This is a genomic window from Zestomonas carbonaria (assembly GCF_904061905.1).
GTDB classification, from domain to species: domain Bacteria; phylum Pseudomonadota; class Gammaproteobacteria; order Pseudomonadales; family Pseudomonadaceae; genus Aquipseudomonas; species Aquipseudomonas carbonaria.
The window spans coordinates 1-56,291 of sequence record NZ_CAJFCI010000057.1 but is presented as its reverse complement, the minus strand read 5'-3'; the positions used below and the strand labels follow the sequence as shown (position 1 = coordinate 56,291).

General features: G+C 65.9%; 48 protein-coding genes and 4 tRNA genes (1 of these 52 running past the window's edge). 33 read left to right on the top strand and 19 right to left on the bottom strand.

Annotated features, from left to right (window positions below):
- The 3 genes from PSEWESI4_RS14540 to PSEWESI4_RS14530 all read right to left on the bottom strand — a co-directional run.
- Positions 1-312, bottom strand: partial view of an REP-associated tyrosine transposase gene (locus PSEWESI4_RS14540; protein WP_187671924.1) — the 5' portion only. Its footprint begins 222 nt before the window's first position; 312 of the gene's 534 nt are visible here — the first part of the coding sequence; its start codon is at positions 310-312; its stop codon lies beyond the left edge, outside the window.
- A 245-nt stretch (positions 313-557) separates the two neighbouring features.
- Complete coding sequence (locus PSEWESI4_RS14535; RefSeq protein WP_187671923.1) at positions 558-1,805, bottom strand: ribonucleotide-diphosphate reductase subunit beta; 1,248 nt, start codon at positions 1,803-1,805, stop codon at positions 558-560.
- Between the two features lie 160 nt (positions 1,806-1,965).
- On the bottom strand, positions 1,966-4,842 hold the full coding sequence (locus tag PSEWESI4_RS14530; RefSeq protein WP_187671922.1) for a ribonucleoside-diphosphate reductase subunit alpha: 2,877 nt from the start codon (positions 4,840-4,842) through the stop codon (positions 1,966-1,968).
- Positions 4,843-5,519: 677 nt separating this feature from the next.
- On the opposite strand from PSEWESI4_RS14530, the gene PSEWESI4_RS14525 reads away from it, so the two are divergent.
- From PSEWESI4_RS14525 to argR, 7 genes are all read left to right on the top strand, one after another.
- The gene (locus PSEWESI4_RS14525) at positions 5,520-6,236 is read left to right on the top strand and encodes a winged helix-turn-helix domain-containing protein (RefSeq protein WP_187671921.1); all 717 of its coding nucleotides are present in this window, start codon (positions 5,520-5,522) and stop codon (positions 6,234-6,236) included.
- 79 nt (positions 6,237-6,315) lie between these two features.
- Positions 6,316-7,938 carry an ATP-binding protein gene (locus tag PSEWESI4_RS14520; protein WP_187671920.1) on the top strand — a complete coding sequence of 541 codons (1,623 nt, stop codon included), beginning with the start codon at positions 6,316-6,318 and terminating at the stop codon, positions 7,936-7,938.
- 431 nt (positions 7,939-8,369) lie between these two features.
- Positions 8,370-9,146 (top strand): ABC transporter substrate-binding protein, encoded by a 777-nt coding sequence (locus tag PSEWESI4_RS14515; RefSeq protein WP_187671919.1) that lies wholly within the window; start codon positions 8,370-8,372, stop codon positions 9,144-9,146.
- Between the two features lie 112 nt (positions 9,147-9,258).
- Positions 9,259-9,948, top strand: coding sequence for an ABC transporter permease (locus tag PSEWESI4_RS14510; RefSeq protein WP_187671918.1), 690 nt, complete (start codon positions 9,259-9,261; stop codon positions 9,946-9,948).
- 12 nt (positions 9,949-9,960) lie between these two features.
- A complete protein-coding gene (locus PSEWESI4_RS14505; RefSeq protein ID WP_187671917.1) occupies positions 9,961-10,659 on the top strand; it encodes an ABC transporter permease in 699 nt (232 codons plus the stop codon).
- 14 nt (positions 10,660-10,673) lie between these two features.
- A complete protein-coding gene (locus PSEWESI4_RS14500) occupies positions 10,674-11,438 on the top strand; it encodes an ABC transporter ATP-binding protein (RefSeq protein ID WP_187671916.1) in 765 nt (254 codons plus the stop codon).
- Between the two features lie 24 nt (positions 11,439-11,462).
- A complete protein-coding gene (argR, locus tag PSEWESI4_RS14495; protein WP_187671915.1) occupies positions 11,463-12,446 on the top strand; it encodes a transcriptional regulator ArgR in 984 nt (327 codons plus the stop codon).
- Between the two features lie 12 nt (positions 12,447-12,458).
- Here argR and PSEWESI4_RS14490 read toward each other — a convergent pair whose 3' ends face one another.
- Positions 12,459-13,355, bottom strand: a complete 897-nt coding sequence (locus PSEWESI4_RS14490) for a hypothetical protein (protein ID WP_187671914.1) — start codon at positions 13,353-13,355, stop codon at positions 12,459-12,461.
- Entirely contained in the window at positions 13,352-14,068 is a 717-nt protein-coding gene (locus PSEWESI4_RS14485; RefSeq protein WP_187671913.1) for a hypothetical protein, read from the bottom strand. Before PSEWESI4_RS14485 ends, PSEWESI4_RS14490 begins: the two co-directional genes overlap by 4 nt.
- Positions 14,069-14,433: 365 nt before the next feature.
- On the opposite strand from PSEWESI4_RS14485, the gene PSEWESI4_RS14480 reads away from it, so the two are divergent.
- The 13 genes from PSEWESI4_RS14480 (at position 14,434) to PSEWESI4_RS14420 (ending at position 27,317) form a co-directional block, all read left to right on the top strand.
- Complete coding sequence (locus tag PSEWESI4_RS14480; protein WP_187671912.1) at positions 14,434-15,654, top strand: aspartate aminotransferase family protein; 1,221 nt, start codon at positions 14,434-14,436, stop codon at positions 15,652-15,654.
- Positions 15,655-15,844: 190 nt separating this feature from the next.
- A complete protein-coding gene (aruF, locus tag PSEWESI4_RS14475; RefSeq protein WP_187671911.1) occupies positions 15,845-16,867 on the top strand; it encodes an arginine/ornithine succinyltransferase subunit alpha in 1,023 nt (340 codons plus the stop codon).
- Between the two features lie 96 nt (positions 16,868-16,963).
- Positions 16,964-17,989, top strand: coding sequence for an arginine N-succinyltransferase (gene astA, locus PSEWESI4_RS14470; RefSeq protein WP_187671910.1), 1,026 nt, complete (start codon positions 16,964-16,966; stop codon positions 17,987-17,989).
- Complete coding sequence (gene astD, locus PSEWESI4_RS14465; protein WP_187671909.1) at positions 17,986-19,449, top strand: succinylglutamate-semialdehyde dehydrogenase; 1,464 nt, start codon at positions 17,986-17,988, stop codon at positions 19,447-19,449. The genes astA and astD overlap by 4 nt, the downstream gene beginning before the upstream one ends.
- A complete protein-coding gene (gene astB / locus PSEWESI4_RS14460; protein ID WP_187671908.1) occupies positions 19,449-20,795 on the top strand; it encodes an N-succinylarginine dihydrolase in 1,347 nt (448 codons plus the stop codon). The genes astD and astB overlap by 1 nt, the downstream gene beginning before the upstream one ends.
- 13 nt (positions 20,796-20,808) lie before the next feature.
- Entirely contained in the window at positions 20,809-21,093 is a 285-nt protein-coding gene (locus PSEWESI4_RS14455) for a topoisomerase II (RefSeq protein WP_187671907.1), read from the top strand.
- Between the two features lie 119 nt (positions 21,094-21,212).
- The gene (astE, locus tag PSEWESI4_RS14450) at positions 21,213-22,223 is read left to right on the top strand and encodes a succinylglutamate desuccinylase (RefSeq protein WP_187671906.1); all 1,011 of its coding nucleotides are present in this window, start codon (positions 21,213-21,215) and stop codon (positions 22,221-22,223) included.
- Between the two features lie 268 nt (positions 22,224-22,491).
- Positions 22,492-25,116, top strand: a complete 2,625-nt coding sequence (alaS, locus tag PSEWESI4_RS14445; RefSeq protein WP_187671905.1) for an alanine--tRNA ligase — start codon at positions 22,492-22,494, stop codon at positions 25,114-25,116.
- A gap of 97 nt (positions 25,117-25,213) precedes the next feature.
- Positions 25,214-26,452 carry an aspartate kinase gene (locus tag PSEWESI4_RS14440; RefSeq protein WP_187671904.1) on the top strand — a complete coding sequence of 413 codons (1,239 nt, stop codon included), beginning with the start codon at positions 25,214-25,216 and terminating at the stop codon, positions 26,450-26,452.
- Positions 26,453-26,645: 193 nt separating this feature from the next.
- Positions 26,646-26,831: a carbon storage regulator CsrA gene (csrA, locus tag PSEWESI4_RS14435; protein ID WP_003085981.1), complete on the top strand. Its 186-nt coding sequence runs from the start codon at positions 26,646-26,648 to the stop codon at positions 26,829-26,831.
- 62 nt (positions 26,832-26,893) lie between these two features.
- Positions 26,894-26,984 (top strand) — tRNA-Ser (locus PSEWESI4_RS14430).
- 105 nt (positions 26,985-27,089) lie between these two features.
- Positions 27,090-27,166 (top strand) — tRNA-Arg (locus PSEWESI4_RS14425).
- 74 nt (positions 27,167-27,240) lie between these two features.
- Positions 27,241-27,317, top strand: a tRNA-Arg gene (locus tag PSEWESI4_RS14420).
- Positions 27,318-27,415: 98 nt separating this feature from the next.
- On the opposite strand, the gene PSEWESI4_RS14415 is transcribed toward PSEWESI4_RS14420, so the two are convergent.
- Positions 27,416-27,925: a DUF4124 domain-containing protein gene (locus PSEWESI4_RS14415; RefSeq protein WP_187671903.1), complete on the bottom strand. Its 510-nt coding sequence runs from the start codon at positions 27,923-27,925 to the stop codon at positions 27,416-27,418.
- Positions 27,926-28,240: 315 nt separating this feature from the next.
- On the opposite strand from PSEWESI4_RS14415, the gene mgtE reads away from it, so the two are divergent.
- On the top strand, positions 28,241-29,683 hold the full coding sequence (gene mgtE / locus PSEWESI4_RS14410) for a magnesium transporter (RefSeq protein ID WP_187671902.1): 1,443 nt from the start codon (positions 28,241-28,243) through the stop codon (positions 29,681-29,683).
- A gap of 54 nt (positions 29,684-29,737) precedes the next feature.
- Here the strand turns inward: mgtE and PSEWESI4_RS14405 are convergent, their stop codons facing one another.
- Entirely contained in the window at positions 29,738-30,064 is a 327-nt protein-coding gene (locus tag PSEWESI4_RS14405; RefSeq protein WP_187671901.1) for an Arc family DNA-binding protein, read from the bottom strand.
- A 268-nt stretch (positions 30,065-30,332) separates the two neighbouring features.
- Between PSEWESI4_RS14405 and phnN the strand changes: the two genes are divergently transcribed.
- Both phnN and PSEWESI4_RS14395 read left to right on the top strand, forming a co-directional pair.
- Entirely contained in the window at positions 30,333-30,872 is a 540-nt protein-coding gene (gene phnN, locus PSEWESI4_RS14400) for a phosphonate metabolism protein/1,5-bisphosphokinase (PRPP-forming) PhnN (protein ID WP_187671900.1), read from the top strand.
- 78 nt (positions 30,873-30,950) lie between these two features.
- Positions 30,951-31,027: transfer RNA gene (locus PSEWESI4_RS14395), tRNA-Arg, on the top strand.
- An 88-nt stretch (positions 31,028-31,115) separates the two neighbouring features.
- On the opposite strand, the gene PSEWESI4_RS14390 is transcribed toward PSEWESI4_RS14395, so the two are convergent.
- The 4 genes from PSEWESI4_RS14390 to pchA are packed head-to-tail and all read right to left on the bottom strand — an operon-like array spanning position 31,116 to position 35,260.
- A complete protein-coding gene (locus PSEWESI4_RS14390) occupies positions 31,116-32,684 on the bottom strand; it encodes an FAD-binding oxidoreductase (RefSeq protein ID WP_187671899.1) in 1,569 nt (522 codons plus the stop codon).
- Between the two features lie 13 nt (positions 32,685-32,697).
- Positions 32,698-33,390: a hypothetical protein gene (locus PSEWESI4_RS14385; protein WP_187671898.1), complete on the bottom strand. Its 693-nt coding sequence runs from the start codon at positions 33,388-33,390 to the stop codon at positions 32,698-32,700.
- Positions 33,391-33,400: 10 nt separating this feature from the next.
- Positions 33,401-33,742, bottom strand: a complete 342-nt coding sequence (locus PSEWESI4_RS14380; RefSeq protein WP_187671897.1) for a c-type cytochrome — start codon at positions 33,740-33,742, stop codon at positions 33,401-33,403.
- 42 nt (positions 33,743-33,784) lie between these two features.
- The gene (gene pchA, locus PSEWESI4_RS14375) at positions 33,785-35,260 is read right to left on the bottom strand and encodes a 4-hydroxybenzaldehyde dehydrogenase (protein WP_187671896.1); all 1,476 of its coding nucleotides are present in this window, start codon (positions 35,258-35,260) and stop codon (positions 33,785-33,787) included.
- Positions 35,261-35,765: 505 nt separating this feature from the next.
- Between pchA and PSEWESI4_RS14370 the strand changes: the two genes are divergently transcribed.
- Positions 35,766-37,622 carry a sigma-54-dependent Fis family transcriptional regulator gene (locus PSEWESI4_RS14370; RefSeq protein ID WP_187671895.1) on the top strand — a complete coding sequence of 619 codons (1,857 nt, stop codon included), beginning with the start codon at positions 35,766-35,768 and terminating at the stop codon, positions 37,620-37,622.
- Between the two features lie 103 nt (positions 37,623-37,725).
- Here PSEWESI4_RS14370 and PSEWESI4_RS14365 read toward each other — a convergent pair whose 3' ends face one another.
- Positions 37,726-38,655 carry a SphA family protein gene (locus tag PSEWESI4_RS14365; RefSeq protein WP_187671894.1) on the bottom strand — a complete coding sequence of 310 codons (930 nt, stop codon included), beginning with the start codon at positions 38,653-38,655 and terminating at the stop codon, positions 37,726-37,728.
- 180 nt (positions 38,656-38,835) lie between these two features.
- A complete protein-coding gene (locus PSEWESI4_RS14360; protein ID WP_187671893.1) occupies positions 38,836-39,717 on the bottom strand; it encodes a helix-turn-helix domain-containing protein in 882 nt (293 codons plus the stop codon).
- A gap of 199 nt (positions 39,718-39,916) precedes the next feature.
- Between PSEWESI4_RS14360 and pobA the strand changes: the two genes are divergently transcribed.
- From pobA to PSEWESI4_RS14345, 3 genes are all read left to right on the top strand, one after another.
- Entirely contained in the window at positions 39,917-41,104 is a 1,188-nt protein-coding gene (gene pobA, locus PSEWESI4_RS14355; RefSeq protein ID WP_187671892.1) for a 4-hydroxybenzoate 3-monooxygenase, read from the top strand.
- A 30-nt stretch (positions 41,105-41,134) separates the two neighbouring features.
- A complete protein-coding gene (gene tatA, locus PSEWESI4_RS14350) occupies positions 41,135-41,383 on the top strand; it encodes a twin-arginine translocase TatA/TatE family subunit (protein WP_187671891.1) in 249 nt (82 codons plus the stop codon).
- Positions 41,384-41,578: 195 nt separating this feature from the next.
- Positions 41,579-42,691, top strand: coding sequence for an AI-2E family transporter (locus PSEWESI4_RS14345; protein WP_187671890.1), 1,113 nt, complete (start codon positions 41,579-41,581; stop codon positions 42,689-42,691).
- A gap of 181 nt (positions 42,692-42,872) precedes the next feature.
- On the opposite strand, the gene PSEWESI4_RS14340 is transcribed toward PSEWESI4_RS14345, so the two are convergent.
- Positions 42,873-43,280, bottom strand: coding sequence for an OsmC family protein (locus PSEWESI4_RS14340; RefSeq protein WP_187671889.1), 408 nt, complete (start codon positions 43,278-43,280; stop codon positions 42,873-42,875).
- 266 nt (positions 43,281-43,546) lie between these two features.
- On the opposite strand from PSEWESI4_RS14340, the gene PSEWESI4_RS14335 reads away from it, so the two are divergent.
- Positions 43,547-45,712, top strand: coding sequence for a TonB-dependent siderophore receptor (locus PSEWESI4_RS14335; protein WP_187671888.1), 2,166 nt, complete (start codon positions 43,547-43,549; stop codon positions 45,710-45,712).
- Between the two features lie 2 nt (positions 45,713-45,714).
- Positions 45,715-46,833, top strand: a complete 1,119-nt coding sequence (locus PSEWESI4_RS14330; protein ID WP_210768856.1) for a PepSY-associated TM helix domain-containing protein — start codon at positions 45,715-45,717, stop codon at positions 46,831-46,833.
- Positions 46,834-46,963: 130 nt separating this feature from the next.
- Here the strand turns inward: PSEWESI4_RS14330 and PSEWESI4_RS14325 are convergent, their stop codons facing one another.
- On the bottom strand, positions 46,964-48,340 hold the full coding sequence (locus tag PSEWESI4_RS14325; RefSeq protein WP_187671887.1) for an L-serine ammonia-lyase: 1,377 nt from the start codon (positions 48,338-48,340) through the stop codon (positions 46,964-46,966).
- Between the two features lie 303 nt (positions 48,341-48,643).
- On the opposite strand from PSEWESI4_RS14325, the gene PSEWESI4_RS14320 reads away from it, so the two are divergent.
- Positions 48,644-49,987, top strand: a complete 1,344-nt coding sequence (locus PSEWESI4_RS14320) for a glutamine synthetase family protein (RefSeq protein WP_456243217.1) — start codon at positions 48,644-48,646, stop codon at positions 49,985-49,987.
- A 118-nt stretch (positions 49,988-50,105) separates the two neighbouring features.
- The gene (locus PSEWESI4_RS14315) at positions 50,106-51,398 is read left to right on the top strand and encodes an MFS transporter (protein ID WP_187671886.1); all 1,293 of its coding nucleotides are present in this window, start codon (positions 50,106-50,108) and stop codon (positions 51,396-51,398) included.
- Positions 51,399-51,401: 3 nt separating this feature from the next.
- Here PSEWESI4_RS14315 and PSEWESI4_RS14310 read toward each other — a convergent pair whose 3' ends face one another.
- From PSEWESI4_RS14310 to flgA, 4 genes are all read right to left on the bottom strand, one after another.
- A complete protein-coding gene (locus tag PSEWESI4_RS14310) occupies positions 51,402-52,178 on the bottom strand; it encodes a flagellar brake protein (RefSeq protein WP_235978945.1) in 777 nt (258 codons plus the stop codon).
- A 52-nt stretch (positions 52,179-52,230) separates the two neighbouring features.
- A complete protein-coding gene (locus tag PSEWESI4_RS14305) occupies positions 52,231-52,701 on the bottom strand; it encodes a flagella synthesis protein FlgN (RefSeq protein WP_187671885.1) in 471 nt (156 codons plus the stop codon).
- Positions 52,702-52,772: 71 nt separating this feature from the next.
- On the bottom strand, positions 52,773-53,111 hold the full coding sequence (gene flgM, locus PSEWESI4_RS14300) for a flagellar biosynthesis anti-sigma factor FlgM (RefSeq protein ID WP_187671884.1): 339 nt from the start codon (positions 53,109-53,111) through the stop codon (positions 52,773-52,775).
- Positions 53,112-53,296: 185 nt separating this feature from the next.
- Positions 53,297-54,058, bottom strand: a complete 762-nt coding sequence (gene flgA / locus PSEWESI4_RS14295) for a flagellar basal body P-ring formation chaperone FlgA (RefSeq protein WP_187671883.1) — start codon at positions 54,056-54,058, stop codon at positions 53,297-53,299.
- Between the two features lie 66 nt (positions 54,059-54,124).
- On the opposite strand from flgA, the gene PSEWESI4_RS14290 reads away from it, so the two are divergent.
- Positions 54,125-55,057, top strand: coding sequence for a chemotaxis protein CheV (locus PSEWESI4_RS14290; protein WP_187671882.1), 933 nt, complete (start codon positions 54,125-54,127; stop codon positions 55,055-55,057).
- A gap of 44 nt (positions 55,058-55,101) precedes the next feature.
- Complete coding sequence (gene cheR / locus PSEWESI4_RS14285; RefSeq protein ID WP_187671881.1) at positions 55,102-55,929, top strand: protein-glutamate O-methyltransferase CheR; 828 nt, start codon at positions 55,102-55,104, stop codon at positions 55,927-55,929.
- Positions 55,930-56,291: the final 362 nt, after the last annotated feature.

Here is a 56,291-nt window from a genome sequence, read left to right as displayed (position 1 = left end):
GCGCTCGCCGCGCTGGCGTTGCGGGGTGGTTCGCGCCTCCGTTACCGGCAGACGCTTGGCGAAACCGAATTTGATGACCTTCCAGCGCAGGGCGAAGTTGGAATCGCCTTCGGGGAGTGTCCACAAGCAGTGCATGTGTTCGGGCAGCACCACCCAGGCATCGATATGGAAGGAATGACGAGCTTTGGTGGCACGGACCGTGGCCCGGAGCAGGTCGATCTCCCGAACCAGCAGGTCGCTGGTTCGGTCATTCACGTTCACGGTAAAGAAGTAAGTCGCTCCCGGAATGCGGGCGCGGCGGTAGTTGGACATGGCGGCTCATCCTTGAGCGTTGTGTGATCGGACGGTTCGATGGTGGACAAGTAAAACGTTGTCCACCCTACGTCACGATACCCATGCGTAGGGTGGAAAACCGCGAAGCGTTTTCCACCGGGGATATCCAGGCTACTTCCTGGAAATAAAAAGCCCCGCACAAGGCGGGGCTTTTGTCTTTCTATCGCTACCCAACATCCTGTAAGGCATAGCGTTTCTTGATTTCCTAATGGTTCGACCCGGAATCAATCCCAGCTCAACGCCCCACCAGTCTGATACTCGATGACCCGAGTCTCGAAGAAGTTCTTCTCCTTCTTCAGGTCCATGATCTCGCTCATCCAGGGGAACGGGTTGGTGGTGCCCGGGTATTCCTCTTTCAGGCCGATCTGGGTCAGGCGGCGGTTGGCGATGAACTTGAGGTAGTCCTCCATCATCGCGGCGTTCATGCCCAGTACGCCGCGCGGCATGGTATCGCGGGCGTATTCGATTTCCAGTTGGGTGCCCTGGAGGATCATCTGGGTCGCTTCGTCCTTCATCTGGGCGTCCCACAGGTGCGGGTTCTCGATCTTGATCTGGTTGATCATGTCGATGCCGAAGTTCAGGTGCATGGACTCGTCGCGGAGGATGTACTGGAACTGCTCGGCGGTGCCGGTCATCTTGTTGCGGCGGCCCATGGAGAGGATCTGGGTGAAGCCGCAGTAGAAGAAGATGCCTTCGAGCACGCAGTAGTAGGCGATCAGGTTGCGCAGGAACTGGCGGTCGGTCTCCGGGGTGCCGGTCTTGAATTCCGGGTCGGAGATCGAACGGGTGTACTTGAGGCCCCAGGACGCCTTCTTAGCGACCGAGGGGATCTCGTGGTACATGTTGAAGATCTCGCCTTCGTCCATGCCCAGAGACTCGATGCAGTACTGGTAGGCGTGGGTGTGGATCGCCTCTTCGAAGGCCTGGCGCAGGATGTACTGGCGGCACTCGGGGTTGGTGATCAGGCGGTAGACGGCCAGCACCAGGTTGTTGGCGACCAGCGAGTCGGCGGTGGAGAAGAAGCCGAGGTTGCGCTTGACGATGCGGCGCTCGTCTTCGCTGAGGCCGTCCTTGCTCTTCCACAGGGCAATGTCGGCGTTCATGTTCACTTCCTGCGGCATCCAGTGGTTGGCGCAGCCGTCCAGGTATTTCTGCCAGGCCCAGTCGTACTTGAAGGGTACGAGCTGGTTGAGGTCGGCACGGGCGTTGATCATCTGCTTGTCGCCGACCTGCACGCGCGCGGAGGCGCCTTCGAGGTCGTCCAGGCCTTCCTGGATGTCGAGGTCGTCGAGCGCCTTCTTGGCGCGGGCAACGGCGTCGGAGTCATCGGCGGAGACCGCACGGGCGTCTTCCACGGAGCCGGCGACTTCTTCGTCGAGCTTGTCGATGGCGGCGTTCACCACCGGGGCGGCGGGTTTGGCGGAGGCGGCTTCGGCGCCGTCTTCCTTGTCGAATTCGTCCCAGCTCAGCATTGGGGGCTCCTTTCAGTCGCAGCTACAAGCCATAAGCTTGAAGCTGCAAGAGGTTTGGTGTTGCCGGCGAAGCCAGGGCGCACCTGGCTTCACCGTCGTCGAGCACGTTAAGGCAACTGCGGACCGCTTGCGGCCTGTCGCTTGCAGCTTGCCGCTGCTCTTATTGGCAGGCTTCGCAGTCCGGGTTGTCGATACTGCAAGCCTTCGGCACCGGGGCCGGGCCGGCCGGTTCGGCGGAGAAGCCTTCGTCGATCACCGAGGACACGGCGTTGAGCTTGCCGGTGTTGATGGTGGACTTCTCGGTGCTGGTGGCGGCCAGGGCACGGAGGTAGTAGGTGGTCTTCAGGCCACGGTACCAGGCCATGCGGTAGGTCACGTCCAGCTTCTTGCCGCTCGCGCCGGCGATGTACAGGTTCAGCGACTGCGCCTGGTCGATCCACTTCTGGCGGCGGCTGGCGGCGTCGACGATCCACTTGGTCTCCACTTCGAAGGCGGTGGCGTACAGGTCCTTCAGGTCCTGCGGGATGCGCTCGATCTGTTGCACGGAGCCGTCGTAGTACTTCAGGTCGTTGACCATGACGCTGTCCCACAGGCCGCGTGCCTTGAGGTCGCGCACCAGGTAGGGGTTGATCACGGTGAACTCGCCGGAGAGGTTCGACTTCACGTAGAGGTTCTGGTAGGTCGGCTCGATGGACTGCGACACGCCGGTGATGTTGGCGATGGTCGCGGTCGGCGCGATGGCCATGATGTTGGAGTTGCGGATGCCTTTCTGCACGCGCTCGCGCACCGGCGCCCAGTCCAGGGTGGCGCTGCGGTCGACTTCGATGTACTTGGCGCCACGGGCCTCGGTGAGGATGTCCAGCGAGTCCAGCGGCAGCACGCCCTTGGACCACAGGGAGCCGTCGAAGCTGGAGTAGGCGCCGCGCTCGTCGGCCAGGTCGCAGGAGGCCTGGATGGCGAAGTAGCTGATGGCCTCCATCGACTTGTCGGCGAACTCGATGGCCGCGTCCGAGCCGTAGGCGATGTGCTGCAGGTACAGCGCGTCCTGGAAGCCCATGATGCCGAGGCCGACCGGGCGGTGCTTGAAGTTGGAGTTCTGCGCCTGCGGGACCGAGTAGTAGTTGATGTCGATGACGTTATCGAGCATGCGTACCGCGGTCTTGACGGTCTTCTCCAGCTTCACGAGGTCGAGCTTGCCGTCGACGATGTGGTTGACCAGGTTCACCGAACCCAGGTTGCAGACGGCGATCTCGTCCTTGTTGGTGTTCAGGGTGATCTCGGTGCACAGGTTGGAGCTGTGGACCACGCCGACGTGCTGCTGCGGGCTGCGCAGGTTGCACGGGTCCTTGAAGGTCAGCCACGGGTGGCCGGTCTCGAACAGCATGGAGAGCATCTTGCGCCACAGGTCCTTGGCGGCGATGGTCTTGAACAGCTTGATCTTGCCGTACTTGGTCAGCTCCTCGTAGTACTCGTAGCGCTCCTCGAAGGCCTTGCCGGTGAGGTCGTGCAGGTCCGGTACGTCGGAGGGGGAGAACAGGGTCCACTCGCCGTCGTCGAACACGCGCTTCATGAACAGGTCGGGAATCCAGTTCGCGGTGTTCATGTCGTGGGTGCGGCGGCGGTCGTCACCGGTGTTCTTGCGCAGCTCGAGGAATTCCTCGATGTCCAGGTGCCAGGTTTCCAGGTAGGCGCAGACCGCGCCCTTGCGCTTGCCGCCCTGGTTCACGGCGACGGCGGTGTCGTTGACCACTTTCAGGAACGGCACGACGCCTTGCGATTTGCCGTTGGTGCCCTTGATGTAGGAGCCCAGCGCGCGCACCGGGGTCCAGTCGTTGCCCAGGCCGCCGGCGAATTTCGACAGCATGGCGTTGTCGTGGATGGCGCTGTAGATGCCCGACAGGTCGTCCGGCACGGTGGTCAGGTAGCAGGAGGACAGTTGCGGGCGCAGGGTGCCGGCGTTGAACAGGGTCGGGGTGGACGCCATGTAGTCGAACGACGACAGCAGGTTGTAGAACTCGATGGCGCGCTCTTCCTTCTGCGGTTCCTCGATGGCGAGGCCCATGGCGACGCGCATGAAGAACACCTGGGGCAGCTCGAAGCGGATGCCGTCCTTGTGGATGAAGTAGCGGTCGTAGAGGGTCTGCAGGCCCAGGTAGGTGAACTGCTGGTCGCGCTCGTGATCGATCGCCTTGCCCAGTTTCTCCAGGTCGAAGGTCTTCAGCTTGGCGTCGACCAGTTCGAATTCCACGCCTTTCTCGACGTAGGTCGGCAGGGCCTTGGCGTAGAGCTCGGCCATCTCGTGGTGGGTGGCGCTCTCGGCGACGCCGAGGAAGCCCAGCGCTTCGGCGCGCAGGGTGTCCATCAGCAGGCGGGCGGTGACGTAGCTGTAGTTCGGCTCGCGCTCGACCAGGGTGCGGGCGGTCATCACCAGGGCGGTGTTGACGTCCTTCTCGGCCACGCCGTCGTAGAGGTTCTTCAGGGTTTCGCGCTCGATCAGCGCGCCGTCCACCTCGGCCAGGCCTTCGCAGGCTTCGCGGATGATGGTCTGCAGGCGGCCCATGTCCAGCGGCTGGCGGCTGCCATCGGCCTTGGTGACGCGGATGCTCGGGTGCGGCTGGGCGACTTCGGCGGTGGCGTTCTTGCGCTCGTTGGCGCGGGCTTCGCGGTAGATCACGTAGTCGCGGGCGACCTTCTGCTCGCCGGCGCGCATCAGGGCCAGTTCGACCTGGTCCTGGATTTCCTCGATGTGGATGGTGCCGCCGGACGGCATGCGGCGCTTGAAGGTCGCGGTGACCTGTTCGGTCAGGCGGGCGACGGTCTCGTGGATGCGCGAGGAAGCGGCGGCGGTGCCACCTTCCACTGCGAGAAAGGCCTTGGTGATGGCCACCGTGATCTTGTCATCGGTGTACGGCACCACGGTGCCGTTGCGCTTGATCACGCGCAACTGGCCGGGGGCGGTGGCGTTCAGGTCCTGGGCCGCTTCGGCGACCGGAGGCACGCCTGCCTGCGGGTTCTCGCGAGTGGTTTCGGTCTGCATGGAGGTCTCCGTGTTCTCTAATGGATTCTGGACACTTGAGGTGCCGTCTCTTTCTTTCCGTTCAAAAACGCCATGCGCGCGGCGCGTGGCCGGGCGTGTGGAATTCTCGGGCAAGTCAGGAGAAGGCCTCGACTCAAGCACTTCCCTGGCTCTCAAGTCACTGCTGCTGGTTTCGTGCCAGCACTACATCTAGTGGTGGTCCGCCCTGGGGTGGCCCACCGTGAACCTGGTCCCCGGCGCGTCGCTCGCGGTCCTCGGGGCATTGGCCGACGCGGTAGCGCCTGGCCGGCATGTCGAAACTTTATCTGCACGTTTTCGGGGCTCCGCGCCTGCCGTTGGTGCAACTTTTTCTTGTGTTTCAGTTTCAGCCAAAACCCAACATGTAGGTGTCTGGCGCGATGGGGATACAAGATAGTGCGGTGAATGGGCGAAGGCAAGCCGACATTTCTCTCCGGCCTGTGGATAACCCTGTGGGTTACTTTGGGGTAAGTTTCGTCAGCCCTCATGATTGCTGGGCAATGCCGTTCGTCGTGGCTGTGCGCAGGTTTTTGCCGGAAGCGGCGGGGCCTTCCGCTCCGGGAAGCGAACACAATATGTAGGGTTTTCATGAAGGCAAGGTGACGCCATCTCCGGCATTGCTACAATGCCCGCGCTTTGCGGGATCATGGGAGGCAGCGGTGGAGCAGACAGCCTGGCAAATTCTGATCGTCGAGGATGACCAACGTCTCGCCGAACTGACCAAGGAATACCTGGAGGCCAACGGCCTGCGGGTGGCCATCGAGGCTGACGGCGCCAGGGCGGCGGGGCGCATCCTGGGCGAGCAGCCGGACCTGGTGATCCTCGACCTGATGCTGCCCGGCGAGGACGGCCTGAGCATCTGCCGCAAGGTGCGCGGACAGTACAAGGGGCCGATCCTGATGCTCACCGCGCGCAGCGACGACATGGACCAGGTGCTCGGCCTGGAAATGGGTGCCGACGATTACGTGTGCAAGCCGGTGCGCCCGCGCGTGCTGCTGGCGCGCATCCGCGCCATGCTGCGCCGCAGCGAGCCGGCCAGCGGCGGGGACGAACCTCGGCGTCTGGAGTTCGGCGCGCTGGTGATCGACAACGCCATGCGCGAGGCCTGGCTGCGCGGGCAGGGCATCGAGCTGACCAGCGCCGAGTTCGACCTGCTCTGGCTGCTGGCTTCCAACGCCGGGCGCATCCTCTCCCGCGAGGAAATCTTCAACGCCCTGCGCGGCATCGAATACGACGGCCAGGACCGCTCCATCGACGTGCGCATCTCGCGCATCCGCCCGAAGATCGGCGACGACCCCATGCATCCGAGGTTGATCAAGACGGTGCGCAGCAAGGGCTACCTGTTCGTCGGCGAGGCGGCCGAAGAGCTGGTTTGAGCGCATTCGTCGTGCGGTCGGCGGGCTGGCCAATGGCCGCGAGCGAACGCGTGTACTGCATATATAAGGACGGCCGGCGATGAATTCGATCTTCCTGCGCATCTATGGCGGCATGCTCGCCGTGCTGGTGCTGGTGGCGCTGCTCGGCGTGCTGACCGTGCACCTGGTCAACGAGGTGCGCTCCGACCAGTACCGCGAGCGCCTGGCGCGCGGAACCTTCAGCCTGATGGCGGACAACCTGCGGGACATGACGCCGGTGGAGCGCCGCCGCTCGACCGTGATCTGGGGGCGCCTGCTGGGCATTCCGCTGGCTGTCCAGCCGTTGCAGAGCCAGCCGCTGGATAGCGGTGCGCGCAGCCGGCTGCTCGGCGGCCAGGTGGTGGTGAAGCTGACCGGCCCGCATGCCGCCCGCGTCTACAGCATGGTCAGCGCCAAGGAGGGAGCGGTGCTGGTCGGCGAGATCCAGCAGATCAGCGAGCAACTGGCGCGGGCCACGGTGTTCCTGCTGGCTGACGAACTGGTGCGCTACCCGCTGGCCGAGCAGCCGGCGCGCCTGGCGCAACTGAAGGAAGACAAGCGCTTTGGCTTCGACCTGCACCTGGTCCGCCTGGAGGACGCCAAGCTCGACGACGACCAGCGCCGCCGGGTGGAGGAGGGCGACACGGTGATGGCCCTCGGCAAGGGCGGTGATTCCATCCACGTGTTTTCCGGCGTGGTCGGCACGCCCTGGGTGCTGGAGATCGGCCCGCTGTACCAGATGAATCCCTATCCGCCGGAACTGCTGGTGCTGATCGGCGTGCTCGGCCTGAGCCTGATCGGCTTGATCGTCTACCTGCTGGTGCGCCAGTTGGAGCAGCGCCTGCAGGTGCTGGAGCGCACCGCCACGCGTATCGCCAGCGGTCGCCTGGACTCGCGGGTGCCGGCTGGCGGCGCGGACTCGGTCGGTCGCCTGGCCGCCGCCTTCAATGCCATGGCCGAGCACCTGCAGAGTTCCCTGGGCATCCAGCGCGAGATGGTGCGCGCGGTGTCCCACGAGCTGCGCACGCCGGTGGCGCGCCTGCGCTTCGGCCTGGAGATGATCGGCGACGCCGAGACCGAGGCGGCGCGGCGCAAGTACATGGAGGGCATGGACAGCGACATCCAGGACCTCGACAAGCTGCTCGACGAGATGCTGACCTATGCGCGCCTGGAGCAGGGCTCGCCGGCGCTGGATTTCCAGATGGTCGACCTCGATGCGCTGGTCGACCAGGTGATCGCCGAGCTGGCGCCGCTGCACGGCCATATCCGTGTCGAACGCGGCCAGCGGCAGCCGGCGGAAGACGGCAGCACCCTGGTCGAGGCCGAGCCGCGCTACCTGCACCGCGCCTTGCAGAACCTGGTGACCAACGCCTTGCGACATGCCGAGACGCGGGTGCGGCTGAGCTACCGGATCGGCCCGCGACGCTGCCGGCTGGACGTCGAGGACGACGGGCCGGGCGTGCCGGTGAGCGCGCGGGAACGGCTGTTCCGGCCCTTCCTGCGCCTGGACGACAGCCGCACCCGTGCTTCCGGCGGGCATGGCCTGGGGCTGTCCATCGTGCGACGGATCATCTACTGGCACGGCGGCCGGGCCCTGATCGGCGACAGCGAGAGCCTCGGTGGCGCGCACTTCAGCCTGGTCTGGCCGCGTTTGCAGCCATCTGTGGAAGCATCGGAGGAGTGATCGCCGGCCGGCGACTCTTCCGGTAACAATCGGGCGCCAGGGTGGGGCGCGGGGAAACGCCGCGCATCCTTCTCGGGCGTTTTTCCCTCCGGTCGATTTCCGATTCCAGGCGCCAACCCCCGGAATGACTGGGGTTGGTGAAATGCGGTGCGATTATTGCCTGATACAAAGGTTTGCTCTTCTTCCTGTTCCTGCATCTTTCCGCAGGGCTGTCAAGGCGTCCGTCGCCACCCTCCAGTGCTTTTGTAATTAGTTGTCGCATTGAGGAAATAACGGCTTGGGGGCTGTCGCTAGAATGCCGCTCACTCGGCCGGAACCGCCCGCAGCCACTCCATGGACTGCAAAGGCGGAGACTCTTTCTACAATTTCCAGGCACGGACCCGGCGATTTTTCGCTCTGCCAACCGCAAACCAATTCCCAGGAGTCACAAGATGAAGAAGATTGCACTTCTCGGCGCGATGGCGCTTTCCGTTCTGTCGGCGTTCAGCATGGCAGACGACGCCAAGCCGCTGCGCATCGGCATCGAGGCGGCCTACCCGCCCTTCGCCTCCAAGGCTCCGGACGGCAGCATCGTCGGTTTCGACTACGACATCGGCAACGCCCTGTGCGAAGAGATGAAGGTCAAGTGCGTGTGGATCGAGCAGGAGTTCGACGGCCTGATCCCGGCGCTGAAGGTTCGCAAGTTCGACGCCATCCTGTCGTCCATGTCGATCACCGAGGAGCGCAAGCGCTCGGTGGACTTCACCGGCAAGTACTACGCCACCCCGGCCAAGCTGGCGATGAAGTCCGGCAGCGTGATGAACGACGTGGCCGACCTGAAGGGCAAGAAGATCGGCGTGCAGCGTTCCTCGGTCTATGACCGCTACGCCACCGACGTCTTCGCTCCCGCCGGCGCCGAGATCGTCCGCTACACCTCGCAGAACGAAGTGTTCCTCGACCTGGCTTCCGGTCGCCTGGACGCTACCCTGGCCGACTCGGTGAACATCGACGACGGCTTCCTGAAGACCAGCGCCGGCAAGGGCTTCGAGTTCGTCGGCCCGGACTTCACCGACGAGAAGTACTTCGGCGAAGGCCAGGGCATCGCCGTGCGCAAGGGCGACAAGGCGCTGCAGGAGAAGATCTCCAACGCCATCCTGGCGATCCGTGAAAACGGCAAGTACAAGGAAATCCAGGACAAGTACTTCACCTTCGACGTCTACGGCAAGTAAGCCGCTTCGGGAGAGGACCGGGTTCGTCGCTCCTCTCCCACAGCCCCTTTCCCGCCAGCGGGATAGGGGAGCATCCCGCCCGGCGCCTCACCGTTCTCTCGAGGATTGATTCATGCTCCACGGCTACGGCTCGACCATTCTCGACGGTGCCTGGCTCACCCTGCAGTTGGCCTTGTCCTCCATGGCCCTGGCCACCGCGCTCGGCCTGATCGGCGCGGCCTTCCGCCTGTCGCCGGTGCGCTGGCTGTCGCTGCTCGGTGAAACCTACGCCACGGTGATCCGCGGCATTCCCGATCTGGTGCTGATCCTGCTGATCTTCTACGGCGGCCAGGACATCCTCAACCGCGTGGCGCCGATGGTCGGCTACGACGACTACATCGACATCCACCCGTTCGCCGCCGGCGTGTTCACCCTCGGCTTCATCTTCGGCGCCTACCTGTCGGAGACCTTCCGTGGCGCCTTCATGGCCATCCCCAAGGGGCAGGCCGAAGCGGGCATGGCCTACGGCATGAGCGGCCTGCAGGTGTTCTTCCGCGTGCTGGTGCCGCAGATGATCCGCCTGGCGATCCCCGGCTTCACCAACAACTGGCTGGTGCTGACCAAGGCCACCGCGCTGATTTCGGTGGTCGGCCTGCAGGACATGATGTTCAAGGCCAAGAACGCCGCCGACGCGACCCGCGAGCCGTTCACCTTCTTCCTGGCGGTGGCCGCGCTGTACCTGGTGCTGACCAGCGTCTCGCTGCTGGCCCTGCGCTACCTGGAAAAACGCTACTCGGCCGGCATCAAAGTCGCCGAGCTCTGACGGAGAACCCGCATGATCTTCGACTTCTCCGTGATCTGGGACAGCCTGCCGCTCTACTTCGGCGGCGTGCTGGTGACCATCAAGCTGCTGCTGATTTCCCTGGCCCTCGGTCTGCTCGCCGCCATCCCGCTGGCGCTGATGCGGGTGTCCAGGCAGCCGCTGGTCAACTTCCCGGCCTGGCTGTACACCTACGTGATCCGTGGCACGCCGATGCTGGTGCAGTTGTTCCTCATCTACTACGGCCTGGCCCAGTTCGAGACGGTGCGCGAGAGCGTGCTGTGGCCGTACCTGTCCGATGCCACCTTCTGCGCCTGCCTGGCCTTCGCCATCAACACCAGCGCCTACACCGCGGAAATCCTCGCCGGCAGCCTCAAGGCCACCCCGCACGGCGAGATCGAGGCGGCCAAGGCTATCGGCATGTCGCGCTTCAAGCTGTACCGGCGCATCCTCCTGCCTTCGGCGCTGCGCCGCGCATTGCCGCAGTACAGCAACGAGGTGATCATGATGCTGCACACCACCAGCCTGGCGTCGATCGTCACCCTGATTGACATCACCGGCGCGGCGCGTACCGTCAGCTCGCAGTTCTACCTGCCGTTCGAGGCGTTCATCACCGCCGGCATCTTCTACCTCTGCCTGACCTTCATCCTGGTGCGCCTGTTCAAACTGGCCGAGCGCCGCTGGCTGGCCTATCTGGCCCCCCGCAAGCACTGAGCGAGAGTCGATCCATGTACAAACTCGAAGTCCAAGACCTGCACAAGCGCTATGGCGACCACGAAGTGCTCAAGGGCGTGTCGCTGGCGGCCAAGGCCGGCGACGTGATCAGCATCATCGGCTCCAGCGGTTCGGGCAAGAGCACCTTCCTGCGCTGCATCAACCTGCTGGAGCAGCCGCACAGCGGCAAGATCCTGCTCAACGGCGAGGAACTCAAGCTGGTGGCCAGCAAGAACGGCGGGCTCAAGGCCGCCGACGCCAAGCAGTTGCAGCGCATGCGCTCGCGGCTGTCGATGGTGTTCCAGCACTTCAACCTGTGGTCGCACATGAGCGCCCTGGACAACGTCATCGAGGCGCCCGTCCATGTGCTCGGCGTGCCGAAGAAGGAAGCCCTGGAGAAGGCCGAGCACTACCTGGCCAAGGTCGGCGTGGCGCACCGCAAGGACGCCTACCCGGCGCACATGTCCGGCGGCGAGCAGCAGCGCGTGGCCATCGCCCGCGCCCTGGCCATGGAGCCGGAGGTGATGCTGTTCGACGAACCGACCTCGGCGCTCGACCCCGAGCTGGTCGGCGAGGTGCTCAAGGTCATGCAGGACCTGGCCGTCGAGGGCCGCACCATGGTGGTGGTGACCCACGAGATGGGCTTCGCCCGCGAGGTCTCCAACCAGTTGCTGTTCCTGCACAAGGGCCTGGTGGAAGAGCGTGGTTGTCCCAAGGAGGTCCTGGCCAATCCGCAATCCGAGCGGCTCAAGCAGTTCCTCTCCGGAAGCCTGAAGTAAGAGGAAGCGGCTAGACTGCCTGCCATGACTGCCCATCGAATCGCGTTTCTGCTCTGGCCCGGCACCAAGCCGATGACCCTCGCCCTGGCCGAGGAAGCGTTGCGGACTGCCCAGCGCCTGCACCCGGAAGTGATCTACGAACAACTCTTCCTCCAGGCCGAGCCGAGCGTGGAAGAGGGCGCCTGGCGGCTGCCGGGCGAACCCTGGGCGGGCAAGCTGGAAGGATTGCAGAAGCTGTTCCTGGTCGCCGACGAGCCGCCGGCTGCGCTGGCGCCGGCGCTGGGCAACGCCCTCAAGCAGGTTGCGCGCAGCGGTTGCGCGCTCGCCGGGCTGTCCGCCGGGGTCTACCCGCTGGCGCAGTTGGGCCTGCTCGACGGCTACCGGGTGGCCGTGCACTGGCGCTGGCAGGACGACTTCGCCGAGCGTTTCCCCAAGGCCATCGTCACCAGCCACCTGTTCGACTGGGATCGCGACCGCCTGACCGCCTGCGGCGGCCTGGCCGTGCTCGACCTGCTGCTCGCCGTGCTGGCCCGCGACCACGGCGCCGAACTGGCCGGTGCGGTCAGCGAGGAACTGGTGGTCGAACGCATTCGCGAGGGCGGCGAGCGCCAGCGCATCCCGCTGCAGAACCGCCTCGGCTCCAGCCATCCGAAACTCACCCAGGCGGTGCTGCTGATGGAGGCGAACATCGAGGAGCCGCTGACCACCGACGAGATCGCCCAGCACGTCTGCGTGTCGCGCCGCCAACTGGAGCGCATCTTCAAGCAGTACCTCAACCGCGTGCCCAGTCAGTACTACCTGGAGCTGCGCCTGAACAAGGCGCGCCAGCTCCTGATGCAGACCAGCAAGTCGATCATCCAGATCGGCCTGTCCTGCGGCTTCTCCTCCGGCCCGCACTTCTCCAGCGCCTACCGCAACTTCTTCGGCGCCACCCCGCGCGAGGACCGCAACCAGAGGCGCAGCGCCAGCCCGTTCGAACTCAGCCCGGCAGCCATCGAGCGCGGCTGAGCGACGGGGCTGTCAGGGTTCGAGCGGCGCCGGCACCGATTTCACCCAGCCGCGCAGGTTCAGAAACAGCGGAGACGGGGAATCGAGCGCCAGCAGGCGCCCGCGCTCGACGAAGCGTTCCTCGCCGACCTGGTAGCGCAGCGTGCGCTCCTCGCCGGCCAGTCCGCGAAAATTCTCGGTCTGCCAGTCGAGCAGCAAGACCCTGACCGACTCCCGCACCAGTTCGTCGGTCGCCCGGCGGAGCGCGGTGCCGTCGTCGGCCGCCCACATTTGCAGGCACTCATCGGTACAGGCCAGGGCGGCACCGTGGACCTCGATGCGGCCTTCATAAAGGCTGCCCCGGCCATGCAGCAGCTTGATCTCATTGATCAGGCGCACGCTGCGGCGGTCCCGGCTGAGCACCAACTGCGGGGCGACCCTCAGGGTCAGCGCGGCGCTGTCGCTCGGCGCGCGGCCGGCCTCGGCGAGCGCCTGGGCATAGCTCGGCGCCAGCCAGTCCTGCCGTGGCGGCGCCTCCAGCAGGCCGATCAGCTCGGCGATGGCGAGGTCCGCTTCGGTCTGGCGTTTTTCCTCCACGCCGGATCGTTTGAGCTGGGTGACCAGCAATGAGCCGAGCACGATGCCGACGGCTGCCGCGCCAGCATCGGTGCTGCCGGCGTTGACGACGCCCTGGTTCATGCTGCTCAGGCTCTGCGCCACCTGCTGTCCATCCTGCGTCATCTGTGCGCCATCCATGCTGGTGGCGCTGCGCAGCAGGGGGCGCTCGGCCGGCGCCAGTTCCAGGCGGAGCCTCTCCTGGCGGAGGAGGCTCGACAGCTCTTCCGAAGCCCGTGGCTGCAAGGGTGTCGACGTCGAGCAGCCGGCCAGCGCCAGGGTCAGCGCCAGCAGGCTGCGGGTCGCCAGGCTCATTGGTCGCTCAGGGACAGTTGCTGGTTGCGGAACGGCGCCACGAGCTCCTGGTGAGTGGCATCCAGGGCCTGGTAGAACGCGTTGGTGAGGTTGGGGAATTCCGGCGATTCGTCCCACTCGCCCTCGGCGGTGCGGCTGACGACGATGGGCTTGTAGTAGAGCAGGCGGTTGTCATCCAGGTCGACGACATAGGTGCTGACGACGATCCGGGAGACCGGGTCGCTGGTGGGGATCATTCCGTAGTAGCTGCGCTCGGTGCCGGCATTGGAGAAGCTGAGCAGTACCAGCTTGTCGACCTGGTAGCGCTGCTTCAACGGGCTGGCGTCGACCGCGAAGTAACCCAGTTTCTTTTCCTTGGCCTCGCCCAGCGCTTCCAGATGGAGCGGCTTCGGCAATTGCACGGCCTGGTAGCCCTGCTCCTTGAGCGTGCCGGTGATTTCGACCGGGATGCGCTCGAGTGCCTGGGCGTCCCAGGTTTCCACCTTGCTGCGCAGTCCGGAGGCCAGCCCCTGGTTGATCGCGATGTCGAGCAGGCCCTGTTGTCCTACCATTGCCACGGTCGGTTTGGGGATGTCGTTGTAGGCGACGCCGATACGGTCCTGTTTTTCGGTCCAGAAGGCCTGGTCCAGCGGAACCGGTGGTTGGGGCGTGGCGCAACCGGTCAAGCCGAGGAGTGCGCCGAACAGGGCGATGAGGGGGAGGTAGCGGGTCATGCTGAGGTTCCTTCTCCAGGGTTGTCTGTCGCCGCGTGGCTGCGGCGGGCGCCGAGGATAGCGATTGTGTAGTGGCTTTTCGCTACTTTTCTCCCGGGGCGTGACCTGTTTCTCCTCCTCCGGCGTGCGCGGTGCGGTCCCGCCTGGCCGGTGTATCGCGCAAAGTTCTGTCCCGCTTCGTTGCTGCGCTGTTTAAACTGCGCCTTTCCGACCCTTTCTGTCGCATCGATGCAAGGGCCGGAAAATCGCGGGTGGGCGCTGTAAGAAGTTGTCGCATCGCGGCAATGCCCCCTGCGGATCAGTCCCTACAATTCTTCTCAGTACTCGCCAGTCAAGGCAGTGCGCTTCTTACCAGGAGAGCTTCGATGTCCGTTCAGCACGAGCCGGTGCAACGCGCCGATTTCGACCAGTACATGGTGCCCAACTATGCTCCCGCCGCCTTCATTCCGGTGCGTGGCGAGGGCTCGCGAGTCTGGGACCAGAGCGGTCGAGAGCTGATCGACTTCGCCGGCGGCATCGCCGTGAACTCCCTGGGCCATGCGCACCCGGCGCTGGTGCAGGCGCTCACCGAGCAGGCCAACAGGATCTGGCATGTTTCCAACGTGTTCACCAACGAGCCGGCCCTGCGCCTGGCCAGGAAGCTGGTCGAGGCCACCTTCGCCGAGCGCGTGTTCCTTGCCAACTCCGGCGCCGAGGCCAACGAGGCGGCGTTCAAGCTGGCCCGTCGCTACGCCTGCGACGTCCATGGTCCCGAGAAGTACGAGATCATCGCCGCCAGCAACAGCTTCCACGGCCGCACCCTGTTCACTGTCAACGTCGGTGGCCAGCCCAAGTATTCCGATGGCTTCGGGCCGAAGATCGAAGGCATCACCCATGTGCCGTTCAACGACCTCGAAGCGCTGAAGGCGGCGATCTCCGACAAGACCTGCGCCGTGGTCCTCGAGCCCGTGCAGGGCGAGGGCGGCGTGCTGCCGGCCGACAAGGCCTACCTGGAAGGCGCCCGCGCACTGTGCGACCAGCACAAGGCGCTGCTGGTGTTCGACGAGGTGCAGAGCGGCATGGGCCGTAGCGGCGAACTGTTCGCCTACATGCACTACGGGGTGGTCCCGGACATCCTGTCCAGCGCCAAGAGCCTGGGCGGCGGCTTCCCGATCGGCGCCATGCTGACCACCAGCGAGATCGCCAAGCACCTGTCGGTCGGTACCCACGGCACCACCTATGGCGGCAACCCGCTGGCCAGCGCGGTGGCTGGCGCGGTGCTGGACGTGATCAACACGCCGGAAGTGCTCAGCGGCATCAAGGCCAAGCACGAGCGCTTCAAGGCGCGCCTGCTGGAGCTTGGCGCCAAGTACGGCATCTTCACCGAAGTACGCGGCCTCGGCCTGCTGATCGGCGCGCAACTGGCCGATGCCTGGAAAGGCAAGGCCAAGGACGTGCTCAACGCCGCCGAGAAGGAAGCTGTGATGGTCCTCCAGGCCGGCCCGGACGTGGTGCGTTTCGCCCCCAGCCTGGTGATCCCGGACGCCGACATCGACGAAGGCCTCGACCGTCTCGAGCGCGCCATCGCCAAACTGACCCAGCAATGACCGGGCCGCCTGCCCGAGGCCGGGCAGGCGCCGGTTTCCTTGCCGGGATCGATCCGTCCCGGCAGGTAACTCACGAGTGAGTTACCTGCCGGGGTCCTGAGTTCTGTGTGCGCCATGGCGGTCGTCTCGAGCCATGGTTTATCCGGGCGGCGCGAGCGGTCCGGAACTTTCTTCAAGAGGAGTGGACACCATGCTGGTGATGCGTCCCGCGCAAATGGCCGACCTGGCTGAAGTACAGCGCCTTGCCGCGGACAGTCCGGTGGGTGTCACCTCGCTCCCCGACGACGCCGCGCGCCTGGGCGAGAAGATCGCCGCCTCGGAGGCTTCGTTCGCCGCCGAGGTCAGCTTCAACGGCGAGGAAAGCTACTTCTTCGTCCTCGAGGACAGCGTCACCGGTCGCCTGGTCGGCTGCTCGGCGATCGTCGCCTCGGCCGGTTATTCCGAGCCGTTCTACAGCTTCCGCAACGAGACCTTCGTGCACGCCTCGCGCGAGCTGAAGATCCACAACAAGATCCACGCCCTGTCGCTGTGCCACGACCTCACCGGCAACAGCCTGCTGACCAGCTTCTACGTCGAGCGGCCGCTGGTCGACAGCGTGTACGCCGAGCTCAACTCGCGCGGTCGCCTGCTGTTCGTCGCCAGCCACCCGGAGCGTTTCGCCGACGCGGTGGTGGTGGAGATCGTCGGCACCAGCGACGAGCACGGCGACTCGCCGTTCTGGGACGCGGTGGGCCGCAACTTCTTCGACATGAACTACGCCGAGGCCGAGCGCCTGTGCGGGCTGAAGAGCCGCACCTTCCTCGCCGAGCTGATGCCGCACTACCCGATCTACGTGCCGCTGCTGCCGGATGCCGCCCAGGAAGCCATGGGTCAGGTCCACCCGCGCGCGCAGATCACCTTCGACATCCTGATGCGCGAAGGCTTCGAGACCGACCACTACATCGACATCTTCGATGGCGGCCCGACCCTGCATGCACGCACCTCCGGCATCCGCTCGATCGCCCAGAGCCGCGTGGTGCCGGTGCGCATCGAGGACGCCGAAGTGGGGCGTGGCGGCCGCCAGTACCTGGTGTGCAACGGCCAGTTGCAGGATTTCCGCGCGGTGGTCATCGAGCTGGACTGGGTGCCCGGCAAGCCGGTCAGCCTGACCCGCGAAGCAGCCGAGGCCCTGGGCATCGGCGAAGGCGCCAGCGTGAGGCTGGTGGCGGTTTGAAACAGAAGCGGCAAGCTGCAAGCCCCAGGCGGCAAGCCAGCATGCTCGTCAATTTGAAGCTTGCCGCTTGACGCTTTTAGCTGATCCGGAGGATCTATGATCGTTCGTCCCGTCCGCAGCGCCGATTTGCCGGCCCTGCTCGAGCTCGCCCGTAGCACCGGCACCGGCCTGACCACGCTGCCGGCCAACGAGGAGCGCCTGACGCACCGGGTCGGCTGGGCGGAGAAGACCTTTCGCGGCGAGGCCGAGCGCGCCGATGCCGACTACCTGTTCGTGCTGGAAAGCGACGATGGCAAGGTGGTCGGCATCTCCGCCGTGGCCGGCGCGGTCGGCCTGCGCGAGCCCTGGTACAACTATCGGGTCGGTCTCACCGTGAGCGCTTCCCAGGAGCTGAAGATCCACCGCGAGATCCCCACCCTGTTCCTCGCCAACGACCTGACCGGCAACTCCGAGCTGTGCTCGCTGTTCCTGCACGCCGATCATCGTTCCGGCTCCAACGGCCGCCTGCTGTCCAAGGCGCGTTTCCTGTTCATCGCCGAGTTCCGCCAACTGTTCAGCGACAAGGTGATCGCCGAGATGCGCGGCATGTCCGACGAGCAGGGCCAGTCGCCGTTCTGGGAAAGCCTCGGCCGGCATTTCTTCAAGATGGAGTTCTGCCAGGCGGACTACCTCACCGGGGTCGGCAACAAGTCGTTCATCGCCGAACTGATGCCCAAGTTCCCGCTCTACACCTGCTTCCTGTCCGAAGCGGCGCGCAGCGTCATCGGCCGCGTCCACCCGGACACCGAGCCGGCCCTGGCGATGCTCAAGGCCGAGGGCTTCAGCTACCAGGGCTACGTCGACATCTTCGACGCCGGCCCGGCCATCGAGGCGGAGACCGACAAGATCCGCGCGGTGCGCGACAGCCAGGTGCTGATCCTGGCGGTCGGCACGCCGGGCGAGGACGCCGCCCAGTACCTGATCCACAACCGCAAGCTGGAAGACTGCCGGATCACCGTCGGCGCCGCGCGCATCGCCGCCGGTACCCTGGTGGTCGACGCACGGACCGCCAAGCGCCTGCGCCTCAGCGCCGGCGACCAGGTGCGCGCGGTATCCCTGTCGGCCCGGGAGAGCAACCAATGACTACCCATTACATCGCCGGCCGCTGGCTGGAAGGGCAGGGCGAGGCCCTGGAATCGCTGAACCCGGTCACCCAGGCGGTGGTCTGGAGCGGCCGCGCCGCCACCGGCGCACAGGTGGACGAAGCGGTCGCCGCCGCCCGCGCCGCTTTCCCGGCCTGGGCCCGCCGCCTGCTGGACGAACGCATCGCCATCCTCGAACACTTCGCCACGACCCTGAAGGCGCGCGGCGACGAACTGGCCCGCGCCATCGGCGAGGAAACCGGCAAGCCGCTGTGGGAGTCGGCCACCGAGGTGACCAGCATGGTCAACAAGGTCGCCATTTCCGTGCAGGCGCATCGCGAGCGCACCGGCGAGAAGAGCGGCCCGCTGGCCGACGCCACCGCCGTGCTGCGTCACAAGCCGCATGGCGTGGTCGCGGTATTCGGCCCCTACAACTTCCCCGGCCACTTGCCCAACGGACATATCGTCCCGGCGCTGCTGGCCGGCAACACGGTGATCTTCAAGCCCAGCGAGCTGACCCCCAAGGTCGCCGAGCTGACCGTCAAGTGCTGGGTCGAGGCCGGCCTGCCGGCGGGCGTGCTCAACCTGGTGCAGGGCGCGCGCGACACTGGCGTTGCGCTGGCCGGGCACGCGGACATCGACGGCCTGTTCTTCACCGGCTCCAGCCGAACCGGCAACCTGCTGCACAGCCAGTTCGCCGGCCGCCCGGACAAGATCCTCGCCCTGGAGATGGGCGGTAACAACCCGCTGATCGTCGATGAAGTGAAGGACGTCGACGCGGCGGTCTACACCATCATCCAGTCGGCCTTCATTTCCGCCGGCCAGCGCTGCACCTGCGCGCGCCGCCTGCTGGTGCCGGCGGGTGCCTGGGGCGACGCGCTGCTGGCACGCCTGGCGGCGGTCGCCGCGACCATCAAGGTCGGTGCCTTCGACGAGCAGCCGGCGCCCTTCATGGGCTCGGTGATCTCCCTGAACGCCGCCGAGCACCTGCTCAAGGCCCAGCAGCACCTGATCGCCCACGGCGCCGAGCCGCTGCTGGAAATGACCCAGCCGATCGACACGGCGGCGCTGCTCACCCCGGGCATCCTCGACGTGACGGCGGTGATCGGGCGCCCGGACGAAGAGTTCTTCGGCCCTCTGCTGCAGGTGATCCGCTACACCGATTTCGACGCCGCCATCGCCGAAGCCAACGCCACCCGCTACGGCCTGGCCGCCGGCCTGCTGTCCGATTCGCGCGAGCGTTTCGAGCAGTTCTGGCTGGAGAGCCGCGCCGGCATCGTCAACTGGAACAAGCAGCTCACCGGCGCCGCCAGCTCGGCACCGTTCGGTGGCGTGGGAGCCTCCGGCAACCACCGGCCGAGCGCCTATTACGCGGCGGACTACTGCGCCTATCCGGTCGCCTCGCTGGAGAGCGATAGCCTGAGCCTGCCCGCCACCCTGACCCCGGGAGTGTGTCTGTGATGACCGCCTATGAAATGAACTTCGACGGCCTGGTCGGGCCGACCCACAACTACGGCGGCCTGTCCTACGGCAACGTCGCCTCGCAGAGCAACAGCCAGGCGGTGTCCAGCCCGCGCGAAGCGGCATTGCAGGGCCTGACCAAGATGAAGGCGCTGATGGACATGGGCTTCAAGCAGGGCGTGCTCGCCCCGCAGGAGCGCCCGGACGTCGCCGCGCTGCGCGCCTTGGGCTTCTCCGGCAGCGACGCCGAGGTGGTCGAGAAGGCTGCCAGGCAGGCGCCGGCGCTGCTCACCGCGTGCAGTTCGGCATCCAGCATGTGGACCGCCAACGCCTGCACCGTCAGCCCCAGCGCCGACACCTTTGATGGCCGCGTGCACTTCACCGCCGCCAATCTCAACTGCAAGTTCCATCGCAGCATCGAGCACCCGACCACCAGCCGCGTGCTCGCCGCGATGTTCGCCGACGAGCGCCACTTCGCCCATCACCCGGCGCTGCCGCCGGTGGCCCAGTTCGGCGACGAAGGCGCGGCCAACCACACGCGCTTCTGCAAGAGCTATGGCGAAGCCGGCGTGGAGTTCTTCGTGTTCGGCCGCAGCGCCTTCGATGCCCGCTTCCCGGCGCCGCAGCGCTATCCGGCGCGGCAGACCCTGGAAGCCTGCCAGGCGGTCGCCCGCCTGCACGGCCTGGGCGACGAGGGCGTGGTCTACGCCCAGCAGAATCCGGCGGTGATCGACCAGGGCGTGTTCCACAACGACGTGATCGCGGTGGGCAACGGCGAGGTGCTGTTCCACCATCAGGACGCCTTCCTCGACACCGACCGCGTGCTCGCCGAGCTGCACGACAAGCTGAACCGCCGCGGCGGCCGCTTCCGCGCGGTGTGCGTGCCACGCGATGCGGTGAGCGTCGAGGACGCGGTGCAGTCCTACCTGTTCAACAGCCAACTGCTGACCCGCGCCGACGGCAACATGCTGCTGATCGTGCCCGATGAGTGCCGGCAGAACGAACGCGTCTGGCAGTACCTCTCGCAGCTCACCAGCGAGGACGGGCCGATCCGCGAGATCAAGGTCTTCGACCTCAAGCAGAGCATGCAGAACGGCGGTGGCCCGGCCTGCCTGCGCCTGCGCGTGGCGCTCAAGGAGGCCGAGTTCAAGGCGGTCAATCCCGGCGTGGTGATGACTCCCGAACTGCACGACACCCTGGTGGCCTGGGTCAACAAGCATTACCGCGACAGCCTGACCGAGGCCGACCTCGGCGATCCGCAACTGCTGACCGAATGCCGTACGGCCTTGGATGAGCTGACCGGCATCCTTAAACTGGGCTCGGTCTACCCTTTCCAAATCGACTGAGAGTGCTCACGCCATGTCCGAAGCCCTGCAACTCGTTCTCGAAGATACCGACGGTACCCAGTTGGAAACCTCCTGCACCCGCTTCGCCGTCATCTGGCAGGGCAGGGAAGTGTGGGTCCAGGCGGTCGGCGACCAACTGCTGATCGGCGTGGACGTGGAGGAGGGCGATACCGAGTACGCCAACCTGCTGCTGCGTCCGCAGGCTACCAACCTGGTCAGCCTGCAACTGGAGATGGAGCCGGTCGAGGCCGATGAGGATGACCATGTGCATGGCCCGGACTGCAACCACGATCATTGACGAAAAGAGCGCTCGAAGGCTGTAGGCCGAACGAAAAAGCAGCCATCCAGACGGCAAGTCCACGCTTTTCGCCCAGCTTTCCAGCCTCCAGCGCTTTTTATCGAAGGTAAGGAGGTACGATGCTAGCCCTCGGCAAGCTGCTCGAAATGACCCTGGCCGACCACGAGCCGGCGGCCAAGATCCAGCTCACCCACGAGGGCGCGCGCCTGCGCTGGCTGACCGAAGGCGCGCTGGAGGTGACGCCGCCGGCCGATGCCGACAGCGGCCTCGACCTGCTGCTCTCCGCCGGCATCCATGGCAACGAGACGGCGCCGATCGAACTGCTCGACCGGCTGCTGCACGACATCGCCCGTGGCGACCTCAAGCCGCGCGCGCGCCTGCTGTTCCTGTTCGGCAACCCCGAGGCCATGCGTCGTGGCGAGCGTTACGTCGAGCAGGACATCAACCGCCTGTTCAACGGGCGGCACGAGCAGACCAGCGGCACCGAGGCCCTGCGTGCCGGCGAGCTGGAGCGGCTGGCGGCGAACTTCTTCGCCAAGCCCGAACGCACCCGCCTGCACTACGACCTGCACACCGCCATCCGTGGTTCGAAGATCGAGCAGTTCGCCCTCTACCCCTGGGCAGAAGGGCGCCGGCATTCCGCCCTGGAGCTGGCGCGCCTGCATGCCGCCGGCATCGAGGCGGTGCTGCTGCAGAGCAAGGCGTCGATCACCTTCAGCGCCTACACCTACGCCAGCCTGGGCGCCGAAGCCTTCACCCTGGAGCTGGGCAAGGCACGGCCGTTCGGCCACAACCAGGCGGTCAACCTCGATCTTCTGGAAGCCCGCCTGCGCGCGCTGATCGACGGCAGTGAGCCGGCTACCGAGCCGTCGCCGCTGGACGGCCTGCAACTGTTCGCCGTGGCCCGCGAGGTGATCAAGCGCAGCGACGCCTTCCAGTTGCACCTGCCCAAGGATATCGAGAACTTCAGCGAACTGCCCCAGGGCTACCTGCTCGCCGAGGACATCGCCGGCACCCGCTGGGTGGTGGACGAGCAGGATGCGCGGATCATCTTCCCCAACCCCAAGGTGCAGAACGGCCTGCGCGCCGCGATCATCATCGTCCCCGCCGACGCCGAACGACTAGGCTGACCCCTCACGCCCATGCCTGCGGGTGGACAGCGTGCTCGTGGACGTCCATAAACCCTTTCTATCGCACAACACTCTATGCGCGAGCCGCCGGGCCGATATAATGCGGCCCTTTGCCGGCGAACCGTGAACCTGTGCGTTCGCCGTGGCTGAGTGACGACAGGCCGGAAAGGCCGAACACTCCAGGGCAGCTCTCGTTTCTCTATCCTGCCCCTGTCCGGCCGCGGCTTCGCCCGTGACGTTATCGCCGTCGTTTTCCTGAGAAAAGCCTATGAAAAGCGCAGAAATCCGTGAAGCCTTCCTCCGCTTCTTCGAAGAGAAGGGACATACCCGAGTCGCCTCCAGCTCGCTGATCCCGGCGAACGACCCGACCCTGCTGTTCACCAACGCCGGCATGAACCAGTTCAAGGACTGCTTCCTCGGCCTGGAGAAGCGTGCCTACACCCGCGCCACCACCAGCCAGAAGTGCGTCCGCGCCGGCGGCAAGCACAACGACCTGGAAAACGTCGGCTACACCGCGCGCCACCACACCTTCTTCGAGATGCTGGGCAACTTCAGCTTCGGCGACTACTTCAAGCGCGACGCCATCCACTACGCCTGGGAATTCCTCACCTCGGACAAGTGGCTGAACCTGCCCAAGGAAAAGCTCTGGGTCACCGTCTACGCCAGCGACGACGAGGCCTACGATATCTGGACCAAGGAAGTCGGCGTGCCGGCCGAGCGCATGGTACGCATCGGCGACAACAAGGGCGCCCCGTACGCTTCCGACAACTTCTGGGCGATGGGCGACACCGGCCCGTGCGGCCCCTGCACCGAGATCTTCTACGACCACGGCGCCGACATCTGGGGCGGCCCGCCCGGCTCGCCGGAAGAAGACGGCGACCGCTACATCGAGATCTGGAACAACGTGTTCATGCAGTTCAACCGCACCGCGGACGGCGTCATGCACCCGCTGCCGGCGCCGAGCGTGGACACCGGCATGGGTCTGGAACGCATCAGCGCCGTGCTCCAGCACGTCCACTCGAACTACGAGATCGACCTGTTCCAGAGCCTGCTGAAGGCTTCCGCCGAGGCCATCGGCTGCGCCAACGACGACGCGCCCTCGCTGAAGGTCGTGGCCGACCACATCCGCTCCTGCGGCTTCCTGATCGCCGACGGCGTGCTGCCGTCCAACGAAGGCCGTGGCTACGTGCTGCGCCGCATCATCCGTCGCGCCTGCCGGCACGGTAACAAGCTGGGCGCCACGGGCACCTTCTTCCACAAGATCGTTGCCGCCCTGGTCGCCGAGATGGGCGATGCCTTCCCCGAGCTGAAACAGCAGCAGGCGCACATCGAGCGCGTGCTGAAGACCGAGGAAGAGCAATTCGCCAAGACCCTGGAGCAGGGACTGAAGATCCTCGAGCAGGACCTGGTCGGCCTCAAGGGCAAGGTGATTCCCGGCGAGACCGTGTTCAAGCTGTACGACACCTACGGCTTCCCCTACGACCTGACCGGCGACATCGCCCGTGAACGCGGCCTGACCCTCGACGAGTCCGGCTTCGAGCGCGAGATGCAGGCCCAGCGCGAGCGCGCCCGTTCCGCCAGCGCCTTCGGCCTGGACTACAACAGCCTGGTCAAGGTCGACGGCGAGACCCTCTTCCTCGGCTATGAAGGCACCAGCGGCAGCGGCAAGATCCTCGCCCTGTTCACCGACGGCCAGGCCGTCGACACCCTGAAGGAAGGCGAGGAGGGCGTCGTGGTCCTCGACCAGACGCCGTTCTACGCCGAGTCCGGCGGCCAGGTGGGCGACTGCGGCTACCTCGAAGGCGCCGGCGTGCGCTTCGATGTGCGCGATACCACCAAGGCCGGTGGCGCCCACCTGCACCACGGCGTGGTCAGCAAGGGCAGCCTGAGCGTCGGTGCTTCGCTGAAGGCCGAGGTCGACGCCTCGGTGCGCCACGCCACCGCGCTCAATCACTCCGCGACCCACCTGCTGCACGCCGCGCTGCGCCAGGTGCTCGGCGACCACGTGCAGCAGAAGGGCTCGCTGGTCGATAGCCAGCGCCTGCGCTTCGACTTCAGCCACTTCGAGGCGATCAAGCCGGAGCAACTGCGCGCGCTGGAAGACCTGGTCAACGCCGAGATTCGCAAGAACTCCGAGGTCGAGACCGAGGAAACCGACATCGAGAGCGCCAAGAAGAAAGGCGCCATGGCGCTGTTCGGCGAGAAATACGGCGACCAGGTGCGCGTGCTGAGCATGGGTGGCGACTTCTCCGTCGAACTGTGCGGCGGCACCCACGTGTCGCGCACCGGCGACATCGCGCTGTTCAAGATCACCAGCGAAGGCGGCGTGGCCGCCGGCGTGCGGCGTATCGAGGCGATCACCGGCGCGGCCGCCCTGGCCTACCTGAACGGGGCCGAAGAGCAACTGAAAGAAGCGGCTGCGCTGGTCAAGGGCAGCCGCGACAACCTGCTCGACAAGCTTGGCGCGGTGCTCGAACGCAACCGCCAACTGGAGAGGGAACTGGAGCAGCTCAAGGCCAAGGCCGCCAGCGCGGCCGGCGACGACCTGGCCGGTTCGGCGGTCGAGGTCAAGGGCGCCAAGGTGCTCGCCGCGCGTCTCGACGGGCTGGACGGCAAGGCGCTGCTGGCGCTGGTCGACCAGTTGAAGAACAAGCTCGGCAGCGCGGTGATCCTGCTCGGCGGCGTGCAGGACGGCAAGGTGGTGCTGGTTGCCGGCGTCACCCAGGACCTGACCGCCAGGCTGAAGGCCGGCGAGCTGATGAAGCAGGCCGCGGCGGCGGTCGGCGGCAAGGGCGGCGGCCGCCCGGACATGGCCCAGGGTGGCGGCGTGGAAGCCGGCAAGGTGGACGAAGCGCTGGCGCTGGCTGTGCCGTTCGCCGAACAGGGGCTGTAAGTCGGCGATTCAGGCCCGCCGTGCGCCCGGCGGGCCTTGGCAGTCTCTTGCGTTAACTGTTTAATGGGCGCCCTTCGCGGGCTGAGGCAGCTTTGAAATGGCTTTGATCGTACAGAAATTTGGGGGAACCTCCGTCGGCACCGTCGAGCGCATCGAACAGGTTGCCGAGAAGGTGAAGAAGTTCCGCGAGGGCGGCGACGACGTCGTTGTCGTGGTCTCGGCGATGAGCGGCGAGACCAACCGCCTGATCGATCTGGCCAAGCAGATCAGCGACGGCCACCCGGTGCCGCGCGAGCTGGACGTGATGGTCTCCACCGGCGAGCAGGTGACCATCGCCCTGCTGGCCATGGCGCTGATCAAGCGCGGCGTGCCCGCGGTGTCCTATACCGGCAACCAGGTGCGCATCCTCACCGACAGCGCCCATAACAAGGCGCGCATCCTGCAGATCGACGACCAGAAGCTGCGTGCCGACCTCAAGGCCGGCCGCGTCGTGGTGGTCGCCGGTTTCCAGGGCGTCGACGAGCACGGCAACATCACCACCCTCGGCCGTGGCGGCTCCGATACCACCGGCGTGGCCCTGGCGGCGGCGCTGAAGGCCGACGAATGCCAGATCTACACCGACGTCGACGGCGTCTACACCACCGACCCGCGCGTGGTGCCGCGCGCCCAGCGCCTGGACAAGATCACCTTCGAGGAGATGCTGGAAATGGCCAGCCTCGGCTCCAAGGTGCTGCAGATCCGCTCGGTGGAGTTCGCCGGCAAGTACAACGTCCCGCTGCGCGTGCTGCACAGCTTCCAGGAGGGGCCGGGCACCCTCATTACCCTTGATGAAGAGGAATCCATGGAACAGCCGATCATTTCCGGCATCGCCTTCAACCGCGACGAAGCCAAGCTGACCATCCGTGGCGTGCCGGATACCCCCGGCGTGGCCTTCAAGATCCTCGGCCCGATCAGCTCCGCGAACATCGAAGTGGACATGATCGTGCAGAACGTCGCGCACGATAACACCACCGACTTCACCTTCACCGTGCACCGCAACGACTACCAGAATGCGCTGCGCATCCTCGAGCAGACCGCCCGCGAGATCGGCGCGCGCGAAGCCGGTGGCGACGTCGACATCGCCAAGGTGTCCATCGTCGGCGTCGGCATGCGCTCCCACGCCGGGGTCGCCAGCCGCATGTTCGAAGCGCTGGCCAAGGAAAGCATCAACATCCAGATGATCTCCACTTCGGAGATCAAGGTGTCGGTGGTGATCGAAGAGAAGTACCTGGAACTGGCGGTGCGCGCGTTGCATACCGCTTTCGAGCTGGACGCTCCCGCCCCGCAGGGCGAGTAAGGCTGTTGAATGAAAGGCGCGGTCAACCCCGCGCCTTTCATCGTTTTGGCCGTCGGGGTGGAACTTTCTTTCTGCCCGCGCTAGTCAATACTCAGGTTAGGCCGTCTGCCCTTGATAAGGTCGGCGGCTGCCACCATTTACTTTTTGCAGACTGATTTGTTGTCCTGAACTGTTTATCCGTGAGGAGAAAGGAATGCTGATTCTAACTCGCCGGGTCGGAGAGACCCTGATGGTGGGTGACGATGTCACCGTCACCGTGTTGGGTGTGAAGGGTAATCAGGTGCGCATCGGGGTCAACGCTCCGAAGGAGGTTGCGGTGCACCGCGAAGAGATTTACCAGCGCATCCAGAAAGAGAAGGACCAAGAACCAAACCACTAATTTTTCTAAAATTTTTGGCTTTGCAAACGGGGAAAACATGGTTATTATGCGCCCCGTGTTGCGGAGAGGTGGCCGAGTGGCCGAAGGCGCTCCCCTGCTAAGGGAGTACACCTCAAAAGGGTGTCGGGGGTTCGAATCCCCCCTTCTCCGCCATATTCGCATTGCGGGGTAATGTTCGAGCGGTCCGGTAAGTTGTTGAAAATATTCGGACTAGTACTTGAACATCGAGATTCACTCCCTATAATGCGCACGCTCAGCGCACTCGTAGCTCAGCTGGATAGAGTACCCGGCTACGAACCGGGCGGTCAGAGGTTCGAATCCTCTCGAGTGCGCCATATTCAAGTCGGCTTCCAGTGATGGAAGAAGGCTCGTTTCAACCAGCGGTGATCTGGTCCATCAAGCGCCACACGCACTCGTAGCTCAGCTGGATAGAGTACCCGGCTACGAACCGGGCGGTCAGAGGTTCGAATCCTCTCGAGTGCGCCATCCAGAAAGGGCCTGCAGAAATGCAGGCCCTTTTTCTTTGCCCGTCGATACGTGCGCATTGGCCGTTGCCGGACAGGGGCTTTCCCGAGGAGCGGCGGCTACTTGCCGCGCACGCAACCATTCTCGTCGAAACTGACCTGGCGACTGTTTCCGTCGTTATCGCGGTAGTGATAGCGCGTCCGGCCGTCCTGGCTGCTGATCCTGTCGGGTTTGCCCAGGGCGCTTTCCACGTCGGCGCGGGTCATGCCGGCGCGCACCTGCTGCTGGATGATCGCCGTGCGGCGGGCGCTGCCGGTGACGCGGTTGCCGCAGCCGTCATGGCGTTCGGCGACGACCACGGGTTCCTTGTGATGCTCCGCCGCTCGGGATGCCGTCTTGCGTTCATGCCCGGCGGATTTCGCCATCGGCACCGGCTTCCCGCTTCCCGGCGTGGGGTTGCGGGCGTCCTGAAGAAGCTGGTTCTGCCCGGCGGAGCAGCCGTGCTGGGTGAACGTGACGTGTCCCCGGGCGTCTTCGCAGCGGAACACGGTGTTCGCCGTGGCTGGCGCAGCGACGAGAAATGAGCAGAGCAGGGTGGCGCAAAAACGGGCGCAGGCTTGTCCAAGCATGATGACGTCCTCCTTGACGATCGCGAAACAGCTTAGCCGGATGGGCGGGGAGCGTCAGGATGTGTCCTTTGCAATGTGGTCTGCGTCGCAGAGGGGAATGCGGTTGACACTCAACTTTGTTGTGCAACTGTTTGTTCTTGCCAAGATTTTGTCACGTGAACCGGGCTGGGCGGTGCTATCATTTGCGCCGTCAGCCCCGCCGGGGCTTGTTGGGCACCACCATGGACTTACCCAGTAGATATTCGAATCCGCTGTCCGATTACAACCTGACCGTCTGAACCCCTGTGGTGCGCCACCGCTGGGGTGGAGCGCGCCATGACCGAAGTAGAAGCCAAAAAGCCGCAAGAAAGCCTGCAGGATCGCCTCGCACAGGTGGTCGACCTGCTGCATCGGCACAAACTGGTCGAAGACCTGACCCACCGTCAGGAAGGCCAGCACCAGGAGCGGGTCGAGAGCCTGGTCCACCGACAGAACCTCGCCGAACTCCAGCGCAAGCTCGACGAGCTGCACTCCGCCGACGTTGCCCATATCCTCGAAGCCCTGCCCCTGGACGATCGCCTGACCGTCTGGCAACTGGTCAAGGCCGAGCGCGACGGCGACATCCTCCTCGAGGTCTCCGACGCGGTGCGGGAGACGTTGATCGCCGACATGGACGATCACGAGATCCTTGCCGCCGCCAAGGAGATGGACGCCGACGAACTGGCCGACCTCGCGCCCGAGCTGCCGCGCGACGTGGTCCACGAGTTGATGGAGTCCCTCGACGCCCAGCAACGCGAGCGCGTGCGTTCGGCGCTGTCCTACGAGGAGGACGAGGTCGGCGCGCTGATGGACTTCGAGATGGTCACCATCCGCGAGGACGTCACCCTCGAAGTGGTATTGCGCTACCTGCGCCGCCTGAAGGAGCTGCCGGGCCATACCGACAAGCTGTTCGTGGTCGACTACGACGGCATCCTCAAGGGGGTGCTGCCGATCAAGCGCCTGCTGGTCAACGACCCGGACAAGCAGGTCTCCGAAGTGATGGCCAGCGACCCGGTGAGCTTCGGCCCCGACGAGGATGCCTACGACGCTGCGCAGGCGTTCGAGCGCTACGACCTGATTTCCGCGCCGGTGGTGGACAAGGGCGGCAAGCTGATCGGCCGTCTGACCATCGACGAGATGGTCGACCTGATCCGTGAGGAAAGCGAGAGCGAAGTGCTCAACATGGCCGGTCTGCGCGAGGAGGAGGATATCTTCGCCTCGGTGTGGAAGTCGGTGCGCAACCGCTGGTCCTGGCTGGCGATCAACCTGATCACCGCCTTTATCGCCTCGCGGGTGATCGGCGTGTTCGAAGGCTCCATCGAGAAGCTGGTGGCCCTTGCCGCGCTGATGCCCATCGTGGCGGGGATCGGTGGCAACTCGGGCAACCAGACCATCACCATGATCGTTCGCGCCATTGCCCTGGACCAGGTCAGTACCGGCAACACCAGCCGGCTGCTGCGCAAGGAGCTGGGCGTTTCGCTGATCAACGGCCTGGTGTGGGGCGGGGTGATCGGTGGCGTGGCCTGGTGGCTTTACGGTAGCTGGTCGCTGGGCGTGGTGATGACCGCGGCGATGACCCTGAACCTGCTGCTGGCGGCGTTGATGGGAGTGCTGATCCCGATGACCCTGCTGCGCACGGGGCGCGACCCGGCGATGGGTGCGAGCGTGATGATCACCGCGATGACCGACAGCGGCGGCTTCTTCATCTTCCTGGGGCTGGCGACGCTGTTCCTGCTCTGACGCAAATGAAAAAGCCGGCGGTGAGCCGGCTTTCTCTATGATCGTGGAAGCGAATCAGGCCTCTTCGGCGTTCATTTCCACATCATGGGCGATCAGGGCGATCAGGGCGTTCTGCTGGCGGCGGGACAACTGGCGGAAGCGTTGCAGCAGCTCGCGTTCGTGCAGGGACAGCTCGGGGCGATCATGGCTCAGACTCAGATCGTCATCGAGTGCGCCTTCCTGCAGCATGCTCTGCTCGAGGCGAGCGATGATCTCGGAGTTCATGCTGCGGTGATGATTGCGCGCAATGTCGGCGATACGCTCGCGCATGCCTTCGGGTAAGCGAACCACGAATTTGTCAGCCGTGCGGCTGGAGTAGATAGCCTGTTTCATAGGGCGCATACATTAACCGATTAGTTCAAGGGATCGATGATGGCACTGAGCCGCCAGAATTGTCATTCTTCGACAGCCCTCAGGGCGGAACGGTTCCGTCAATATCGCAATTTGCTGTAAAAAATGTCCAGTCTTTGGCGTCAATTACATGTCACATTCTGGCTGGAGAGAAGGCTTTTTGCCAGCACCGGTTATCCGAAATGCGCTGCACTGGGCAAATATCGCGTGAAACAGGAGCTGCCGGAGTGAACGATATCCCCCGAGGAAGCTGGAGCCCATGGTCGGCAGGTTGATCTATCTCATGGGGCCCTCGGGCGCTGGTAAGGATAGCGTGTTGACGGCCGCGCGCGAGGTTTTGTTGGCGCAGGGGTGCCGGATCGTCCGCCGCGTGATCACCCGCTCCGCGGAAGCGTCGGGCGAGGATGCGCTGGCTGTCGGCGAGGCGCGCTTCGACGAACTGGAGCGGCAAGGGGCCTTCGCCATGAGCTGGCGGGCCAATGGCCTGGCCTACGGGATTCCCGCCGAGATCGATGACTGGCTGGGTTCTGGCTGGGACGTGCTGGTCAATGGTTCGCGCGACTACTGGCCGCAGGCGCGGCAGCGCTATCCACGGATACTGGGGGTGATGCTGCACGTCGCGCCGGAGGAACTGCGTCGCCGCCTGCTGGCCCGTGGTCGCGAGACGTTGGCGGAAATCGAGGCGCGGCTGGCCCGCAATGGGCAGTTGCAGGCGTATGCCGGCTCGATTCTGGCGCTGGACAACTCGGGACCGCTGTCACGGACGGTAGAGGAATTGTTGGTGCTATTGCGCCGCTGACGGCATGACAAAAACCGTTTCGGCCGCTAACATGCCGCCCGGTCGCAATCGTCGCGAGGTTGCGACGACAACGAAAATGTCCCAGTAGCTCAATTGGATAGAGCATCCCCCTCCTAAGGGGAAGGTTGGTGGTTCGAACCCACTCTGGGACACCACGCATTGCCGGGCCCGCCTTTCCAGCGGGCCCGAGTCTTTTCAGCGCTTGTCATCGAAGCGGGTTGCGGGGGCTCCTCCCTGGCCCGCTCAGAAGTCGTTGGCCAGGTCGATGCCCGACTTGCCCGGGGCCAGGATGTTGTTAGGGTCCAGGGCGCGCTTGAGGGTGTGTTCGAGCCGGCGCTTGACCGGACCGTAGCTCTGTGCGACGCGATCCTGGAACGCGGTGTTCACCCGGTACACGGCGTAGCCCTGCTTCTCGAACTCGTCCAGCAGCTCGTTGAAGCAGGCGTTGGCGCGTTCGGTCTCCTCCGGGAGGGTGCGGTCGTACAGCACGTCGATGACGTGGTGCATGTCGCGCCAACCGACGATGAACTCGCCGACGTAGTCCAGGCCGTACTTGTTGAGAATCCGCTTGGCCAGCGCCTGCTGCTTGGCGCATTCGCTGCCGCGTGCCTGGCTCACCGGGGCGAACCACATCGAGCCGCCGCCGCCGCGCCAGTTGTACAGGCCGAATTCCTGGAGGTTCGGCACGCCGGACATCAATTGGGCGCGGTACTTGAACGGCTGGGTGTCGCCGGCTTCCTCCTCGGTGATGATCCTGCCCTTGCCCAGTTGCTTCAGCGCGCCGGTGACGATCTTCCAGTTGACCTCGACCTGCTCCGGGGTGCCGTACAGCGCGGCGTAAACGTTCCAGGCGCCGAGGTTCTTGTCCTTCTGGATCTGCTTGAGGATCGCATCGGGCGTGGCGCCCGGCTCGGTGGTGTAGTCGGCGCGGCGGGTGTTGCAGGTCGCGGCTTCCCACAGCACGCCGGCGATCACCACCGCGTTGGGGATCACCTGGGCGATGCGCAGCGGGCGGATGAATTCGACGATCTCGGCGATGTCGGTCTCGTCCTCGAACTTGATCTCGAACGGCTTGAACACCGGCGGCTTGGGCATCAGCCAGAAGCCCATCTTGGTGCAGATGCCGTAGTTGGCCTGGGTGAACATGCCGTCCAGGGTCGGGCCGTAGCCCCACTTGAACACCTGCCAGGCGTTGTCGCCCTTCACGCCGCCCATCCCGGTGCGGTAGACGTCGCCGTTGGCCAGCACCACTTCCATGCCGCACTGCATGAGGAAGTGCTCGCCGTAGGGGGTGTAGCCCACGCCGCGGTCCATGGTGTTGCCCAGCGGTCCGGCGATGGCCGAGGGGGCGGAGAACGACAGCATCAGCGGGAGGTTGTTTTCCTGCAGGTAGTCGTAGAGCTGCTGGTAGGTCACGCCAGGCTCGACCAGGGCGGTGCACAGCTCTGGGTCGACGTGCAGGATCCTGTTCATCTTCTTCAGGTCGAGGATCACCTGGCCGCGCTGGCCCGGGGCCGCCGAGCCGTAGCCGAAGTTGCGGCCGGTGGAGATGGTCCACACCGGGATCTTGTGCTCGTTGCAGATCCTCACCACGCCCTGCACCTGTTCGACCGTGGTGGCGGTGACGGCGGCGGACGGCGCGTGCTCGGCATCGTCCACGGCGATCATGATCTTGTTGTAGGGGATCAGTTGCTCGTCCTTGACCAGGACGTTTTCCTCGCCCAGCAGCTTGCGGAACTTGGCGACGGCCTGCTGGAAATTGGTGGCGTCCACTCCACGCGGGAGCGGGGCCTTGTTGGTTTGCTCGGTCATGGGGTGTGCTCCTTCAAGCTTCGATCGAGAACGAAACGAAATGGCCGGTCAGCGGCGCCCGCTGATCGCTTGCCAGCGGTGCCCGGGCGGTGTCGATGCGGCCCAGGGTGGCCAGGGTGAAGCCCAGGGTGGCGGCCCATTGCCCGGACGCGGCGGTGCTGCGGGCGGGGGCGGCCAGACGCAGCGGTGCCTGGCCGCCGTGGAAGCGCTGTGCGCTGAGGTCGAAACCGGCGCCACAGGCGTTCAGGTGCCGGCCCAGATGCGGGGCGCAGCCATTGGCCGACTCGGCGCCGAGCAGGCGGTGCCGGGACGCCGTGGCCCCGACGCCGTGCTGGCCGAGCCACTGCACGCGGGCGCCGGCGCTGCGTGCCAGGTCCAGGACCAGCGCCGCGCTGGCGTCGTCCAGCAGGCCGATGAGGCGTTGCGGACGGCCGCCGCGCAGGCGTTTCTCCAGGCCCAGGAGGAAGTCCAGGCCGGCATCGGCGCGCAGGACCTCGACCTGGCGGGCTACCGGGCTGGCGCCGATGCCCAGCAGGAAGGCCGATTCGGCGGTTTCGCCGTTGACCAGCGCCAGGATCGGTTGCTCCGGCAGGGATGGGCCGCCGACCACGGCATTGGCGACGGCCAGGCCGGAGCCGCCCAGGGCCGCGCCGGCCAGGCCGCCGAGGGCCAGGCCCTTGAGCAGGGAACGACGTTCGACGTTCATGCATGGTTCCTCATGGCTTGGCGACGGGGGCCGGGGCGTTGGCGATGTAGTCGGCGACCTGTTGCAGCGCGTCGTCGTCGATGAACGAGGCCGGGAACGCCGGCATGGCGCGGAAACCGTGGCGCACTACGGCGGTGATGTACGGTGCCGGCAACTGGCGGCCCTTGACCTGCGGGCCGATGCCGGTGTCGTGGCAGTGGCCGCAGACCTTGGCGTAGACGTTCTCGCCGCCTTTCCAGACGCCGTCGCCGTCGCCATCGGCGGCGGCGGTGCAGGCGAACAGGGCGAGCGGTAGGGCAAGGCAAGCGGCGAAGGTCCGTTTCGCGGCCGGACTGTCGGGGAGTGGGGACATGGCGTACTCCGTCTTGTTATGGGTTGGGTGGTTCGTGGCGGATCAGAACGGGTAGGGGCGCGGCGCGTGCTGCAGGGTGATCCACTGGTCGGTGGTGAACTCGTCGATCGCCCAGTCGCCGTTGAAGCGGCCGAGGCCGGAGTTCTTCTCGCCGCCGAACGGCGCGTTGGGCTCGTCGTTGACGGGGATGTCATTGACGTGGCTCATGCCGGCGTGGATGCGCCGGGCGAAGCGCACGCCGCGTTCCAGGTCGGCGGTGAACACCGCGCTGGACAGCCCGTATTCGCTGCCGTTGGCCAGTTCCAGGGCGTGCTCGGCGTCGCGCGCGGCCTGGATGCCGACCAGCGGGCCGAAGATTTCCTCGCGGGCGATTTCCATGTCGGCGCTGACGTCGCCGAACACGTGCGGCGGCAACACGTTGCCCTGGGCCTCGCCGCCGACCAGCAACCGGGCGCCTTCGGCCTGGGCGGTGGCGACCTTGTTCTTCAGGGTGGCCAGTTGCCGGGCGTTGATCACCGGGCCGATCACCGTCTCGGGCCGGCTCGGATCGCCGTAGGGCAGGGCCTTGACGCGTTCGACGAAGCGTTGGGTGAAGGCTTCCAGCAGCGGCTGCTCGACGATGATGCGGTTGATCGCCATGCAGATCTGTCCCTGGTGGAGGAACTTGCCGACCACGGCGGCGTTCACCGCCTGTTCCAGATCGGCGTCGGCCAGCACCACGAACGGGCTGTTGCCTCCCAGCTCCAGGGCCACGTGCTTGAGGTGCGGGCCGCCGCTGGCGATGCCACCGATGCCGCGACCGACCTGGGTCGAGCCGGTGAAGGAGATCAGCGCCGGGATCGGATGCGCGACGAAGGTGTCGCCGATCTCGCTGCCGGCGCCGACCACCACGCTGAGCAGGCCCGCCGGCAGGCCGGCTTCCTCGAAGATGCGCGCCAGCAGCAGGCCGCCGGTCACCGGGGTGTCGCTGGCCGGCTTGACCACCACCGCGTTGCCCAGCGCCAGGGCCGGGGCCAGCGAGCGCTGGGTCAGGTGCAGTGGGAAGTTCCACGGGCTGATGACGCCGACCACGCCGAGCGGCGCGCGGTAGACGCGGCTTTCCTTGCCGGGGACGTTGGAGGCGACGATGCGGCCGTGCACGCGGCTCGGCAGGCTGGCCGACTCCAGGGTGATGGCGCGCGCCGCGCCCCATTCGATCTGCGCCTTGATGCGGGTGCTGCCGGACTCGCGGATGAGCCAGTCGATGATCTCCTCGCGGCGTTCGTCGAAGATCCGCGCGGCCTCGAGCAAGACCCTGGCGCGTTCGGCCGGGGCGGTGTCGGCCCATGCGGCCTGGGCTTCGCGGGCCTTGCGGTAGGCCGCGTCGAGGTCTTCGCGGCTGGCCAGGCTCAGCGTCAGCAGGCGCTCCTGGGTGTAGGGATCGAGGACTTCCAGTCGACGGCCGGTGCTGCCGGCACGCCATTGACCGGCGATCGGTTGCAGTTCGAGGTTCGCATAGGCGGAAGAGGGGGTACTCATCGGTTGTCTCTCTTGGCTGGACGAAGGGGCGACTGCCGCCGGCCTGGCGATGGCCACGGAGTCACGGGTTGCTTGGAGGACGTGGGGTTCAGGCTGCGGCGCCAGGGCCGGAAAGGGCCTGGGTGGCGGGCGCGTGGGGGAGGGGGAGCATTGGGGTCATGTCGAGGTCACCGGGTTTCTTGTTATGGAGATGCACGTATCCCGGCGATAACAACTATCGTGCCATGCATCCGTCTTTATTATTTTTCCTTTTAAAACAGGTGGTTGTGTTCATCTGCGATTCCGCCTCGGCCATCTTCGCCGGGCGTTCGCGGAAAATTGTGCAGAGAAAGCAACGGTCGCGCGGAAAGCTCGACACCCCGGCAAGGAGGGAGCGATTCGGTGCGGTTATCGGACGGATTCCCCATCGGGAGGGCGGGCTCCGACGCTGGTCGCATTGACCCCTGAAGACGGGGCCTCATACTGCTGGGCGACTCATTCCTGCCTACTTCTTTCTCGATTGCCTATGACTAATACAATTCCGGGCAAGCACGGGCGAGCGACGGACGAGGACTTCTTCAGGCATCTGCTCAGCCGGCAGAAGCGCCTGATCGTGGATCGCGCCAGCCGGTTCGATCCCAAGGGCCTGCCGTCGGCCGAGCAATTGGCCGAAACCGTCGCCTTCGCTCCCCAGGACGGCAGCATCTGGCTGTGCGGCCAACGCATGATGCTCCTGCAAGGTTCCGCCTTCGGCGCCATCCGCCGCGAGCTGATCGAGGCCCTGGGCTTCGACAGGGCGCGCGGCCTGCTCACCCGTATCGGCTGGCAGGCCGGTGCCCGCGATGCCGCCCAGGTCAGCGAGCAGTGGCCGGAAGGCGACCATGCCAGCCTGTACAGCGCCGGGCCGCGCCTGCACATGCTCGAAGGCATGGTGAACGTCGAGGTGGTGCGCTTCGAGATCGATTCCAGCGTCGGCCACTTCTATTCCGAATTCCTCTGGCACAACTCGCTGGAGGCCGACGAGCACATCGCCAGCTACGGGCTGGGCAATGAACCGGCCTGCTGGATGGAGATCGGCTACGCCAGCGGCTATGCCTCGTCGCTGCTCGGCCGCCTGGTGGTGTTCCGCGAACAGGAGTGCCGCGCCACCGGCCAGCACGCCTGCCGGATCGTCGGCAAGCCGGCCGAGGAGTGGGACGATCTCGATGCCGAACTGGCCCACCTGGATGCCAGCGACTTCCTCAGCCGCAGCACCTATGCCTGCGGGCACGCGACGGCGGTCGCCGAGCTCCAGGAGCCGGCCGACGACAAGCCGATGGTGGGCATCTCGGCCGCCTTCGTCGCGGCCACCCAGTTGCTGGAGCGGGTGGCGCCCACCCAGGCGACCGTGCTGCTCACCGGCGAATCCGGGGTGGGCAAGGAGCTGTTCGCCCGCACCCTGCATCAGTCCAGTTCGCGCCGCCAGACCCCGCTGGTGGCCCTGAACTGCGCGACCCTGCCGGAGAACCTGGTGGAAGCGGAGCTGTTCGGTGTGGAGCGGGGCGCCTTCACCGGCGCCGAGCGCTCGCGCCCCGGGCGTTTCGAACGGGCCAACGGCGGCACGCTGTTCCTCGACGAGATCGGCACCCTCAGCCTCGGCGCGCAGAGCAAGATCCTGCGCGCCTTGCAGGAGGGCGAGATCGAGAGGGTCGGCGGCACCACGCCGATCCGCGTCGACGTGCGGGTGGTCGCCGCGACCAACGTGGACCTGCGCTGCGAAGTGGAGGCGGGGCGTTTCCGCGAGGACCTGTTCTACCGGCTGAACGTCTTCCCCATCCACCTGCCGCCGCTGCGCGAGCGCCGGGAGGACATCCCGCTGCTGATGAGCTATTTCCTGCGCAAGTTCAGCGCCCGCCACGGGCGCCGGCTGGCGGGCTTCAGCACGCGGCTGGTCAACGCCCTGCTGACCTACCGGTTCCCGGGCAATATCCGCGAGTTGCAGAACCTCATCGAGCGCGGGGTGATCGCCGCATCCGACGGCGAGGTGATGGACGTCATCCACCTGTCGGAAGGCGGGTCGTCGCCGATCTCCACGCCGGTGGGTCTGACCGCCGAGGGACGCCTGTCCGCCCCGCCGGAGATGTCCGGGCGGCGGGCGGGCGACGAGCCGGTGCAGGAGCGCACCGCCGAGGCGCCCAGGGCCACGGCGGGCGAGGAGCCGGAACTGGCCAGCCTGATGGCCTTCGTGTCCGGGCGGGAGCAGGCGCTGGGCACTTCCCTGGATGAGGTCGAGCGGCGCCTGGTGCACCTGGCGCTGGAGCGTTCCGGCGGCAATATCACGGCGGCGGCGCAGATGCTCGGGATGAGCCGGGCGCAGGTCAGCTATCGGTTGAAGGGGAAGTGATGGGAGGGCTGGTGCGGGTGTTTGGATACCGCCCCTCACCCCAGCCCTCTCCCGGGGGGAGAGAGGCCGTTCGGTGTAGGCCCGATCTCCCCTCGTCCTGGCTTCAGAGCGCCGTGGTGAACTTCAGCCAGTAGGTCTGCCCTTCCGGCCGGTTGCGCACGCCGGATTCGTCCTGCCATTTGGCGCTGAAGAACCAGCCGTCCTTGCTGGCGTACTGCACGGCCGGGCCGATGGAGAAGGTCCGGCCGCGGTTGCCGTCGGTGGCGTCGACCTGCGCGGAGGCGCCGCACTTGTCGTCGCTGATCTGCTGGTAGGCGTGGCCGCCGACGCCGATCACCCAGCCGTTGCCCAGGCCCCAGCCGAGCGTGTAGTCGGCGTGCAGCTCGCGGCCGGAGCGGTAGTGGGTGTCCCTGTTCTCGAAGTTGTAGTCGTGCATCAGGCGCACGTCGGCGTTGAAGCCGGCGGGGTCCAGGTAGGTCATGGCCAGCACGGCCTGCACGGTGTAGTAGTTGGTGCCCAGGTTGACCAGGTCGTCCTTGTCGTACTCGCTGGCGGTGGGCAGGATGAAATCGACGCCGGTGGCGACATGGAACTTGTCGCTCGGGTGGAAGCCGATCACCGGGCCGAGGTGGGCGTCGCCGATGCCGCGCTTGTGGTCGCGCTGGCCGCCGACGTTCAGGCGGATGTCGTTGAGCGGCAGCAGGGCGTGGAAGCCGAGCTGGCCGCCGAGGACCTGCCGTTCGGTGACCCAGACGAAGCGCGGCACGATGGTGGTGACGCGCAGGTCGAAGTCCACCGGCAGCTTGTCGCCGGCGTCGTCGCGCAGCGTATCGGCCAGGTAGTTGCCGACGAACACCTGCCCGTAGGTGCCGGGCGGCGGCAGGATGCCCATGCCGTGGATTTCGATGCCCATCGGCCAGGAGGAGACGCCGCCTTCGGTGGCCTGGACCAGGGAGGCGCCGCCGGCCAGGGCGAGGGCTGTGGCGAGACGGGTCAGGGAAGCGGCACGGAAGCGAATGGATTTGCAATGCATAGGAAAGCCAGCCTTTGTTGTTATGAGTGAGGCGCAGCGGTGCGCCTGGCGGGCTCTCTCAACTAGCGTGCCAGTTCTGGTTTTATAAAAATTCCTTGTTTATCAAATAGATAAGTTTATTCCTGGAAGGGCCTGCCGAGAAAACTGTTAAGAAGAATCCACCATCGCGAGGAAAAATCTTCAGCGGGCGCGTTGTTCCGTGTCTTGCCGGAAGGCCTGTGGCGACACGCCGCTCAGGCGCCGGAAGAAGCGCGAGAAATAGGCCGGGTCGCTGAAGCCCAGGTGGTCCGACAACTGGCTGACGGTCATGGTGGTGTAGACCAGGTTGCGCTTGGCTTCGAGCAGCAGGCGCTGGTGGATGATCTGCAGCGCGGTCTGCCCGGTCAGTCGGCGGCACAGGGTGTTCAGGTGGACGCTGGACAGGCCGATCCGGTGGGCGAAGGTCTCCACCGAGAGGTGTTCGCGGTAGTGCGCCTCCACCAGCCGGATGAAGTTGCCCAGGTACTGGTCGTTGCGCTCGTCGCGATTGGCCGGCGGCAGGTTCTGCCGGCCACGACGGCCGATCCACACCATCAGCACGTTGACCAGCGAGTGCAGCATCAGGTCGCGGGACGGCTCGCTGCCCTCGTATTCGCGCTGCAAGGTGGCGAACAGGGTGTTGAGGTGGCGGCGGTCCCGGCCGACCGGGTAGCAGCCGGCGGACGCCAGGACCGTGAGCGGACCCAGTTGTTCTTCCAGCCGGGCCACCAGGGGAGCGCCCAGACTGAGGACGTAGCCCTCGGTATTCTCCGAGAAGCGGAAGCCGTGCACGCAGAGCGGCGGCGTCACCTGGATCGCCGCCTCGCGCACCTCCTGGAGCTGGCCTTCGATCTCGATCAGGGCATGGCCGCGCTGGACGTAGAGCAACTGGAACAGGTCGGCATGCCGGTGCGGCTGGATTTCCCAGTGGTGCAGCCGGCTGCGGGAGGGGATGGATTCGCAGTGCAGCAGGTCGGGCGTGGGCCAGGCCTGGTCCTCGCCGTACAGCTTGAAGACGGGAACGCCGCCAGGGGATTTCTTCATGGTCGTGGGAGCCGGTGGTGGCGGGGCGATGGTTCGACGGGTCGTCCGATAATCGCCCTGTGTTTTCAAAAGTACAGGTGATCAGCGGATTTTTACCTTCTTTGGCCGTCTTCTCCATAAAAAAATGCAGGCATCCCCATGGCGACCCGCTCGCTCGTCGCTCTGGGGCAATCCTGGAAAGACAAGAGAGACAATCACAATGAAGACTCAGGTTGCCATTATCGGGGCCGGCCCTTCCGGCCTGCTGCTGGGCCAGTTGCTGCACAAGGCCGGGATCGACAACGTCATCGTCGAGCGCCAGACGCCGGAGTACGTCCTCGGTCGCATCCGCGCCGGCGTGCTGGAGCAGGGGACTGTCGACATGCTGCGCGAGGCCGGGGTGGCCGAGCGCATGGACGCCGAGGGGCTGGTGCACGAGGGCGTCGAACTGATCGTCGACGGCCGGCGGGTATCCATCCCCCTCAAGGAGCTGACCGGCGGCAAGACCGTGGTGGTCTACGGCCAGACCGAGGTCACCCGCGACCTGATGGACGCTCGCCGGGCCGTCGGTGCGCCCACCGTCTATTCCGCCGCCGACGTGCAGGTTCATGACATCGAGGGCGAACGCCCCTACCTGACCTACGAGAAGGACGGCCAGGTCCATCGCATCGACTGCGACTACATCGCCGGTTGCGACGGTTTCCACGGTGTCTCCCGGCAGAGCATCCCGGCCGAGGTGCTGACCCACTACGAGCGCATCTACCCGTTCGGCTGGCTGGGCCTGCTTTCCGATACCCCGCCGGTCAACGACGAACTGATCTACGCCCACCACGACCGCGGCTTCGTGCTGTGCAGCCAGCGCTCGCGCACCCGCAGCCGCTACTACCTGCAAGTGCCGCTGAGCGAAAAGGTCGAGGACTGGTCCGACGAGCGCTTCTGGGAAGAGCTCAAGGCCCGCCTGCCGGAAGACGTGGCCGGCCGGCTGGTCACCGGTCCGTCGCTGGAGAAGAGCATCGCCCCGCTGCGCAGCTACGTGGTCGAGCCGATGCAGTACGGCAAGCTGTTCCTGGTCGGCGACGCCGCCCACATCGTCCCGCCCACCGGCGCCAAGGGCCTGAACCTGGCGGCTTCCGACGTCTGCTACCTGTACCGCATCCTGGTCAGGGTCTACCGGGAAGGGCGCACCGACCTGCTGGCGAAATACTCCGAGCTGGCCTTGCGCCGTATCTGGAAGGGCGAGCGCTTCAGTTGGTTCATGACCAACCTGCTGCACGACTTCGGCGATGACAAGGACGCCTGGGACCGCAAGATGCAGCAGGCCGACCGCGAGTACTACCTGGGCTCCCACGCCGGCCTCGTCAACATCGCCGAGAACTACGTCGGCCTGCCCTACGAGGACATCGAATGAGCGTCGCCATCCCAGGAGAGGGGCTCCGCCATGGGGATATTTGACTGGAAACACTGGCTGGTGCTGCTGGTGGTGGCGATCGTCGTGTTCGGCAGCAAGCGCCTGAAAAGCCTGGGGGAAGACCTGGGCGAATCGATCAGGGGATTCCGTCGTTCCCTGCGCGACGCCGACGAGGAGGTGGCCGCCGTGGCGCCGCCGCCGCCGCCGCCGGCGATCGGCAGCGAGGTTGGCGAGCGTCAGGAGCGTCGGGAGCGACCGGCGTCGGTGGGTCCCGGCTAGCCGGGACTCCTCCGGTGCGATGCCGGCCGGATCGTTTTCCGATGAATCCGTGCCGGGTTCCGACAAATCCGTACCGAGGTCGCTGGGCGGAAGGGGCGAGCATTGCTAGTCTGCTGATAGGCGGGCGCGCAGCCCCGTCCATCCGCGCCCGGGCAGTCGCAAGGCCGGGCCTCTCATCGCATAAGGAAAGATTCGATGTCGGACGAGCGCATCGTGGGAAAGACGACGTCGCGTGAATTGCTGGACGTGCTGATTCGCGCCGGACTCATCGTCGTGCTGGTGGTGTCCTGCTACCAGATCTTCAATCCGTTCCTGGGCCTGATGCTGTGGTCGCTGATCCTGGCGGTGACGCTCCATCCGCTGAACCTTCGCCTGTCGAGCCGGTTGGGCGAGCGTCACGGGCGGGCGGCGTTCATCATCGTGGTCATCGCCCTGGCCCTGCTGATGCTGCCGTTGTCCATGCTCGGCAGTTCGATCGTCGAGTCGGTGCAGAAGGGCATGGAGCTGGTGGAGAGCGGCGGTCTGAAGATTCCTCCACCCGTGCCATCGGTGGCCGGTTGGCCGCTGGTGGGTGAGCCGTTGTTCAACTTCTGGCAGCACGCGTCGGGCGACATGAGCTGGTTGCTGCAGCAGGTGCTGCCCCATGTGCAGGGCGTGGCCAAGGTCGTCCTGGCCCAACTGGCCGGCGCCGGCCTGGGGCTGATGATCTTCATCTGTGCGCTGATCATCGCCGGGGTGATCATGGCCTACGGCGACACCGGAGCCTCCACCGCACGGGCCATCGCCACCCGGATCTCCGGGCCGGTGCGCGGGCCGCAACTGGCCGAGCTGTGCACGGCGACCATCCGCGCGGTCGCGCAGGGCGTGGTCGGCATCGCCTTCATCCAGATGCTGCTGGTGGGCGTCGGCCTGGTGCTGATGGGGATTCCCGGCGCTGGCCTGCTGGCCCTGGCCGTGCTGCTGCTGGGCATCATGCAGTTGCCGATCGCACTGATCACCCTGCCGGTGATCGCCTATGTCTTCATCGTCGACGGGGTGACTCTGGTGACCGTACTGTTCGCCGTCTGGACCTTCGTCGCCGGGCTGGTGGACAACGTGCTCAAGCCGCTGTTGCTGGGGCGCGGGGTTTCGGTGCCGATGCCGGTGGTGCTGATCGGCGCCCTGGGCGGCATGGTGGCCAACGGCATCATCGGCCTGTTCGTCGGCCCGGTGATCCTGGCGGTGGGCTACAAGCTGTTCATGTCCTGGGTCCACCAGGACCCGGAAGCCGAGACGGTGCCGGAGGAGGCGCCGACGGACAAGGTCTGAAGGGAGGTTGGGGCCCCGCGCTATTTCAATGGATCCCCGCGTTCGCGGGGATGATGGAGGGGCTTGAGTCCTCCCCGGTCCGCCACTCCCCGCGCATGCGGGAGGCCTGAACACCACCGCAGGTGGTGCTGTCCTCCCCGATCCGTCATTCCCGCGCACGCGGGAATCCAGATACTCCCCCTCAACCCGCGAGTCGGGTCTCGATACGGATTTCGCCGCTGAGCAGCTTGTGCACCGGGCAAGCGTTGGCGATTTCCAGCAGGCGTGCGCGCTGGGCGTCGTCGAGTTCGCCGTGAAAGTCGACGCGGCGCTCGATCTGGGTCAGGGCCGGCGGTGTCAGTTGCTCGGCGCTGATGAACAGCTCGACGTCTATCCCCGTCAGCGGCAGCCCCTTGCGCTGCGCATACATGCTCACGGTGATCGCCGTGCAGGCGCCCAATGCGGACAGCAGCAACTGATGCGGCGAAGGCGCGCTTTCGCCGCCGCCGAGGCTTTGCGGCGCATCGCCGAACCACTGGTGGGCGCCTTCGGAAAGGGTGACCCGGTACGGGGTGGTGCCGATCGTGGCGGTGACGATTTCTTTGCTCATCGTGCTTGCTCCTGGGATTGAACGGGTGTCTGCCGTGGCGGCGAGAGGTGCGCTAACGGTAGACCAGGCGACCCAGGGGCGGGTAGGGCGGAAAACATGTCGCAGCGTTCCATGTCGCGAACGATCGGCGATGTCGGAGCGATACAGGGGCCGCCTCGAACCGGGAAGCGATGAGCATGGTATTCAAATGTGAAATATTCTCTTTTGGAAATAGTAAAGATTTAAATTTACAAATAATATTGGCGGCGCATTCAAGGAGCTCGCCAATGCCACACCAGATCCCTTCACGCTTCGCCCTCTCCATCACCGCCTTGCTCGTCACCCTGTACGCCCAGGCCGAGCCGGATCAACCGAGTGACGGCGAAGAAGGCCAGATAACCCTGGACGCCACCCAGGTCGTGGGCCGGGCCCAGACGCTCTACAAGGTCTCCGAGGCCACTACCGGCACCCGGACGCCGACGCCGCTGGAGAAGGTGCCCCAGGCGATCCAGGTGCTGCCGCGCGAGCTGATCGACGACCAGGCGGCGCGCCAGGTGACCGACCTCTACCGCAACATCAGCGGCGTCACCCAGTTCAGCTACGCCGGCGTGACCATGCGTGGCTTCCGCCAGGAAAACGTGCTGTACGACGGCATGCGCGGCGATCCCTACGCCGGTTTCGCCGTCCCTCTGCTGTTCAACATCGACCGCCTGGAAGTGCTCAAGGGACCGGCCGGGGTGATGTATGGCGGCGGCGACCCGGGCGGGGTGATCAACTACGTGACCAAGAAACCCCAGCACCAGGCCCTGAACCGCCTGCAGGTGCAGGGCGGCAACTACGACTACCGCTCGGGCTCCTTCGAGTCCACCGGTCCCTTGCCGGGCAACGAGCGGCTGCGCTACCGGGTGGGAATCTTCACCGAGGGCGAGAACCCCTTCCGCGACAACACCGACGCCGAGAACAACGTTGCCGATTTCGGCCTGGCCATGGATATCGGCGAAACCGGCGAGCTGACCCTGCAGTACACCGAGATCAAGCAGAAGCTCAACGGCAACCGCCTGCGCGGCGTGCCGGTGAACGACAAGGGCAGTTTCCTCACCGACCGCGAGTGGAATCACAACGAGGGCACCGACTTCCTCGACCTCGACGCCCGCATCGCCCTGGCGCGCTACCAGTTCGCCCCGTCCGACATGGTCGACCTCGACTTCACTGCACGCTGGTTCGAGAACACGGAGCGGCAGCAGTACCACGAGCCCATGGGCCTGGTGGACCGCGACGGCGATGGCACCGGCGAGTGGATGACCCGCCAGTTCCGCGACCAGAAGCGCGAGAACGACGGCCTCAACCTCAACGGCAACAGCATCTGGCGCTTCGACACCGTCGGCTTCGCCCACACCCTGCTGTTCGGCGCCGACTGGTTCCAGTTGGACGGCAACCTGCGGCAGCGTACCGCCGCCAGCGACCTGCGCCCGGACGGCAGGCCGAACCCGGGCGGCACCGTCCCGGGCCTCGACCTGTTCGATCCCGCCTATGGCCAGAGCAGCCGCAGCGACTACGACCTGGACAGCCTGCCCTGGGCCTTCAGCGAAACCCGTGGCACCCGCTACGGCGGCTACCTGCAGGACCAGATCGACCTGACCGAGCGCTGGAGCCTGCTGCTGGGCCTGCGCTGGGACGAGTTCAAGGACGAGAACCGCATCAGCGACTCCTCCGTGCGCGGCGACGACCTGACCTGGCGCCTGGGCACCACCTATGAGCTGGCCCGTGGCGTGAATGCCTACGCCACCCTGGCCACCGGCTTCAACCCGCAGGCCTCCGGCAACCAGGACGAGCGCTTCGGCGGGCCCTTCGACCCCGAGGAAAGCAAGCTCTGGGAGGTCGGCCTGAAGACCGAACTGGTCGATGGCCGGGTCAACCTCAACACCGCCATCTATCGCATCGAGCGTCGCAATATCCTCCAGCAGACCGGCGAGGTGGTGAACGGCTTCAACCAGTTGTCGCCCCTCGGCCTGGTGCGCAGCCAGGGGGTGGAGGTCGACCTGCTGGCCGACCTGACCGAACGCTGGGTGCTCAACCTGTCCTACGCCTACAACGATGCCGAGGTGCGGGACGCCGGCCCCAACGGCATCACCAACTCGGTCGGCAAGCGTTTCGCCAACGCGCCGCGCAACCAGCTCGGCCTGTGGACCCGCTACGACCTGCCGCAGTGGAACTCGGCGGTGTCCTTCGGTTCCGAGTACGTCGACGAGCGCGTCAGCCTCGACGGCCAGACCGTGAAGCCCTACACCATCTTCGATGCCAGTTGGCAAACCACGATCCAGAACTGGAAGTTCCAGGCCAACGTGAAGAACCTGTTCGACCGGAAGTACGCCGCCAGCGGCTTCATCGAGCGCAACGGGCACTTCCCGGGCGAGCCGCGACGCTTCTATGTGCAGGCCACCTACGACTTCTGATCGTGCGAGCTGATCCCTCCCCGAAAACGGGCAAGCAGCACCGCCGGCTATGGTTCGACATCCATAGCTGGGCGGGGCTCAAGTTCAGCCTGCTGATGACGTTCGTCTGTCTGACCGGAACCCTGGCGGTCTTCGCCCATGAGATCGACTGGTTGCTGCACGAGGAAATCCAGGTCACGCCCCAGGCGCGCACGGCCAGTTGGGGAGACATGCTGGAGGCGATCCAGACGCGCTATCCGGACTGGACCCTGGACTACCTCGCCGCGCCCGAGGGGCCGCGTTTCGCCGCCATGGCCACGATGGTCACCGGCGACGGCGAGCGGCGCTTCGTCTGGGTCGACCCCTACCTCGGCCAGGTGACCGGGGACACCGGCTGGCTGTCGGCCCAGCGTATCCTGCGCACCAGCCACCGCCACCTGCTGCTGCCGACCCGCATCGGCGTGCCGCTGGTGTCGGCGCTGAGCCTGCTTCTGCTGTTGTCGCTGATCAGCAGCCTGTACATCTACAAACACTGGTGGCGCGGCTTCTTCACCTGGCCACGGGGCGGTCGTCCGCGCCGCCTGTGGGGCGACGTGCACCGGCTGGCGGGCGTCTGGAGCCTGTGGTTCGTCGTCCTGATGGCGGCGACCGGTTTCTGGTACCTGGTCGAGTCCCTGGGCGGCGACGCCGCCGTGCCCGCGCTGGCCAGGCAGGCCCAGTCCGAGCGGCCGGCGACGCCGCTGGATCCCGCCTCGGTGGACCGTGCGGTAACCGAGGCGCGGCGGCTCTGGCCGGCATTCGAGGTGAGGGGCCTGTACCCGTCGCCGGATGGCTCCAGCCTGCGCCTGGCCGGGCAGGCACAGGCCTGGCTGGTACGGGACCGGGCCAACGTGCTGGTCTTCGACCTGCGCCAGGGCCTCCTGCGGGGACAGTTCGACGCCAGGGACATGAGCCTTCACCAGCGCATCGCGGAAATGGCCGACCCGCTGCACTTCGGTACGTTCATGGGGCTGTCCAGCAAGTTGCTGTGGTTCCTGTTCGGCGCCGCGTTGACCGCCCTGAGCGTCACCGGTGTGTATCTCTATGGCCTGCGCAGCATCGAGGCGCTGCGCTCGCGGCAACGACGGGAGCAGAGAAGATGAGTCCGTGGAAGGTCGCCTGGCGCGGCATGGGGCGCTGGGGCTGGCTGTGCCTGGGGCTGCTGGCGGTATGGCTGGGCTTGCTGGTGGTAGTGCTGGTGCGCTGAGGCGAGCGCTTGGCAGGCGTCCTCGCTCAGCATTCGATGATGTTCACCGCCAGCCCGCCGCGGGCGGTCTCCTTGTACTTGCTCTTCATGTCGGCGCCGGTCTGGCGCATGGTGCGGATCACCTTGTCGAGCGAGACGTAGTGCTTGCCGTCGCCGCGCAGGGCCATGCGCGCGGCGTTGATGGCCTTCACCGAACCCATGGCGTTGCGCTCGATGCACGGCACCTGGACCAGCCCGCCGATGGGGTCGCAGGTCAGGCCGAGGTTGTGCTCCATGCCGATCTCGGCGGCATTCTCCACCTGCTGCACGGTGCCGCCGAGCACTTCGCAGAGCGCGCCGGCGGCCATCGAGCAGGCCACGCCCACCTCGCCCTGGCAGCCCACCTCGGCGCCGGAGATCGAGGCGTTCTCCTTGTAGAGGATGCCGATGGCGGCGGCGGTGAGCAGGAAGCGCTCGACGCCCTGGTCGTTCGCGCCGGGAATGAAGCGTGAGTAGTAGTGGAGCAGCGCCGGGATGATGCCGGCCGCGCCGTTGGTCGGTGCGGTGACCACCCGGCCGCCGCTGGCGTTTTCCTCGTTCACCGCCAGGGCGTAGAGGTTCACCCAGTCGAGCACGTTCAGGCTGTCGCGCAGGTTGGCTTCCGGATGTTCGCTGAGCTGGCGGTACAGCGCGGCGGCGCGGCGCTTGACCTTGAGCCCGCCGGGCAGGATGCCTTCGTTGTGGCAGCCGTTGCTCACGCAGTCCTGCATGACCTGCCAGATGCGTTGCAGCCCGGCCGAGGTGTCGGCGTCCGGGCGCCAGGCCTTTTCGTTCTCGCGCATCAGTTGGCTGATCGACAGGCCGTGCCCGACGCACAGGTCCAGCAACTGCCTGGCGGTGGTGAAGGGGTAGGGGAGTTCGGTACGGTCCTCCACGATGCGGTCGAGGCCGGCGGCGCTCTCGTCGACCACGAAGCCACCGCCCACCGAGTAGTACTCGCGGCTGCGCAGTTGCAGGCCGGCGACGTCGAAGGCGCGGAAGATCATGCCGTTGGGGTGATAGGGGAGCGGCTTGCGGATGAACGCCAGGTGTTCCTTCTCGTGGAAAACGATCGGTTTGTGGCCGAGCAGGTTGAGGCGACCGCTGCCGCGCAGGCGTTCCAGGCGCTCGGGAATGCTCCGGGTGTCCACCAGGTCCGGCTGTTCGCCTTCCAGGCCGAGCAGCACCGCCTTGTCGCTGCCGTGGCCCTTGCCGGTGGCGCCGAGCGAGCCGTACAGCTCTACCTTGACGGTCTCGGTGTCTTCCAGAAGGCCATCGCGTTGCAGGCCCTCGGCGAAACGCACGGCCGCGCGCATCGGGCCCACGGTGTGCGAGCTGGAGGGGCCGATGCCGATCTTGAACAGGTCGAATACGCTGAGTGCCATGCCGGTCTCGTGATGGCTGCCGTTCCTGTTCAGCTTAGATCACGTGTCCCGACCGCCGACTGTGGGGGCGAGTTCTGCTCGCGAACTCCGGCAACGCAAAAGCTTCGCGAGCAGAGCTCGCGCCTACGGATACTGGATCCCCGCGAACGCGGGGACCCAATAAAAAGAAACCCAATAAAAAGCACAGGAATCCACAACCAACCGACCCACAACGCCTTCTGCTTGAAATATTGAACGGGCGGTGCGTATTTTGTACGCGTCGCCCATAGGGAGCGGCATCAGTCTCTACAAGGATAAGAAGTCATGACTACCGAAGGCCGTGGTTCGCTCGCCGAACGCTTGAGCGGCATCGATGAAATCGAGTGTGTAACCCCTGATCTCAATGGCGTGCCGCGCGGCAAGGTGATGACCGCCGAAGGCTTTCTCGCCGGCCGCCGGCTGCAACTGGCGCGTGGCGTATTGCTGCAATGCATCATGGGCGGCTATCCGCCGGCCAGCTTCTACGGCAGCGACGACGGTGACCTGGCGCTGGTCGCCGATCCCGCGCAGATCCACCGCCTGCCCTGGAGCGACACGCCGCGCGCCCTGGCGGTCTGCGATGCCGTCGAGCTGGACGGCAAGGCTTCCGGGCTGTCCACCCGCGCACTGCTCAAGCAGGTGATCGCCGCCTACGCCGAGCATGGCCTGGCGCCGGTGGTGGCGACCGAGCTGGAGTTCTTCGTGTTCGCCCCGAACGCCGATCCGCAGCAGCCGTTCCAGCCGCCGCGGGGCCTGGATGGGCGTCGCGAGGTCGGGCATTCGGCGTTCAGCGTGGCCTCCAACAACGGCCTGCGGCCGTTCTTCGCGGAGGTCTATCGCTGCATGGAGGCGCTCGGCCTGCCGCGCGATACCTTCATGCACGAGATGGGCGTCAGCCAGTTCGAGATCAACCTGTTGCACGGCGATCCGCTGCTGCTGGCCGACCAGACCTTCCTGTTCAAGCACCTGCTCAAGGAAGTGGCGCTCAAGCACGGCCTGACCGTGGTGTGCATGGCCAAGCCGCTGGCCGGCACGCCGGGCAGTTCCATGCATATCCACCAGAGCGTGGTGGAGCAGGGCAGCGGCCGGAACATCTTCAGCGATGAGGCGGGCGAGGCGACGCCGGCCTTCTACCATTTCATCGGGGGCCAGCAGGCGGCGCTGGCCGACTTCACCCTGCTGTTCGCCCCGCATGTGAACTCCTACCAGCGCCTCTGCCACCCCTACGCCTCGCCGAACAATGCCTGCTGGTCGCACGACAACCGCGCCGCCGGCCTGCGCATCCCGGCCAGTTCGCCGGCCGCGCGGCGGGTGGAGAACCGCCTGCCGGGCGCCGACGCCAACCCCTACCTGGCCCTGGCCGCCAGCCTGGCCGCCGGCCTGCACGGGATCGACGAGAAGCTGGAGCCGAGCCCGCCGATCCAGGGCGAGTTCGCGGTGCCGGACGAGCTCACGCTGCCATGTGCCATGCACACGGCGATCGAGCGTCTGAAGCGCAGCCAGTTGGCGCGGGAATGGTTCGGCAACGAGTTCATCGACGGCTACATTGCTAGCAAGGCGTTGGAGCTGGGCAGCTTCCTCGATGAGATCACGCCGTGGGAGCGGCGTGTGCTCGCCGCCCAGGCCTGACGCATCCGGACACGGCCATGACCTTTTCAGGCATGGACCGTTCCGGCGTTTCCCCCATCATTTCCGCTGGTACGGAAATACCCCCTACGAACGGAGCCAAGGAGACACCGGCGGGCAAATGAGAGGCATCTGGAAATCCTTCAGGGCGTTGTATTTCGCCACCCTGCTGATGTTGATCGGCTCCGGCCTGCTCAGCACCTACCTGGCGCTGCGCCTGGCCGACCGCGCCGATGGCCTGTGGGTCGGCGCGCTGATGGCGGCCAACTATTTCGGCCTGGTGCTCGGCGGCAAGCTCGGCCACCGGCTGATCGCCAGGGTCGGGCACATCCGCGCCTACGTCGCCTGCGCCGGGGTGGTCACCGCGGCGGTGCTCGGCCACGGCCTGCTCGACTGGCTGCCGGCCTGGCTGGTGCTGCGCGCCATGGTCGGCCTGGGCATGATGTGCCAGTACATGGTGATCGAGAGCTGGCTCAACGAGCAGGCCGAGGCGAGCCAGCGCGGCCAGGTATTCTCCGGCTACATGATTGCTTCCTACCTGGGGCTGGTGCTGGGGCAACTGGCGCTGGTGCTGCATCCGGGCCTCGGTCCGGAGCTGCTGATGCTGGTGGCGCTGTGCTTCGCGCTGTGCCTGGTGCCGGTGGCGCTGACCCGCAAGCTGCACCCGGCGCCGCTGCACCCGGCGCCCCTGGAACCGCGTTTCTTCATCGGACGGGTGCCGCAGTCGCTGACCACGATACTGGTTTCCGGGCTGGTGATCGGCTCCTTCTACGGCCTCGCGCCGCTCTACGCCACGCGCCAGGGGCTGGGCACCGAGCAGGTCGGCCTGTTCATGGGGAGCTGCATCCTGGCCGGCTTGCTGGTGCAGTGGCCGCTGGGCTGGCTGTCCGACCGCCATGATCGCGCCCGCCTGATCCGTGGCTGCGCGATATTGCTGGCGCTGGCCGCGCTACCCCTGGCGGTACTGCCGCAAGCGCCGTTGCCGATGCTGTTCGCCGTCGGCTTCGTGGTCTGCCTGTTGCAGTTCTGCCTCTATCCGCTGGCGGTGGCGTTTTCCAACGACCACGTGGAAACCGAGCGGCGGGTGTCGCTGAGCGCCATGCTGCTGGTCACCTTCGGCGTCGGCGCCTGCGTCGGCCCCTTGCTGGGCGGGGTGCTGATGCGCCTGCTGGGGGCCAACATGCTGTATGTGTTCGTCGTGCTGTGCGCCCTGGTGCTGGTCTGGCGAGTGCGTCCGGAAGCGGTCACCCACCTGCATCAGGTCGAGGATGCGCCGCTGCACCACGTGGCGATGCCGGACAACCTGACCAGCTCGCCGCTGGTGGCCGCGCTCGATCCGAGGGTCGACGAGCAGGTGGTCAAGGACCAGATGCTGGGAACTGCGGAGCCGCAGGCGGACGAGCCGAAGGTCTGACGGCTACAGCTCGTCGCGCCGCGCCTCGCGCTGCAACTGGTAGACGAAGCGCTCGATCTGCCGTTGTTCCAGCCCGCCGATCTGGTGGAAGCGCAGGCCGGCGAAGCTCAGGTCGAGCTTTTCTTCGTACTGCACATGGCGCAGTTCGACCGCGCAGGTCAGGGTCCCGAAGGGGAGCTGGATGGTCAGGCGCTCGTAGACCTGGCCCGGTTGCAACTGCTTGCCGAGGTCGCCGGAGAAGCGCAGCTTGCAGCCGGTGGCGGAGATATCCAGCATCTGGCCTTTCAGCGACTTGGCCAGCTTGTCGCCCGCCAGCTCGATGCCGACCATCTGGGTCTGCTTCAGAGGGGCGCGGTAGGCGTTGCGGCGCTGATGGTAGTGGACCTCGCCGGGCAGCAGGCTCCAGTAGCAACGATGCCCTTCGAGCTCGCCGAACTGAACCGGGTGCTGGCATTCCCAGGCAATCCGCACGCCTTCGTGGAAGCCTTCGACCTTGAAGCTTTCGCCGTTGCTCAGGAAGCGTTCGCCGTCGTTCGGGATCAGTTCGTCGAAGGCCAGGTAGCCGCGCTCGCGGTTGACCTCGATGAGGTAGGTCTGGAAGCGCTGGCTGCGCTCATGGAAGGTAATCACCAGCGGATCGTGGTGTTGCTGCAGCAGGCGCAGGTTGGAGTAGATCTCCAAGGGGGCGGTGAGAACTCTTGGGGGTTGCGGGCCATTATCCGCGTTGAAGGGGTTGGACACGGTCCGCGCATCTCCGGGCTGGAATTCCAGCGCTAGCATACTGGCGTTTTGCCTTTATGTCCGCGCCGTCTCGTTCTGGTGTTCGGCTCGTTCAGGCCTGGCTGAGTGGGCGCTGCGTGGCGACGCTGGCAGTGCCGCCGCGGCTGTCGTAGAGCCCCGGGGTGTCGCTGCCGCCGCGCAGGATGCCGAGCACGCTGCGTACCGAGGCCTGGCTGGTGCGCACGACGCGGCCGTTGCGCAGGTTGGCGGCCTGGCATTCCTCCAGCAGGGCGCTCAGTTCGTCGCCACGGGCCAGCAGCTCGGCGCCCTGGGCGGAGCGGCTGGCGAGGGTTTCGAGGCCGGCGCGATCGGCGCCGAGTTGCAGGCTGGCCATGATCTGGTTGCGCTGGTTGCCGTGTTGGGCAAGTTGCGCGAGCAAGGGCTGCTTCTCGCCGAGAAGGCTTTCCAGGCGCGCCAGGTCGCGCTCGCCGAGAGCCTGGAATTCGGCTTCTATCAGCTCGAGCAGGCGCCGGGCGGCGGTGATGTCCTCGTTGAACAGTTGCAGCAGGGTTAGATCGTGCATGGCAGGCTCTGGGAGTCAGCGGGCCGGTGTGGCCCGAAGGGCGTCCAACATCTCCAGCGCGCCCGGGGGACTTAGCGCTGGGATTCGAAGTTGAGCAGCTTGCTGGCGACGCGCTGGCTGTCGACCTGGTAGCTGCCGTCGGCGATCGCCTGCTTGAGACGCTCCACGCGCTCCTTGTCGACGATGGGCTGGTCGTTCAGCTTTTCGGTGATCTTCTGCAACTGCTGGGCCTCCTGGCTGAGCTGCACGGATTCACCGGCCTGGGCCGCCGTCTGCTCGGTCGGCGCTTGCGGCGAAGCGGGCTGTTGGGTGCCGACGGACTCGCTGCGAGCCCCGCTCTGGGTGCCGGTGGTACGTCCAGCGGTGCTGGGCGTGGCGGCATTGTTGGGCCGGTTGAAGTCGATGACCATGATGCGAAAACCTCTGAGGGTGTTGGACGCTTGCCAGGTTTTTCGGCCGAGCCTGAAGAAACTTTAGGGTAAAAACGCGCATTTCATCCCAATTTCTACAGACTGGTCGAGCGATGCCGCGTCGATAACCGCCTCACCGGGGCATTTTAGGAAAAATCATCCCCGGCAGGCCACAGGAGTCGTGCCTACAACGCCACTTCGACCATCCCCGGGCCGGCGACCCGTGCCTTGATCACCCGCTGCGAACTCAGGTTGCGCACGCGGATCTGCTGGCCTTCGGCGCCATCGGACAGGGCCTCGCCGTTCATGTGCACGTTCACCTTGCCGCCGCGCGCGCTGATCATCACGTGGTCGCCCTTGCGGACCACCTGCGAACGTTGCAGGTGCGCAGGGGCCAGCACCTGGTCCGCCAGCAGCGGGCGGGTGATGGTCTTGCCGACTGCCTGTTCCATGGCGGTCAGGTAGCCCTGGCCGAGCAGGCCGACATCGCGCTCCACCAGGCTGAGATCGTCCACGCCGATGGTTTCGCCACGCTTCATCGGCCGGATGAGCGCGACCACATCGCGGAACAGCTTGACCTGGGCGGGGACGAACACCGTCCAGGGCGAGTTGCCGTCGCAGCGCACGCGGACGGTGACCCGGCCGATGGGGCTCGCGGCGTTTTCCTGCGAGGCCGTCAAATCCCTGTCGCATTGCGCCAGGCGCAGGCGTGGGTCGAGGCGGTTGACCTGTATTTCGTAGCGGCCTTCGATGCCGCTGCGCTGCAAATAGTCCTCGACCGTGAACTCAAGAAAACCCTGGGCGGTGCCGATAAGCACTTCAGGCGGGGTCGTGGTGGCGTTTGCGGCGGAGCTGTAGCCGAGCCATGGCAATCCCGGTAAAACTGCCAGGCAGATGGCGTGGCGTTTTGCCACCAGGCGCCGAAAATATGTCGTCATCAGGTTCATACGACTTGTGTAGCAAGGCCCGTGCCGCCTCGGGGCGACGGTGTCAACGAATGAGGAGACCGCGGCATGGCCGGTGTGATGGATTCAGTTAACCAGCGGACGCAACTGGTCGGGCAGAACCGCCTGGAGCTGCTGCTGTTCCGCCTCGATGGCCGCCAGCTCTACGGCATCAACGTGTTCAAGGTGAAGGAGGTGCTGCAGTGCCCCAGGCTCACCGTGATGCCCAAGTCCAGCCCGGTGGTGCGCGGGGTGGCGAACATCCGTGGCGGCACCATCCCGATCCTCGACCTGTCGCTGGCCACCGGGCGGCGCAGCCTGGATGACCTGGCCAACAGCTTCGTCATCATCACCGAGTACAACACCAAGGTGCAGGGCTTCCTGGTGCGCTCGGTGGAACGCATCGTCAACATGAACTGGGAAGAGATCCTGCCGCCGCCGAAGGGCACCGGCCGCGAGCACTACCTGACCGCCGTCGCCCAACTGGACCAGCAACTGGTCGAGATCATCGACGTGGAGAAGATCCTCGCCGAGGTGGCGCCGACTTCCGAGGTGATTTCCGAGGGGGTGATCGACGCCGAGACCCAGAGCAAGGCCGTCAGCAAGCGCGTGCTGATCGTCGACGACTCGTCGGTGGCGCGCAAGCAGGTGACCCGTTGCCTGCAGACGGTGGGGGTGGAGGTCACCGCCCTGAACGACGGCCGCGAAGCCCTGGACTACCTGCGCCAGCTCGCCGACTCGGGCAGGAACCCCAACGACGAGTTCCTGATGCTGATCTCCGACATCGAGATGCCGGAGATGGACGGCTACACCCTGACCGCCGAGGTCCGCCACGATCCGCGCATGCAGAACCTGCACATCCTCCTGCATACTTCGCTTTCCGGCGTGTTCAACCAAGCTATGGTGAAGAAGGTCGGGGCGGACGATTTCCTCGCCAAGTTCCGTCCGGATGACCTGGCTTCACGCGTGGTGGAGCGCATCCGGGTGACGGATGGGGGCTGAGAGTCATCTTCTTGGCGGTATCCATGACAGGAGAGGCGGCCTTAGTGTCTTCAGGTGATTTGGGTTTCGATCAGTTCCGGGCGTTCCTGGAGAAGGCCTGCGGCATCCTGCTGGGCAGCAACAAGCAGTACCTGGTTTCCAGCCGGCTGAACAAACTGATGGAGCAGAACGGCATCAGGAGCCTCGGTGAGCTGGTCCAGCGCATGGAAACCATGCCGCGCAGCGGCCTGCGCGAGCAGGTGGTGGACGCCATGACCACCAACGAGACCCTGTGGTTTCGCGATACCTATCCGTTCGAGGTGCTCAAGTCGCGGGTGCTGCCGGAACTGCTCAAGGAAACCCCGAACCAGCGCCTGCGTATCTGGTCGGCGGCGTCCTCGTCCGGCCAGGAGCCGTATTCGATCTCGATGGCCATCGACGAATTCGAGCGCAGCAACCCCGGCATGTTGCGCGGCGGCGTGCAGATTCTCGGCACCGACCTGTCCAGCTCCATGCTGCAGGCCTGCCGCACGGCCGAGTACGACAGCCTGGCGATCGGCCGGGGCCTGTCCCAGGATCGCCTGCAGCGCTACTTCGACAACAAGGCGCCGGGCCGCTGGGCGGTCAAGCCGGCGATCAGGAACCGCGTCGAGTTCCGCGCCCTGAACCTGCTGGACAGCTACGCGGTGCTTGGCAAGTTCGACATCGTGTTCTGCCGCAACGTACTGATCTACTTCTCCGCCGACGTGAAGCGCGACATCCTCCTGCGCATCCACGCCACCCTGCGGCCAGGCGGCTACCTGTTCCTGGGTGCCTCCGAAGCGCTGAACGGCCTGCCGGACCACTACCAGATGGTCCAGTGCAGTCCGGGGATCATCTACAAGGTGAAGTGATTCAGGGGGGGCAGTGGCTGCCCGTAGAATGGGGCGAGCGAAGCTCACCCGTCATCCCCGCGAAGGCGGGGATCCAGAAGCTGGTAGCCCGGATGCAATCAGGGAGATGTGCCTACCCACAGACCCCTCTCCCCCGGCCCCTCTCCCATGAATGGGAGAGGGGTGACAGGGGACGAAGCTTCGGCGTTTCAGGCCAGTTCGAAGTTTCCCTGGGGACTGGTGGCCGGAGGATGGGTATCGTCGCTGCGCTCCTCGACCCATCCTACGAAGCTCATCCGTCATCCCCGCGAAGGCGGGGATCCAGAAGCTGGTAGCCCGGATGCAATCCGGGGAGATGCGTCCACCCACAGACCCCTCTCCCC

Coding starts and splice junctions, on each gene's coding strand:
- PSEWESI4_RS14535 (WP_187671923.1), bottom strand. CDS start 1,805: ATGCTGAGCTGGGACGAATTCGACAAGGAAGACGGCGCCGAAGCCGCC.
- PSEWESI4_RS14530 (WP_187671922.1), bottom strand. CDS start 4,842: ATGCAGACCGAAACCACTCGCGAGAACCCGCAGGCAGGCGTGCCTCCG.
- PSEWESI4_RS14520 (WP_187671920.1), top strand. CDS start 6,316: ATGAATTCGATCTTCCTGCGCATCTATGGCGGCATGCTCGCCGTGCTG.
- PSEWESI4_RS14515 (WP_187671919.1), top strand. CDS start 8,370: ATGAAGAAGATTGCACTTCTCGGCGCGATGGCGCTTTCCGTTCTGTCG.
- PSEWESI4_RS14510 (WP_187671918.1), top strand. CDS start 9,259: ATGCTCCACGGCTACGGCTCGACCATTCTCGACGGTGCCTGGCTCACC.
- PSEWESI4_RS14505 (WP_187671917.1), top strand. CDS start 9,961: ATGATCTTCGACTTCTCCGTGATCTGGGACAGCCTGCCGCTCTACTTC.
- PSEWESI4_RS14500 (WP_187671916.1), top strand. CDS start 10,674: ATGTACAAACTCGAAGTCCAAGACCTGCACAAGCGCTATGGCGACCAC.
- argR (WP_187671915.1), top strand. CDS start 11,463: ATGACTGCCCATCGAATCGCGTTTCTGCTCTGGCCCGGCACCAAGCCG.
- PSEWESI4_RS14490 (WP_187671914.1), bottom strand. CDS start 13,355: ATGAGCCTGGCGACCCGCAGCCTGCTGGCGCTGACCCTGGCGCTGGCC.
- PSEWESI4_RS14485 (WP_187671913.1), bottom strand. CDS start 14,068: ATGACCCGCTACCTCCCCCTCATCGCCCTGTTCGGCGCACTCCTCGGC.
- PSEWESI4_RS14480 (WP_187671912.1), top strand. CDS start 14,434: ATGTCCGTTCAGCACGAGCCGGTGCAACGCGCCGATTTCGACCAGTAC.
- aruF (WP_187671911.1), top strand. CDS start 15,845: ATGCTGGTGATGCGTCCCGCGCAAATGGCCGACCTGGCTGAAGTACAG.
- astA (WP_187671910.1), top strand. CDS start 16,964: ATGATCGTTCGTCCCGTCCGCAGCGCCGATTTGCCGGCCCTGCTCGAG.
- astD (WP_187671909.1), top strand. CDS start 17,986: ATGACTACCCATTACATCGCCGGCCGCTGGCTGGAAGGGCAGGGCGAG.
- astB (WP_187671908.1), top strand. CDS start 19,449: ATGACCGCCTATGAAATGAACTTCGACGGCCTGGTCGGGCCGACCCAC.
- PSEWESI4_RS14455 (WP_187671907.1), top strand. CDS start 20,809: ATGTCCGAAGCCCTGCAACTCGTTCTCGAAGATACCGACGGTACCCAG.
- astE (WP_187671906.1), top strand. CDS start 21,213: ATGCTAGCCCTCGGCAAGCTGCTCGAAATGACCCTGGCCGACCACGAG.
- alaS (WP_187671905.1), top strand. CDS start 22,492: ATGAAAAGCGCAGAAATCCGTGAAGCCTTCCTCCGCTTCTTCGAAGAG.
- PSEWESI4_RS14440 (WP_187671904.1), top strand. CDS start 25,214: ATGGCTTTGATCGTACAGAAATTTGGGGGAACCTCCGTCGGCACCGTC.
- csrA (WP_003085981.1), top strand. CDS start 26,646: ATGCTGATTCTAACTCGCCGGGTCGGAGAGACCCTGATGGTGGGTGAC.
- PSEWESI4_RS14415 (WP_187671903.1), bottom strand. CDS start 27,925: ATGCTTGGACAAGCCTGCGCCCGTTTTTGCGCCACCCTGCTCTGCTCA.
- mgtE (WP_187671902.1), top strand. CDS start 28,241: ATGACCGAAGTAGAAGCCAAAAAGCCGCAAGAAAGCCTGCAGGATCGC.
- PSEWESI4_RS14405 (WP_187671901.1), bottom strand. CDS start 30,064: ATGCGCCCTATGAAACAGGCTATCTACTCCAGCCGCACGGCTGACAAA.
- phnN (WP_187671900.1), top strand. CDS start 30,333: ATGGTCGGCAGGTTGATCTATCTCATGGGGCCCTCGGGCGCTGGTAAG.
- PSEWESI4_RS14390 (WP_187671899.1), bottom strand. CDS start 32,684: ATGACCGAGCAAACCAACAAGGCCCCGCTCCCGCGTGGAGTGGACGCC.
- PSEWESI4_RS14385 (WP_187671898.1), bottom strand. CDS start 33,390: ATGAACGTCGAACGTCGTTCCCTGCTCAAGGGCCTGGCCCTCGGCGGC.
- PSEWESI4_RS14380 (WP_187671897.1), bottom strand. CDS start 33,742: ATGTCCCCACTCCCCGACAGTCCGGCCGCGAAACGGACCTTCGCCGCT.
- pchA (WP_187671896.1), bottom strand. CDS start 35,260: ATGAGTACCCCCTCTTCCGCCTATGCGAACCTCGAACTGCAACCGATC.
- PSEWESI4_RS14370 (WP_187671895.1), top strand. CDS start 35,766: ATGACTAATACAATTCCGGGCAAGCACGGGCGAGCGACGGACGAGGAC.
- PSEWESI4_RS14365 (WP_187671894.1), bottom strand. CDS start 38,655: ATGCATTGCAAATCCATTCGCTTCCGTGCCGCTTCCCTGACCCGTCTC.
- PSEWESI4_RS14360 (WP_187671893.1), bottom strand. CDS start 39,717: ATGAAGAAATCCCCTGGCGGCGTTCCCGTCTTCAAGCTGTACGGCGAG.
- pobA (WP_187671892.1), top strand. CDS start 39,917: ATGAAGACTCAGGTTGCCATTATCGGGGCCGGCCCTTCCGGCCTGCTG.
- tatA (WP_187671891.1), top strand. CDS start 41,135: ATGGGGATATTTGACTGGAAACACTGGCTGGTGCTGCTGGTGGTGGCG.
- PSEWESI4_RS14345 (WP_187671890.1), top strand. CDS start 41,579: ATGTCGGACGAGCGCATCGTGGGAAAGACGACGTCGCGTGAATTGCTG.
- PSEWESI4_RS14340 (WP_187671889.1), bottom strand. CDS start 43,280: ATGAGCAAAGAAATCGTCACCGCCACGATCGGCACCACCCCGTACCGG.
- PSEWESI4_RS14335 (WP_187671888.1), top strand. CDS start 43,547: ATGCCACACCAGATCCCTTCACGCTTCGCCCTCTCCATCACCGCCTTG.
- PSEWESI4_RS14325 (WP_187671887.1), bottom strand. CDS start 48,340: ATGGCACTCAGCGTATTCGACCTGTTCAAGATCGGCATCGGCCCCTCC.
- PSEWESI4_RS14320 (WP_456243217.1), top strand. CDS start 48,644: ATGACTACCGAAGGCCGTGGTTCGCTCGCCGAACGCTTGAGCGGCATC.
- PSEWESI4_RS14315 (WP_187671886.1), top strand. CDS start 50,106: ATGAGAGGCATCTGGAAATCCTTCAGGGCGTTGTATTTCGCCACCCTG.
- PSEWESI4_RS14310 (WP_235978945.1), bottom strand. CDS start 52,178: ATGCTAGCGCTGGAATTCCAGCCCGGAGATGCGCGGACCGTGTCCAAC.
- PSEWESI4_RS14305 (WP_187671885.1), bottom strand. CDS start 52,701: ATGCACGATCTAACCCTGCTGCAACTGTTCAACGAGGACATCACCGCC.
- flgM (WP_187671884.1), bottom strand. CDS start 53,111: ATGGTCATCGACTTCAACCGGCCCAACAATGCCGCCACGCCCAGCACC.
- flgA (WP_187671883.1), bottom strand. CDS start 54,058: ATGAACCTGATGACGACATATTTTCGGCGCCTGGTGGCAAAACGCCAC.
- PSEWESI4_RS14290 (WP_187671882.1), top strand. CDS start 54,125: ATGGCCGGTGTGATGGATTCAGTTAACCAGCGGACGCAACTGGTCGGG.